This window comes from Streptomyces yerevanensis, from assembly GCF_000716805.1.
Classification (GTDB): Bacteria; Actinomycetota; Actinomycetes; order Streptomycetales; family Streptomycetaceae; genus Streptomyces; species Streptomyces flaveus.
Genome location: NZ_JNWJ01000031.1, coordinates 1 through 57112, shown reverse-complemented (window position 1 = coordinate 57112; position 57112 = coordinate 1). Strand labels below are relative to the sequence as shown.

52 protein-coding genes and 2 pseudogenes (1 of these 54 cut by a window edge) are annotated in these 57112 nt (G+C 69.6%); 29 read left to right on the top strand and 25 right to left on the bottom strand.

Translation table 11 applies throughout. From position 1 onward, the window contains the following. Window positions 1-1384, top strand: partial view of a sensor histidine kinase gene (locus tag OP79_RS29185; RefSeq protein ID WP_033324375.1) — the 3' portion only. The gene continues 86 nt to the left of window position 1, outside the view; the window shows 1384 of its 1470 coding nt (coding positions 87-1470); the start codon falls outside the window, past its left edge; the stop codon is at window positions 1382-1384. Here OP79_RS29185 and OP79_RS29180 read toward each other — a convergent pair. The 6 genes from OP79_RS29180 to OP79_RS29155 form a co-directional block, all read right to left on the bottom strand. Then, window positions 1359-1718, bottom strand: a complete 360-nt coding sequence (locus OP79_RS29180; protein WP_033324373.1) for a hypothetical protein — start codon at window positions 1716-1718, stop codon at window positions 1359-1361. The two genes, OP79_RS29185 and OP79_RS29180, sit on opposite strands and share 26 nt — an antisense overlap. Beyond that, window positions 1715-2020 carry a DUF6247 family protein gene (locus OP79_RS29175; RefSeq protein WP_245685488.1) on the bottom strand — a complete coding sequence of 102 codons (306 nt, stop codon included), beginning with the start codon at window positions 2018-2020 and terminating at the stop codon, window positions 1715-1717. The genes OP79_RS29180 and OP79_RS29175 overlap by 4 nt, the downstream gene beginning before the upstream one ends. Window positions 2021-2109: 89 nt before the next feature. Continuing rightward, on the bottom strand, window positions 2110-2370 hold the full coding sequence (locus tag OP79_RS29170) for a hypothetical protein (RefSeq protein ID WP_051745000.1): 261 nt from the start codon (window positions 2368-2370) through the stop codon (window positions 2110-2112). Window positions 2371-2649: 279 nt separating this feature from the next. Then, window positions 2650-2988 (bottom strand): DUF6247 family protein, encoded by a 339-nt coding sequence (locus OP79_RS29165; protein ID WP_033324369.1) that lies wholly within the window; start codon window positions 2986-2988, stop codon window positions 2650-2652. 34 nt (window positions 2989-3022) lie between these two features. Further along, the gene (locus OP79_RS29160; RefSeq protein WP_033324368.1) at window positions 3023-3226 is read right to left on the bottom strand and encodes a DUF397 domain-containing protein; all 204 of its coding nucleotides are present in this window, start codon (window positions 3224-3226) and stop codon (window positions 3023-3025) included. Beyond that, window positions 3223-4050 carry a helix-turn-helix domain-containing protein gene (locus OP79_RS29155; protein WP_033324367.1) on the bottom strand — a complete coding sequence of 276 codons (828 nt, stop codon included), beginning with the start codon at window positions 4048-4050 and terminating at the stop codon, window positions 3223-3225. The genes OP79_RS29160 and OP79_RS29155 overlap by 4 nt, the downstream gene beginning before the upstream one ends. Window positions 4051-4188: 138 nt before the next feature. Between OP79_RS29155 and OP79_RS52255 the strand changes: the two genes are divergently transcribed. Further along, complete coding sequence (locus OP79_RS52255) at window positions 4189-4518, top strand: hypothetical protein (protein WP_078492072.1); 330 nt, start codon at window positions 4189-4191, stop codon at window positions 4516-4518. Next, on the top strand, window positions 4515-4808 hold the full coding sequence (locus OP79_RS29150; protein WP_033324365.1) for a hypothetical protein: 294 nt from the start codon (window positions 4515-4517) through the stop codon (window positions 4806-4808). The genes OP79_RS52255 and OP79_RS29150 overlap by 4 nt, the downstream gene beginning before the upstream one ends. Before the next feature lie 244 nt (window positions 4809-5052). Here the strand turns inward: OP79_RS29150 and OP79_RS29145 are convergent, their stop codons facing one another. Together OP79_RS29145 and OP79_RS29140 are read right to left on the bottom strand one after the other, a co-directional pair. Continuing rightward, window positions 5053-6159, bottom strand: a complete 1107-nt coding sequence (locus OP79_RS29145; RefSeq protein ID WP_033324364.1) for a CU044_5270 family protein — start codon at window positions 6157-6159, stop codon at window positions 5053-5055. Then, window positions 6156-6833, bottom strand: a complete 678-nt coding sequence (locus OP79_RS29140) for an RNA polymerase sigma factor (protein ID WP_033324363.1) — start codon at window positions 6831-6833, stop codon at window positions 6156-6158. The genes OP79_RS29145 and OP79_RS29140 overlap by 4 nt, the downstream gene beginning before the upstream one ends. 314 nt (window positions 6834-7147) lie before the next feature. On the opposite strand from OP79_RS29140, the gene OP79_RS29135 reads away from it, so the two are divergent. After that, complete coding sequence (locus OP79_RS29135; RefSeq protein WP_342669560.1) at window positions 7148-8917, top strand: immunity 49 family protein; 1770 nt, start codon at window positions 7148-7150, stop codon at window positions 8915-8917. Between the two features lie 258 nt (window positions 8918-9175). Here OP79_RS29135 and OP79_RS29130 read toward each other — a convergent pair whose 3' ends face one another. Beyond that, the gene (locus OP79_RS29130) at window positions 9176-11131 is read right to left on the bottom strand and encodes a helix-turn-helix domain-containing protein (protein WP_033324361.1); all 1956 of its coding nucleotides are present in this window, start codon (window positions 11129-11131) and stop codon (window positions 9176-9178) included. Between the two features lie 328 nt (window positions 11132-11459). On the opposite strand from OP79_RS29130, the gene OP79_RS29125 reads away from it, so the two are divergent. Continuing rightward, a complete protein-coding gene (locus OP79_RS29125; RefSeq protein ID WP_033324360.1) occupies window positions 11460-12347 on the top strand; it encodes a hypothetical protein in 888 nt (295 codons plus the stop codon). Between the two features lie 219 nt (window positions 12348-12566). Here the strand turns inward: OP79_RS29125 and OP79_RS29120 are convergent, their stop codons facing one another. Together OP79_RS29120 and OP79_RS29115 are read right to left on the bottom strand one after the other, a co-directional pair. Then, on the bottom strand, window positions 12567-13799 hold the full coding sequence (locus tag OP79_RS29120; protein ID WP_033324358.1) for an LmeA family phospholipid-binding protein: 1233 nt from the start codon (window positions 13797-13799) through the stop codon (window positions 12567-12569). A 72-nt stretch (window positions 13800-13871) separates the two neighbouring features. Beyond that, window positions 13872-15686, bottom strand: a complete 1815-nt coding sequence (locus OP79_RS29115) for a bifunctional metallophosphatase/5'-nucleotidase (protein WP_033324357.1) — start codon at window positions 15684-15686, stop codon at window positions 13872-13874. 309 nt (window positions 15687-15995) lie between these two features. On the opposite strand from OP79_RS29115, the gene mshD reads away from it, so the two are divergent. Continuing rightward, a complete protein-coding gene (gene mshD, locus OP79_RS29110; RefSeq protein WP_033324355.1) occupies window positions 15996-16922 on the top strand; it encodes a mycothiol synthase in 927 nt (308 codons plus the stop codon). A 52-nt stretch (window positions 16923-16974) separates the two neighbouring features. Here mshD and OP79_RS29105 read toward each other — a convergent pair whose 3' ends face one another. The 6 genes from OP79_RS29105 to OP79_RS29085 all read right to left on the bottom strand — a co-directional run bounded on the left by OP79_RS29105 (window position 16975) and on the right by OP79_RS29085 (window position 21891). After that, window positions 16975-17757, bottom strand: coding sequence for an ABC transporter (locus tag OP79_RS29105; RefSeq protein WP_245685487.1), 783 nt, complete (start codon window positions 17755-17757; stop codon window positions 16975-16977). Next, window positions 17745-19295, bottom strand: a complete 1551-nt coding sequence (locus tag OP79_RS29100; RefSeq protein WP_033324353.1) for a hypothetical protein — start codon at window positions 19293-19295, stop codon at window positions 17745-17747. The genes OP79_RS29105 and OP79_RS29100 overlap by 13 nt, the downstream gene beginning before the upstream one ends. Further along, on the bottom strand, window positions 19292-20170 hold the full coding sequence (locus OP79_RS29095) for an ABC transporter ATP-binding protein (protein ID WP_033324440.1): 879 nt from the start codon (window positions 20168-20170) through the stop codon (window positions 19292-19294). The genes OP79_RS29100 and OP79_RS29095 overlap by 4 nt, the downstream gene beginning before the upstream one ends. Before the next feature lie 97 nt (window positions 20171-20267). Beyond that, window positions 20268-20435, bottom strand: coding sequence for a hypothetical protein (locus OP79_RS55435; RefSeq protein ID WP_157857380.1), 168 nt, complete (start codon window positions 20433-20435; stop codon window positions 20268-20270). Continuing rightward, on the bottom strand, window positions 20435-21292 hold the full coding sequence (locus OP79_RS29090; RefSeq protein WP_033324439.1) for a hypothetical protein: 858 nt from the start codon (window positions 21290-21292) through the stop codon (window positions 20435-20437). The genes OP79_RS55435 and OP79_RS29090 overlap by 1 nt, the downstream gene beginning before the upstream one ends. 56 nt (window positions 21293-21348) lie before the next feature. Next, the gene (locus OP79_RS29085) at window positions 21349-21891 is read right to left on the bottom strand and encodes an RNA polymerase sigma factor (RefSeq protein WP_033324352.1); all 543 of its coding nucleotides are present in this window, start codon (window positions 21889-21891) and stop codon (window positions 21349-21351) included. Window positions 21892-22025: 134 nt separating this feature from the next. Between OP79_RS29085 and OP79_RS29080 the strand changes: the two genes are divergently transcribed. The 8 genes and pseudogenes from OP79_RS29080 to OP79_RS55430 form a co-directional block, all read left to right on the top strand. Then, window positions 22026-22457 (top strand): GntR family transcriptional regulator, encoded by a 432-nt coding sequence (locus OP79_RS29080; RefSeq protein WP_033324351.1) that lies wholly within the window; start codon window positions 22026-22028, stop codon window positions 22455-22457. Further along, window positions 22454-23353, top strand: a complete 900-nt coding sequence (locus OP79_RS29075; RefSeq protein ID WP_033324349.1) for an ABC transporter ATP-binding protein — start codon at window positions 22454-22456, stop codon at window positions 23351-23353. Before OP79_RS29080 ends, OP79_RS29075 begins: the two co-directional genes overlap by 4 nt. Continuing rightward, window positions 23350-24354, top strand: a complete 1005-nt coding sequence (locus tag OP79_RS29070; protein WP_033324347.1) for an ABC transporter permease subunit — start codon at window positions 23350-23352, stop codon at window positions 24352-24354. Before OP79_RS29075 ends, OP79_RS29070 begins: the two co-directional genes overlap by 4 nt. Before the next feature lie 152 nt (window positions 24355-24506). Next, a complete protein-coding gene (locus OP79_RS29065) occupies window positions 24507-26885 on the top strand; it encodes an RNA degradosome polyphosphate kinase (RefSeq protein WP_078492071.1) in 2379 nt (792 codons plus the stop codon). After that, window positions 26866-27897, top strand: a complete 1032-nt coding sequence (locus OP79_RS29060) for a CHAD domain-containing protein (protein WP_033324438.1) — start codon at window positions 26866-26868, stop codon at window positions 27895-27897. The genes OP79_RS29065 and OP79_RS29060 overlap by 20 nt, the downstream gene beginning before the upstream one ends. A gap of 14 nt (window positions 27898-27911) precedes the next feature. After that, window positions 27912-28334 (top strand): NUDIX hydrolase, encoded by a 423-nt coding sequence (locus OP79_RS29055; RefSeq protein ID WP_033324345.1) that lies wholly within the window; start codon window positions 27912-27914, stop codon window positions 28332-28334. 33 nt (window positions 28335-28367) lie between these two features. Continuing rightward, a pseudogene (locus OP79_RS56480) lies at window positions 28368-28672 on the top strand (transposase); the annotation flags it as partial. 86 nt (window positions 28673-28758) lie between these two features. Then, a pseudogene (locus OP79_RS55430) lies at window positions 28759-29010 on the top strand (transposase); the annotation flags it as partial. Between the two features lie 175 nt (window positions 29011-29185). Here OP79_RS55430 and OP79_RS29040 read toward each other — a convergent pair. Next, a complete protein-coding gene (locus OP79_RS29040; protein WP_033324344.1) occupies window positions 29186-29911 on the bottom strand; it encodes an aspartate/glutamate racemase family protein in 726 nt (241 codons plus the stop codon). A 1029-nt stretch (window positions 29912-30940) separates the two neighbouring features. Here OP79_RS29040 and OP79_RS29035 point away from each other — a divergent pair. Continuing rightward, complete coding sequence (locus OP79_RS29035) at window positions 30941-33952, top strand: Tn3 family transposase (protein ID WP_033324342.1); 3012 nt, start codon at window positions 30941-30943, stop codon at window positions 33950-33952. 232 nt (window positions 33953-34184) lie between these two features. Here OP79_RS29035 and OP79_RS29030 read toward each other — a convergent pair whose 3' ends face one another. Beyond that, complete coding sequence (locus OP79_RS29030; RefSeq protein WP_033324341.1) at window positions 34185-34433, bottom strand: hypothetical protein; 249 nt, start codon at window positions 34431-34433, stop codon at window positions 34185-34187. Between the two features lie 105 nt (window positions 34434-34538). Between OP79_RS29030 and OP79_RS29025 the strand changes: the two genes are divergently transcribed. The 5 genes from OP79_RS29025 to OP79_RS29005 all read left to right on the top strand — a co-directional run bounded on the left by OP79_RS29025 (window position 34539) and on the right by OP79_RS29005 (window position 39577). Further along, entirely contained in the window at window positions 34539-35738 is a 1200-nt protein-coding gene (locus OP79_RS29025) for an NAD(P)/FAD-dependent oxidoreductase (RefSeq protein ID WP_033324339.1), read from the top strand. A gap of 233 nt (window positions 35739-35971) precedes the next feature. Next, complete coding sequence (locus OP79_RS29020) at window positions 35972-37024, top strand: ABC transporter permease (protein ID WP_051744999.1); 1053 nt, start codon at window positions 35972-35974, stop codon at window positions 37022-37024. 10 nt (window positions 37025-37034) lie between these two features. Then, on the top strand, window positions 37035-37988 hold the full coding sequence (locus tag OP79_RS29015; protein ID WP_211270883.1) for a sigma-70 family RNA polymerase sigma factor: 954 nt from the start codon (window positions 37035-37037) through the stop codon (window positions 37986-37988). 155 nt (window positions 37989-38143) lie between these two features. Continuing rightward, window positions 38144-39025: a recombinase family protein gene (locus OP79_RS29010; RefSeq protein ID WP_033324337.1), complete on the top strand. Its 882-nt coding sequence runs from the start codon at window positions 38144-38146 to the stop codon at window positions 39023-39025. 135 nt (window positions 39026-39160) lie between these two features. Then, on the top strand, window positions 39161-39577 hold the full coding sequence (locus tag OP79_RS29005; RefSeq protein WP_033324336.1) for a PIN domain nuclease: 417 nt from the start codon (window positions 39161-39163) through the stop codon (window positions 39575-39577). 54 nt (window positions 39578-39631) lie between these two features. On the opposite strand, the gene OP79_RS29000 is transcribed toward OP79_RS29005, so the two are convergent. Further along, a complete protein-coding gene (locus OP79_RS29000; protein WP_169786224.1) occupies window positions 39632-42376 on the bottom strand; it encodes an ATP-binding protein in 2745 nt (914 codons plus the stop codon). A 67-nt stretch (window positions 42377-42443) separates the two neighbouring features. Here OP79_RS29000 and OP79_RS28995 point away from each other — a divergent pair, with 67 nt between their 5' ends. The 3 genes from OP79_RS28995 (at window position 42444) to OP79_RS28985 (ending at window position 46005) form a co-directional block, all read left to right on the top strand. Beyond that, window positions 42444-43667 carry a GNAT family N-acetyltransferase gene (locus OP79_RS28995; protein WP_033324334.1) on the top strand — a complete coding sequence of 408 codons (1224 nt, stop codon included), beginning with the start codon at window positions 42444-42446 and terminating at the stop codon, window positions 43665-43667. Window positions 43668-43778: 111 nt separating this feature from the next. Beyond that, window positions 43779-44783 carry an aldo/keto reductase gene (locus OP79_RS28990; RefSeq protein WP_425428622.1) on the top strand — a complete coding sequence of 335 codons (1005 nt, stop codon included), beginning with the start codon at window positions 43779-43781 and terminating at the stop codon, window positions 44781-44783. Window positions 44784-45069: 286 nt separating this feature from the next. Further along, window positions 45070-46005 carry a phosphotransferase gene (locus tag OP79_RS28985; protein WP_245685486.1) on the top strand — a complete coding sequence of 312 codons (936 nt, stop codon included), beginning with the start codon at window positions 45070-45072 and terminating at the stop codon, window positions 46003-46005. Between the two features lie 31 nt (window positions 46006-46036). On the opposite strand, the gene OP79_RS28980 is transcribed toward OP79_RS28985, so the two are convergent. Next, window positions 46037-49192, bottom strand: a complete 3156-nt coding sequence (locus OP79_RS28980; protein WP_033324333.1) for a Tn3 family transposase — start codon at window positions 49190-49192, stop codon at window positions 46037-46039. 97 nt (window positions 49193-49289) lie between these two features. Here OP79_RS28980 and OP79_RS28975 point away from each other — a divergent pair, with 97 nt between their 5' ends. Beyond that, a complete protein-coding gene (locus OP79_RS28975) occupies window positions 49290-49574 on the top strand; it encodes a hypothetical protein (RefSeq protein WP_033324332.1) in 285 nt (94 codons plus the stop codon). Between the two features lie 214 nt (window positions 49575-49788). On the opposite strand, the gene OP79_RS28970 is transcribed toward OP79_RS28975, so the two are convergent. Then, on the bottom strand, window positions 49789-50280 hold the full coding sequence (locus OP79_RS28970) for a GNAT family N-acetyltransferase (RefSeq protein WP_245685485.1): 492 nt from the start codon (window positions 50278-50280) through the stop codon (window positions 49789-49791). 97 nt (window positions 50281-50377) lie between these two features. Here OP79_RS28970 and OP79_RS28965 point away from each other — a divergent pair, with 97 nt between their 5' ends. Further along, the gene (locus tag OP79_RS28965; protein WP_033324328.1) at window positions 50378-51298 is read left to right on the top strand and encodes a LysR family transcriptional regulator; all 921 of its coding nucleotides are present in this window, start codon (window positions 50378-50380) and stop codon (window positions 51296-51298) included. Between the two features lie 289 nt (window positions 51299-51587). Here the strand turns inward: OP79_RS28965 and OP79_RS28960 are convergent, their stop codons facing one another. Both OP79_RS28960 and OP79_RS28955 read right to left on the bottom strand, forming a co-directional pair. Next, the gene (locus tag OP79_RS28960; protein ID WP_033324325.1) at window positions 51588-51935 is read right to left on the bottom strand and encodes a nuclear transport factor 2 family protein; all 348 of its coding nucleotides are present in this window, start codon (window positions 51933-51935) and stop codon (window positions 51588-51590) included. Continuing rightward, window positions 51932-52558 carry a TetR/AcrR family transcriptional regulator gene (locus OP79_RS28955; RefSeq protein ID WP_033324323.1) on the bottom strand — a complete coding sequence of 209 codons (627 nt, stop codon included), beginning with the start codon at window positions 52556-52558 and terminating at the stop codon, window positions 51932-51934. Before OP79_RS28955 ends, OP79_RS28960 begins: the two co-directional genes overlap by 4 nt. Before the next feature lie 623 nt (window positions 52559-53181). Between OP79_RS28955 and OP79_RS28950 the strand changes: the two genes are divergently transcribed. Further along, window positions 53182-54021, top strand: coding sequence for an SCO4651 family lipoprotein (locus OP79_RS28950; RefSeq protein WP_033324322.1), 840 nt, complete (start codon window positions 53182-53184; stop codon window positions 54019-54021). A 122-nt stretch (window positions 54022-54143) separates the two neighbouring features. Beyond that, window positions 54144-54338, top strand: coding sequence for a hypothetical protein (locus OP79_RS28945; RefSeq protein WP_211270882.1), 195 nt, complete (start codon window positions 54144-54146; stop codon window positions 54336-54338). Window positions 54339-54483: 145 nt separating this feature from the next. On the opposite strand, the gene OP79_RS28940 is transcribed toward OP79_RS28945, so the two are convergent. After that, on the bottom strand, window positions 54484-54840 hold the full coding sequence (locus tag OP79_RS28940) for a metal-sensitive transcriptional regulator (protein ID WP_033324320.1): 357 nt from the start codon (window positions 54838-54840) through the stop codon (window positions 54484-54486). A 248-nt stretch (window positions 54841-55088) separates the two neighbouring features. Here OP79_RS28940 and OP79_RS28935 point away from each other — a divergent pair, with 248 nt between their 5' ends. Together OP79_RS28935 and OP79_RS28930 are read left to right on the top strand one after the other, a co-directional pair. Beyond that, window positions 55089-55709: a DUF47 domain-containing protein gene (locus tag OP79_RS28935; RefSeq protein WP_033324318.1), complete on the top strand. Its 621-nt coding sequence runs from the start codon at window positions 55089-55091 to the stop codon at window positions 55707-55709. A gap of 7 nt (window positions 55710-55716) precedes the next feature. Then, on the top strand, window positions 55717-56715 hold the full coding sequence (locus OP79_RS28930) for an inorganic phosphate transporter (protein WP_033324316.1): 999 nt from the start codon (window positions 55717-55719) through the stop codon (window positions 56713-56715). Window positions 56716-57112 lie beyond the last annotated feature (397 nt).

Genomic DNA, 57112 nt, shown 5'->3' with positions numbered 1-57112 from the left:
GTTCGCGGTGGCGGCGGTTTCGGTGGCTTGTTGGTTTGTTGTGCACGAGAAGTTGTACGACGAGCTGAACGACGATCTGCGGGCGAAGGCGAGCAGGTCGCTGGAGTTCACCGACATCCAAACAGGGCTCAGTACCTGTCCCGATGCGCCGTCGAGACCGGCCGGTTGGCAGCAGCCACCCGACTACTACTTCCAGCTGGTGAAGGCGGACGGTACACCCTGCGTCGCCTGGAACTCGCGGGGAAAGGTGAATGTCGTCAGCAGTGACACCGAGGTGATCGGAGACACCGAACACGGCCGGGAGCAATTCCGCGATGGCACGGACAGCGAAGGCCAACCCGTGCGCGTGCTGACCATGCCGCTGGTCATCGATGTGGGCCCCGGCGCTCGGACCGTGTCCGACGACGCCGCCTTCCTCATCGCCTTCCCCCTCAAGAGCACCGAGTCCACCCTCAACGAACTGGCCCTTCTCCTCCTGGCCGTCTCCGGTATCGGAGTAGTGGGCGCGGGAGCCGCCGGCCTGTGGGTCGCCCGAGCAGGCCTCCGCCCCGTCGACAATCTCACCGAAGCCGTAGAACACGTGGCCCGGACCGAGGACCTCACGATCCGCATCCCGGTGGAGGACGACAGCGAGGACGAGATCGCCCGCCTGTCCCGCTCCTTCAACTCGATGACCGCGTCCCTGGCTTCCTCCCGCGACCTGCAACAGCAACTGATCGCGGACGCCGGCCACGAACTCCGTACGCCCCTCACCTCACTCCGTACGAACATCGAACTCCTCAGCCGCAGCGAGGAGACGGGCCGGGCGATCCCGCCCGCGGACCGCAAGGCGCTCCTGTCCTCCGTGAAGGCCCAGATGAGCGAACTGGCGTCCCTGATCGGCGACTTGCAGGAACTGTCCCGCTCGGACTCGGGCCAGCAGGGCGACCGCGTCCAGGTACTGGACCTCCAGGAATCGGTGGAGTCGGCGCTGCGCCGCGCCCGCCTGCGCGGCCCCGAACTGACGATCACGGCGGACCTCCAGCCCTGGTACGTACGCGCCGAACCGACGGCGTTGGAGCGAGCGATAGTGAACGTCCTCGACAACGCGGTGAAGTTCAGCCCGGACGGCGCCACGATCGACGTAACCCTCAAGGCCGGCGAACTGACGGTCCGAGACCACGGCCCCGGCATCCCCACCGAGGACCTTCCCCACGTCTTCGACCGTTTCTGGCGCTCCCCGTCGGCCCGCGCGCTGCCGGGCTCGGGGCTCGGCCTGTCCATCGTGGCGCGTACGGTCCAACAGGCGGGCGGCGAGGTGACTTTGACGCCGGCGGAGGGCGGCGGCACGGTGGCTACGATCCGGCTGCCGGGGGCGTCTACTCCTCCGCCGGAGGTTCCGTAGGAAGTTCGTAAACCTGCCAGAAGACCTCCACCACCATGAGCTGCGGATCCGCAGAGCGTGGAACGAAGGTGTAGACCAGCCAGCCATTGTGGTTGTCGAAGTACACGATGCGCGGACCCTTGGGATCGCTGGACCGTACCGGCTCGACGTACATGGTCTCCGGGAGGTCCCGATCGGTGTCGATCCCACGGAAATACGGGTCCTTCGCGGTGACAAGCTCGGCGCGAACCTCGTCAACCATCTTCCGCACATGCTCCGGCAGTGCATCACAGCTGGCGAGGGCATCGAGCCGCCAGTCCATCTGCCAGGGCGGTCCCATGAACTCGTCGGTCACTCGCCAGGCTCCAAGTCCCGCATGCTGTAGCGAATCTTCGCCACCTCTTCGAGGAGTGCCTGAGCCTCAGCGAAGTCAGCGGTTTCCGCCGCACGGTGATGCAGATCCCTCACGTGAGCGTCGAGCTCCGGATCACGTGCAATTGCGTATTCGCACCACCAGCGAGCGAAGAACGCGGACACGGGACCAATGTCATACGTGTCACCGATCGCCCGCCTCCAGTGCCTGTCGAAGTCGGGGAGGAGCTGGGGGGCGTCCTCGGCGATGGCCCTGCGCAGCGCCTTCGGGGTCCGCTCCGGCATGGGGGGCACGATCGGATCGGGTCCCGCAGCGTGGGCAGCCATGACCGTTGTCCTCCTTCGACGCGCCGTGTCTACGACCATAGCCGCGCTCACCGTCCCCGCGCGGTCTGTCCGCGCACCGGCTCTGCCGGAGACGGCAGGCCCTGGGCGCGGGTCTTCTCGGCGGCCAGGGCGTACAGGTTGGCCCGTACGTCCGGCCCTTGAGCGAGTTCCTCGTCGGCCAGCGGACAGCCCATCCGCTCGCGCAGTGCCTCGCGCACTGTCTCGCGAATCGCGGCGACCCGTTCGGCGAGCCGAGCGGCGGTGAGCTGCTGAGCCGCCGAGGGGTCTCTGGTCGTGATCTCTGCCATGAACTCACCGTGACGGGACCACGCGCCTTCCCGTCACGGTTTCTCATCCACTTCACCCGATGGTGTTCACACCCGCCTCGCCCTTGACTACGCCGTCGCCGGAGGGCGACCTCGGGGGCAGGGCTGTTGCGCGAGCTTGTGACACTTACACGTGTAAGTGTCACAAGCTCGCGCAACAGCCCACCCACCCCCACCCCTCAGCAGACGACGCGGTCTGAGCCCTGGACACCGTGCTGGACCCTCCAGCCCATCTGCCGGCGCGGCCCTATAAGCCCTCAGTCACTCGCCGGGCTCCAGTTCTTGGACCCGGTAGTGGATCTTCGCCGCCTCTTCGAGGAGGGCTTTGGCTTCTGCGATGTCGGTGCACTCGTACGCGGCCCGGTGCTCGAGATCGCGAACATGCGCGTCCAGTTCGGGATCGCGGGCGAGGGCGTACTCACCCCACCAGAGGGCCATGAACGCAGGCACCGGACCGATGTCGTAGGCGTCGGCGATCGCCCACTTCCAGTGCGCGTCGAAATCCGGGAGGAGCTTGGGCGTGTGCTGGGCGATGGCCCTGCGCAGCGCCTTCGGGGTCCGCTCCGGCATGGGAGGGACGACCGGTTGGGGTTCGCTCATGGTCAAGGCGTGGCTGCGCAGCTGAGGTCGGGGATCACGCGGTCTCCTTCACGCCGCCCACGAACGCGGACCACGATGACGTTCCGAAGACCAGCACGCCACCCTCCGGGGCCTTGCTGTCGCGGACGGGCACTATGCCGGGGTAGCCGTCGGCGACCTCAAGGCAGTTGTTGGCTCCCCCGTCGCTGTAGCTCGACTTGCGCCAAGTGGCGGCCTTGAAGTCGGGGGTATGCATCATGATCTGTGCTCCTCCAGTACGTCCCTGATGAACGTCAGCGAGTCCGACGGGGACAGCGCCAGATCCCGGAGCCGATCGTAGGACAAGCGGTGGCGCAGAACGTCCTCCGGATCGTCCATCAGCAGACCGCTGCTGTCACCTTCCGTGTATGCGACAGCACTTCCGTTCTTCTGCCACAACAGGGTCAGCGATCCCTTCCCCATGAGGTGGTGGATCCCGGCCGAGAACGGCAACACCTGGACGACGACGTTGGGCCACTGCGCCACGGCCTCGATGTGCAGCAGTTGGCTTTCCCAGGTCTCCGCGCTGGCCGACGGACGGCGGAACGCGAGTTCGTCGATGGTGAAACGGACGTCGGGCGCCGGGTTCCTGCGCAGTAGGAGCTGTCGTCCCAGGCGGGCGGCAACCTGCTCCTCGACCACCTCGGTGTCCTTAGGTGTTGTCTGAGGCTCAGACAACACCTCGCGGGCGAAGTCTTCGGTCTGCAACAGCCCAGGTACGTCCGGCGTGTACACGCGCATGACCCGCGCTGTCGCTTCCAGCCGCATGTACTCCTTGCACTTGTCCTTGAAGGCGTCGATCCGTGCCACCCTCCAGTGACTAACCAGCAGGTCACCGCACCCGTAGTACCCATCCAGGTCCTCCACGACCGTCACCTTGGACAGCCGCTCCCCCGACTCCAGCCGACTCAGGTAGCTCTTGTCGTACCCGGTCTCCTCGGCCAGTTGCCCCAGCGACTTCCCGGCCTGCTCCCGCAGGAACTTCAGCGTCCGCCCGAGCACAGCGCGGCCCGACTCCCGCTCCGCGTCAACGACTTCGCCCACGTCACCCCTCCCCGTTGCCTGGCGCGCCAGACAACACCGAACCTCTTCCGCAGCGTACGCCGCACCTGTGACGATCGAGACACGAACGGTAATCACCGCTCGTCACGACGACGCCAACCGGCAAGAAAGAGCGCCGACATGAGCACACGTATCGCCGAACTCTGCGAGTCACTGCTGCGAGCCCTGCTACGCGTACTACTGCCCGCACGAGGCCGCCACCGAGCGGCCTCGCCCCAACCGCCCTACAGGGAAAGGCCGTTGGCGACTCCCCCGCCGCCTTGCCCCCACCGCCCCCTCGGCGTATGGCCCTACGGGCACAACACCCATCTCGTACGGCCCTACCTCCTCGCCCTAGAGGGGCGTCGCGAACGGCAATTGCAACGCCAACGTCGCCGCGCACTCTGGCTGGCCGTACAGGGCATCGACGTCGGCCCCCGCCACATCCACGGAGTGGAGCTCCCCGCATGACGACCCTCCGTCTGCTGCCCTGGACGACCCCCGAGGGCAAGCCCTGCTACCTCAGCACCGACAACGACGAGAGCCGACTCTCCCTGCTCGCCGACGACGTAGAAGCAGCCCAACTCCACTCCGGGGAACAGGTACTCGCAGGAGCCAAAGCGGTGCTCGTGGACGCCAAGGCCGGCGAACGAGCCGTGCGCTTCGCGCTCACGAGGGCGGTGGAGTCCCTGGGGGACGTACTCCGTATCGCGGCCAGCCGAGGCACACGCATCCCGATGACCGATTGCCGAGGCGAGTAACCCGTGATCATGGCCCACGAGGTGGATCCCAACTCCTGTGAGAGAACGCCGGAAGCGAGCGGGAGGTAGCACCGGGGGATCCCGGTCCGGTTCGCGTAGGGGCGACGTGGCGTTGAGCCCGGCCGCGGGCGGCGACACGGTGGCGACTGTCCGGTTACCCGGCACCCCGACACCGCCGCCCGCACTGGACCGAACCGGACCGAGTCAGACCGGAGCAGACTGACGCGGCCCGGAAGGGCCGGTCTCAGCCCGCCTGTGACGGTGTCTGCTTCATGTCGTCGACCACGGCGCGGTTCTTGATGGCCATGGTGAAGGTCACCGTGCCGGGCTTCATCAGGGCGTCCACTCCCTTGAGCTGCTTCACCTGGACACTGCGCGAGCCAAGGTAGACATGGGTCTTCTTGTCGAAGATCCACTCCTCGCGCTGCCCACTCGTCTCGTCCAGCCGGGCCACCGCCACCCCGTGCCGGCCGGCCGCGTCCACCGCGTCGTCGACGGCGACCACGCCCGGAATCCTGGCGGCGGCCTCGAACAGCGCCGAGTAGAGCTCCGGCGGCGGGTAACTCTCACCGAGCAGGTCACCGATGGTGGCGAAGGCCTGCTGATCGGGGGAGTTCCCCTGCCCCTTGGTCTCCTTGTAGATCTTGGCCAGCAGTGCGTCGGGGTCGGTGGTCAGCTTGGCCAGGTAGTCGTACGACGGGCCGCCCAGATCCGCCTTCGGGGTGTTGCCCTGCTCGTCGGGCAGGCTCAGGGTCTCGCCCTCCGGGCTGTCGTTGACGGCGGGGTCGATCAGCCAGCCCTTGACGCCGTCCGGGGAGTTCCAGATCTGGCGGCGGTGGAGTTCGTGGCTGGCCAGGCTGGTCTTGTCGTCGACGGTCTTCAGGAAGGTGTCGGCCACCACGGACTCGATGTAGATGTACTGGCCGGGCTTGACGGTCGGGTGGTCGCTCTCGGCCGCCGCCAGTGAGATCTGGTCGAGCAGCTGGGGCACGCCCTTCGTGGTCGCGGTACCGAGGTCGGTGGTCAGGGCGGGTCCGGTGGCGACTCCGCTCTCCCGCACCCCTTCGCCACCGCCGAATGTCACCATCCCGGCGACGACCACCGCGGACAGGGCGGCCGCCATCGCGGGCAGCGTGACCGCCGGGCGCGGCAGCCGGAATCGCCGTGCCTTCTCCGGGGATGCCGTCGCCGTCGTATGCGCTTCCCGCCGGGCCTGCTCGTGGATCTGGGCCATCATGCGCTCCCTCTGGAATTCATGGCGGCCCGTCGGCAGGTCACGCGCCGTCTGGGCCAGGAGCTGTGCCTCCTGGTCCCACTCGGCAGGGTGCTGCCGGGACGTGTTCGCGTTCATCGGTTTCCTTCCTGTGCGGGCCGGATCGCGTTCATGTGTTCGCCTCTTGTCTGTCGGGCGGGGCGCGGTCCTTCCCGATTCCCGCGAACTTTCTTGAGTGCGACTTCCGGGGCGGTGCGGGCCAACTCTCCTTCGTATGACGTCAGTTGGGCCTCGGCGATGGCCCGTACCTTCTTGCGGGCGCGGGAGAGCCGGGAGGCGACGGTGCCCACCGGAATGCCCAGCGCCTCCGCCGCGGCCTCGTAGTCCAGGCCCTCTCCCAGGCAGAGCGCGATGACCTCACGCTCAGGCCTGCGCAGAGCGGCCAGCGCGGTGAGGGCGGCGGCGAGGCGGTGCCGGTCGTCGACGCGGTCGGCGACCTCCTCGGCGTGGTCGGGCACGGAGAGTTCCGCCGCCGCGGCGGCGTTCGCGGCACGGCGGTAGCGCCGGTTGCTGCGGTACTGGTTGCGCGCCATGTTCGTGGCGATGCCCAGCAGCCAGGGCCGTAGGGAACCGCCCTCGGGATCGACTCTGTCCCGCAGCCGCCACGCCTCCATGAAGGTCGCGGCCATCACGTCCTCGGCCGTCGACCAGTCCGCGGTCAGCCGGAACGCGTGGTTGTAGACCGCACGGGAGTACGTGTCGAAGAGCTCGGCGTAAGCGCTCGAATCCCCGGCCCGTACCCGGGTTCGCATATGAGTGGTCACCTCTATGAGCTGTACGGCACGAGGCACCGCCTTCCCGTGACGTGCGTCACAAGGCGGTTGGGGCGGTTGGAGGTGCCGGGTCTGCCCGCCCGGAACGGGCCCTGCGAGCCTCGTACGTCGCCTCCGCGATTTCGTACATCAACTGTCCGTTGGGGACATGGCTGTTGCGCGAAGTTGTGACACTCACACATACAAGTGTCACAACTTCGCGCAACAGCCCACCCACCCCACCCACAAAGACCGCTGCCGACGCGATCTAGGCTGGGGCCGGATCTTGAACAGGGGGACAGGGGGAGCGGGCAGTGCAGGTGGAGCGAATAGAGCGGCACAAGGTCGGTGAGGCGGCGGTCTCGGCCGTACGCGAGGACTTCACCAACCGCATCGGCTCGCAGGTCCGGTCGATGTCGAAGGCCGGGCCGGTGACGGCGTACGAGTGGTGGATGCTGGCCGAGGAGTTCGTCGACTACCTGGGTGCGCTCTCCGTCGAGACGCCCGATCTCCACACCCCGGAGGCGAAGGCGGTGTTGCAGGACGCCGCCGAGGCCGCCGCCGGAGCCGTGGCCTACGCGGCGTACTACCCGCACAACCACTTCCAGGTCTTCCTCAACTACGTCAACTGGGGCATGGTCTACGACGCCGGGTCCGAGGGCAGCCCCGAGCCGGTCACCGCTGCCAAGTGGCTCGACGCCTTCTGCCTGGCCGTTCTCGCCGACAAGGCCCAATGGCACGGCGAGGCCTTCCACTTCGCCCGCGAACATCCCCAGAAGGGTCGGGCCGGACACCCCGACGCCGAACTGATCAACGGCTTCATGGCGTACGTCATCGGCGACACCGGCGACGACGACGCGAACCACCCGCCGTCCCGCGAGGAGAAGCTCGCCGCGATCGACGCGGCCGTCGAACGAGTGCGGTCCCTCGATGCCGAGAGCGCCGGAAACCTCACCGACCATCCGGACAGCATCGGCCTGCACGCGCTGCGCGCGCTGACCGCCGGCGACCAGGACGAGTTCGGGAGGGCGGTCGTGCGGCTGCTGCTCCCCCTGACCGACATCCCCGGTCCGGGAGCACGTCCGAACAGCCTGCTGCCGCTGCTCCCCCTCGCGCTCACAGCACTGGCGTACCGTCGCGAGGGCTGGCCGTCCCCCGTCGACACCGGCTACCTTCCGTACGCGCTGATCACCGGTTTCGAGACCGCGCCACCGAGGGTGGGTGCGTACGGCCGTGACCGGCGCGCGGACGCGATCACCGAACTGGCCCACGGTGTGGTCGAGTTCGAACGTCCCGTGGATCCGCAGCCGCTGACCCTCGAGAGCGCGGCCCAGTTCGAGCGGTTCACCAGGGAGGCCTTCACGCCGGTGCCCGGCGAGCAACTCGCCGTCTGGCAGCTGGCTCACGCGATGACCGACCAGGAGATCCTCTTCAAGACCCGCGCCTCGCACTCCGCCGACGTCACGGACCTCCAGCTCGGAAACCTGCGGCTCGCCGCGGAGCTGGGCGCCGCGCTCTTCCGTACGACGCTCGCGGAACCCGGCACCGACGTCGAGGTGACGATCGACGGTACGACGGTGAGGTATCCCGCGGGCCTCGACGAGGAAGCCGGGCCGGACTCCTGGCACAAGGCCGTCGACTTCGCCCTGATCACGGGCCGCCGCGAGGACCTGGCACCGCTGGTCCTCGCCGGCCCGACGTGCGCCCGCAAGGACGGTTCCCTCTTCGCCTCGTACCGCGAAGCCCTGCACGACTACCTGCGCGGCGAGGACCCGGAACCCGCCACGGACCGCGCGCTACGGGACTGCGAGAAGGCGAAGAACCAGACCTTCCTCCCGCCCCCGGCCGTCCTCTTCTCCCAACTCGTCGAGGGCGACGAGGAAAGCTTCAACCTGGCCCTTCTGGACGCCCTCGAAGCCCACCGCGACCACCACCGCATCGCCGACCGCGCCACGGACTGCGACGCCGCGATCAACCTGGACATCCTGGCCCTGACCTGCCATGCGCGTCGCCGGGGGTGGAGCGTCAAAGTCGCGTCGCCGTATTTGCCGGCGCGGATCCTGGGGGCGGCGGAGCCGTTCTAGCTGACGCGGCGAACCGACCGCCCGCCGCGCCCCCCTGGCCCCCCTCGGGCCCGCCTCATCGTCCGTATGTCCGGAGCGGAGTGACTCACTCCGCTCCGGACATGCGTTCCCCCGATTCCCCCGGCAGAGGAACGAACGTCGCTCACGCTAGGGACAGTCGACGATCCGTACCACGTCACGTGCGCACAGTTACCTGGAGTAGCTCCCCTACCGGTGCACCGGAGGCACCCGTCACGCACAACGGGACGGGCGAACGTGTCAGCCGTGCACGGGTCGGCTCGGCAGCAGAGGCCGGCCCGTGGTGGCGTGGAGGGCGAAGGCCAGGGGGCGTACGCCGCTCAGTACGTGTTCGTCGGTGTCCGGGAGGCTGTCGGCGTCCAGGTCCAGGGTCAGTTCGCGTTGGATGAGGGGGGCGGCGGTGCGGAGGTGTGCGCGTACCGTCACCGGGGACATGTCGAGAGCCGTGGCCGTCGACTCCACGTGGGTGTCGTTCTCCAGCCAGGCGCGCAGGGTGCGCGGAAGGTCGCGCGGGTCGTCCGTCAGCGGGCGCAGGAACGACTCCGCCCAGGCCCGCACCTCGGGTACGGACACCATCGCCACGAAGTCGGCCTCCGGGTCGGTCGACAGGTCGTCGTGGCCGTGCGCGATGACTATCTTGAGGGCCGCCGAGACCACCACCTGGTTCAGGACGCGGTCGCGGTCGAGGCCGAGCAGGTCGAAGCAGGTGTTGATGCGGTGCGTCACCGTGTTGCGGTGGATGCCCAGCAGACGGCCGGCCGCCTTGTGGCGGAGTTCCAGGCCCAGGTCCAGGGTGCGAAGGAGTTGGTCGCGGCGGCTCATGGGGAGGGTCAGCAGGGGGTGCAGCAGCGTTCCGGCCCAGCGGCGCGCCGTCTTCGGGGGCAGGACGTCCACGAGATGCATCCGCTCCTCGGCGAGCGCGACCCGGTCGGGCAGTTGCCCCGCCACCGCGAGGGCGGTACGGGCCTCCTCGTAGGCGTCGGCGACCTCGCCGAGCTCGTGCGTCCGGCTGCCGCCCATACGGTGACTGGGCAGCGAGGCGACGATCCGCCGCAGCGCTTCGGCCGTGTCGGAAGGGTCGGAAGGGTCGTACGGGTTCCCCGGCTCGTACGACTTCCCAGGGTCGCCGTCGCGCGCCGGGTCGACCACGATCAGATGGTTGAAGGCCGGGCAGCGCACCAGCAACGCGTGGTCGGCGACCGCGCGTTCACCGAGCCGGGCGGTGATCTCCCGGTCCTCCTCCGCGCAGTCGATCACGTAGACCCGTATGGACTCCATGTCCAGCAGCCCGGGAGCGAGCGGAGCCATCACCCGCTGGGCGGCGGCCTCCTCGCCGATCATGAGGAGCTGGAAGGCGCTCAGCCTCAACTCCCGTTCGGCGTGGGCCACTTGGTGGTGGCGTCGGCCGGCCTGGTCGATCAGGCCCAGCACCTTGGCCGCGTGCCGCGTCAGATCGGTCCCGGCATCGTCGAACGGGCGGCTCGCGGCGACCGCAAGGACCGTGCCCGAACCCCCGCCTGCCAGCGGCACGAACCTCGTGTTCGGTGACAGGGCGCCGTACGGCTCCACACTCCGGCCGACGAGCAGCGGCGCGAACGTCCCCGGCGCCGTTTCCGGCGAGGCGGCCAGTACACCCCGCTGCGAATCGCTGACCAGCACCTCCGCCTCCAGCGCCGCCGCCAGCCAGTCGGCGACCCGCTGCATCACCGTCACGTCCGCGTCGGCGAGCCGGTCGGGAAGCCGGTTCAGCAGGGCGGCGAGCTGCTCGGCCTGCCACTCCGCGTGCCGGCGGCGGTACTCACGCAGCCGCGGGGCCAGGTCGCTCCACTCCTGAAGCGTCTTGGTCGTGGTCAGCAGCGGTACGTTCCGCCTGCCCGCCGAAACGCGGATCGCCGCCGGAACGGCCGCGGCCCCGTGCCGGCCGACGGCCACGACGAGCGCCGTGGCCCGCTGCCGCGCCAGCTCGCGCACCAGCCGCTCGGCCGCCTCCTTGCCCCACTGCCGGTCGGCGGGCCCGTCCCCGAACGGGCGGATCACCACCAGCTCGTCGCCCACGTCCCCGAGCGGATCCCGGTCCCACGAGGTCCCCGGCAGCACCCGTACCGCATCGACGACCCGGTCGGCGGCCGGTGGACTGCCGTCGACGACACGCAGCGAGAAGTCAGGCTCCGCGCACAGGTCACCCAACGTGAGCATGACGTCCTCCCTCCGAGGCGAAGAGGTCATTGTCTCCGAGTCGACTTCGGGAAGCCACACGGGCTCAGGACGCCGCCGCAGACGTACGCAGCCGTAGCCGCAGACATACGGCTTCACAGTCGACCCTGTTTTTCTGAGACATCTCTGATGAAACCGTGATGGCGCCGTGAACTGCGTCCGCTTCACTGACTGTTGACCGGCGGCCCCCGCACCTCTTCTCGGCTTCTCAGCCTCTCCGACGCCGCCGGGCTCTGCTTTCCCCCACGTAACCACGTAAGGCAAGAACCGGCGTCATCCGGTGCCGGTGAGCAAGCAGGAGCGTACACACGTGAAATCCGCACTCAAGTCCGTCCTGAAGAGGGGCGCCCTGGTCACGGTGTCCACCGCGCTGGCCGTGACCGGCCTCGCGGCCACCGCCGGGCCCGCCAACGCGGCCCCGGGCGGCCCGGGCGGCTCGTCCAACATCCGTGGTGTGGACCCCGGCAACACCGACCTCATGATCGAACGGCTCTGCAGCCAGGAGGCCGACGACAACGGCCTGGTCTACGGCTCCCTCAACGTCGAGACCGGGCAGTTCCGGACGTACGACGAGATGTATGCCGAGACCGAGCGCCTCGGTCACTCCCCCACCGCTCCCTGGGAGTACTTCAGCGGGTACTGCACCTACCCGCAGGCCTCGACCTGGTCCATCAAGGGCGAGACGATCCGCACCTCCAACTGGATCGGCAACCGCGGCACGTCGGAGGACAAGGAAACCTTCGTCCGGAACTACACGACGAAGACGTCCGCCAAGAAGAGCGTGGGCGCCAAGATCAGCATCGGCTTCGCCAAGGGCCTCTTCGGTGGCGGGGCGGAAAGCAGCTTCAGCTACGAGTGGGGCTGGGAGAAGAGCTCGTCCTTCGAGCGCCGCAGCGAGAAGTCCATCCCGGCGTGTGCCCAGGTCGCCACGACGTGGACGCCGTACCAGCGCGTGGTGCGCGTGAACCCGGTCTTCAACGTCACCAGCTACGGCTGGCACAAGGGCGGCGACCCGAACGAGTCGGAGAGCTGGGAGAACACCACCACCTGGCGCGGCCGTGACGCCTCCTGGCAGAAGATCTACTCCCACGGCTACTACATCGACGGCATCTCCGACAAGCTCCTCCCCGACGGCACCCCCGACGGCCGCGAGGACAAGATCCAGGAGAACCTGGACGCTGACAGCTGCGCTAGCTGAACCAACCTGCTGCCACCACAGCAGCGTGCCTCCGCCCAACCTGAACTCGGGCGGAGGCACGCTGCTGTGGTGAAGATGCGGTTCGAAACTGCGGGTTCGTCGTGGCTGGTCGCGCCCACGCGGCGGAGCCGCAAATCGGATACAGCCCCGCGCCCCTGTTGAGGGGCCTGCGGCCCTCAACAGGGGCGCGAATACTGCACCGGACTTCGGCAAGTCCGCCTAGCCTCCGACCGACAACCCCTCCCCCGTGACCCGCACCCGGATCCCGTCCTTCTGTACGCGTACGTCCTGCAGTCGTACGTCCCCGTCCTTCGGCTTCGGGAGGCGGAAGCCGAGGGACAGACGGTCGACCAGGACCGGGCGGGTGAGCTGGGTGAGGCCGTCGAGGAGCGCCGGGTCGAAGCCGAGGCGCTTGAGCAGCGCGGGGTTGTCCACCGCGACGTCGATGAGGTTGAGGTTCATCGCCTCGCGGGCGAAGTCCGCGGAACCGGTGAGTTCGGCGAGCTTGGTGTCGTCGCGGAGCGCCTCCTGGACCGCCGCGTCCGGTACGCCGAGACGCTGGACGATCGCGGGGACGGAGAGCAGGGCCTTCGCCTTCTTGGTCTCCTTGGCCAGACGCTCGGCCGACTTGGGGGTCAGGTGCAGGCCCTCGGAGGGGCGGGAGCCCGGGCGGTAGGTCGCCAGGTCGCCGATGTCCAGGCGCATTCCGTCGATCTCGGTCGAGATCCCGCGGTCCCCGTCCCGCTGGATCCGCGCGTCGGCGCGCAGCCGCAGATTCTGCCCGGCGACGGGCAGCGTGCCGCGCGCCCGTATCTCGTCGCCGCCGTGACCGGTGAACGTGACCTGGGAGGCGCCGAGTTCACGGTTCAGGTCCTCGAAGGAGAGCAGCACCTCGCCCTGCAACTGGGGGATGGTGGCGCCGCGTAGGGAGGTGGGGCCGCCCTCGATCCGGATGCCCGTGGCCGTGGCCGACACCTTCGCCAGGGAGACCCGGTCCGCCGCCACGTCCGGCACGGTCACCTTCACCGTGTCGACCCGGCTGTCGGCGAGCTGGGTGAGGAAGGGGAAGCCGCCGATCTCCACCTCGGGCGCGGCGCTCAGGTCCAGCTGGTCCTTGAGCTTGTCGGCCGCCGCGTGCTCGGCGTAGAGGAGGGCCCAGCGGTCGGCGAGGGTCAGGAACGCGGCGAGGACGACGAGCCCGATCACCGCCTTCAGGGCAAGGGGCAGACCGGCGAAGCGATTCCGGCGGCGACGGGTGCCCCGGCGGCGGTGGTTGGGCGGAGCCCACTCCTCGCCGGCCTCGTGGGGCTCCTCGTGCTCGTCGTGCTCCGCGCGCTCCTCGTGGAGGAACTCATCCAGCGGACCGTCATCGAGTGCGCCGAGTTCGTCGTACGGGTTCGTATAGGGAGGCGTCGCTGCGGGATGCGTCTCTATTGGGTGGGGGGTACGCATCGGCTCATCTCACCATGCGTACCGACCCCACCCGCAAGCTGTACTGCTAGTAAGGGAGATTCCTCACGGTCGTCACTGCACGACCGTGATCCGGTTCGCCGCCGGGGGCGAAATCGGGTTCGTGGCCGAGGAGTTGGCCGTGAGGTACTTCTCCAGGGCCGCCAGGTCGTCGCTGCCGACCAGGTCGTTCGTGCCCAGGCCCAGCGTGGTGAAGCCGTCGCCGCCGCCCGCGAGGAAGCTGTTGGTCGCGACACGGTAGGTGGCGGCCGGGTCGATGGCGGCGCCGTTCAGCTTGACCGAGTCGGCCACGACACGGTCCGCGCCGGTCTTCGTCAGGTCCAGGGTGTACGTCAGACCGTCGGAGACCTGGAGGATCTTCGGTGCGGCCGCGTTGGCGCCGGTCACCTGCTCCTGGAGCACCTTGATCAGCTGGGTGCCCGTGAAGTCCTGCAGGTTCACCGTGTTGGCGAACGGCTGCACCGCGAAGCCCTCGGCGAACGTGACGACCCCGTCACCCTCGCCGCCGGTCGCCGCGTACGTCAGACCCGTACGGATACCGCCCGGGTTCATCAGCGCGAGATCGGTCTCGGGGTCGAGCTCCTTGCCGTGCGCGAGCTGCGCGTCCGCGATCAGGTCGCCGAGCGGGGACTCGGTACCGGTGGGGGCGATGTCGGCGGAGATGTGGCCGATGGCGCGGTTGCCGATCGGCGCCGCGAGGGTGTTCCACTTCTTGATCAGCTCGGTCATGTCCGTGGCCTTCGGGACATCCCGGGTGACCACGTGGTTCGCCGAGTCGACGGCCGTACGCGCGATGTCGCCGGTCCAGCGGTCGTACGTCAGCGTCGTGTCGGTGTAGAGCCGGCCGAAGGACGCGGCCGAGGTGACCATACGCGGCTTGCCCGACGGGTCGTTGATCGTGCAGGCGTACGCGGTGTGCGTGTGGCCGGTGACCAGGGCGTCGACCTTCGGCGTGATGTTCTTGGCGATGTCCACGATCGGGCCGGAGATGCCGTCGCCGGCGCCCGGGGAGTCGCAGTCGTAGTTGTACGCCGTGGAGGCCGGGAAGCCGCCCTCGTGGATCAGCGCGACGACCGACTTGACGCCCTGCTTCTCCAGCAGCTTGGCGTACTTGTTGATCGTCTCGACCTCGTCCTTGAACTTCAGGCCCTTGACGCCCTCCGCGGAGACGATGCCCGGGGTGTCCTCCAGGGTCACGCCGATGAAGCCGACCTTGACGCCGTTCTGCTTCCACACCCAGTAGGGCTTGAGGATCGGCTTCTTGGTCTTCTCGTCGAGGACGTTGGCGGCGAGGTAGGGGAAGTCGGCGCCCCCGAACTTCTCGCCCTTGACGTAGCAGCCGTCGGTGGGGTGACAGCCGCCCTTCTGCATACGGGCCAGTTCCCTGGCGCCCTCGTCGAACTCGTGGTTGCCGACACTCGTCACATCGAGGTCGAGCTTGTTCAGCGCCTCGATGGTGGGCTCGTCGTGGAAGAGCCCGGAGATCAGCGGGGAGGCACCGACCATGTCGCCGCCGGCCGCGGTGATGGAGTACTTGTTGCTCTTGCGGGCCTCACGCAGATGCGTCGCGAGGTACTCGACACCGCCCGCGTTGATGGTCTCGGTGTGACCGTCCTCGTGCACCTTGGTGACACGGCCGGAGGAACCGGACGGCGGCTCCAGGTTGCCGTGCAGGTCGTTGAAGGAGAGCAGCTGTACGTCCTGGTAGCGGCTCGGCTTGTTGTAGCCGCCGGGCTTCTCGCTCTTCGTCTCGCCCGCTGTCGCGGGGATCGCGGCGGCCAGGGCGCCGACGGTGGCAAGACCGGCAGCGGCCGCGAGGATGCGCTGGGTCCGACGTCTGGAGCGGTGCGGCTGGGGTTTGACTGACATGTGCCCCCCTGTGGGTCGGCTGAGATCTGGGCCCCGTCCCGGCGCAGCCTAGAGTCAACGCGCGTAGCGCGAACAGGGGTTCAGGGTTACGGACTGGTTGCCATCGGGAGCATTTCGACATGAAGGGGGCAAGTTGCCGCGCCATCGTTCCTCCGGTGCAGTTGCCGCGCCCCTAAGGAGGCCGCAGGCCCCTTAGGGGCGCGGGGCTGTGACATCTGCGGCTCCGCCGCGGGGCGCGACAAGCCACAACGAACCCGCAGCTTTCGAACCGCATATCCAGTAGGGCCGGGGCCCCTTACCCTCGTACTCATGACCAGCGACGACACCGCCCCACCCGTCCCCACCCGGACCCTGGACACCCTCTCCGAGCTGACGCCCGAGCAGACCGACGCGGTGCTCGCGCTCCTCGCGGAGGCCGCCCGGACCGACAGTCAGCAGGCGGTGTCCGAGCAGGGGCGGCTGCAGTTGACCGGAGGCCCGCGGGTGGGCGTACGGCATCTGCTGCTGACGGTCCAGGGGCAGCTCGTCGGATACGCGCAGCTCGAGGACACAGACCCCGTCGAGGCCCCGGCCGCCGAGCTGGTCGTCCATCCGGCGCATCGCGGGCGCGGGCACGGGCGGGCGCTCGGCAGCGCGCTGCTCGCGGAGTCCGGCAAGCGGCTGCGGGTCTGGGCCCACGGCGGCCACTCCGCCGCACGCCACCTCGCCCAGGTCCTCGGCCTCACCCTGTTCCGCGAACTGCGCCAGATGCGGCGCCCGTTGACCGACTTCCACCTGCCCGAGCCGAAGCTCCCCGAGGGCGTGACGGTACGCACCTTCGTCCCCGGCGCGGACGACGCGGCCTGGCTCACCGTGAACGCCGAAGCCTTCGCCCACCACCCCGAACAGGGCTCCCTCACCGGGCGCGACCTCGACGACCGCAAGGCCCAGCCCTGGTTCGACCCGTCCGGCTTCTTCCTCGCCTTCCGCGGCGACGAGCTGATCGGTTTCCACTGGACGAAGGTCCACGCGGAGGAGGGCCTGGGCGAGGTGTACGTCCTCGGCGTACGCCCGGGCGCCCAGGGCGGGGGCCTCGGCAAGGCCCTCACCACGATCGGCCTCCGTCACCTGGCGGCGCAGGCCCTGCCCACGGCGATGCTGTACGTCGACGCGGACAACACGGCGGCAGTGACGGTGTACGAGCGACTGGGGTTCGTGACGTACGAGGCGGACCTGATGTACCGCACGGAGTCGTGAGCGCGGCCTCTCGGGGCTGAGCTTCAGAGACGGCGGACGCCAAGGGCAGGCGTCAGTGACGGGCCGTGAAGACCGCCCGGACCCGGCGCCGCCGTACGGGTTCCAGCAGGCAGGCGGCCCAGACGAGCGCGGCGCCGGTCAGGAGCCACGCCCACGACCGGTGGGCCTCGTCCCAGCGGTCGGCGTGCGGCTGGACGAAGAGGGTCCAGCGGTCGGGCATCAGCAGGGGTGCGACCAGTCCCGTGAGCAGGAGCGCGGCCGCCGCGGCCTGCCCCGGCTCGGGCTCGTCCCGCAGCCGCACGGCGGCGGCGCCCGCGAGGAGCGCGAGCACGGCGGTGGCGGCGGCCTCCAAGGTCATGTCCCCCACGGGCGGCCGCACCTCCGCCGGTACGAGGAGCAGCGCGGCCGTCCACCAGCCGACGGCGACCGGAGCGACGAGAGCCACCCGCAGCCCCGCCCGCACCGCCCGCCGGACCGGCACCCCCGCGGTGGTGTGCCGGGCCGGGTCGTCCATCAGGAACGCAAGGCCGAGCCCGAAGGCGAGCACGGCACCCCGCAGCAGCAGAAGGGCGATCTCCTCCGGGGTCTCCCCCGACACCAGCCGCGGCACGCCGACGAGCAGCAGCCCCACGGTGCCGCCCGCGGCGAGCGGCAGCCAGGGGAGGGTGCGGGCCACGGGCAGGACCAGGGCGCGGATGATGCCGGCCGTGGAGGGAGCGGGCCGGGGGCGGGGCTCGCGGCCCGGCGCCGGCCGGCTCACGGGCGTGCCGCCCCGCATCGGCCAGCCGCTCCCGTGCCCCTGGGTCCCACCGGCGCCCGCCGTCACGCCCCGCACTCGTCCTCCTCCTTCTCCTTGTCCTGCGGCACCGGCACGTCCAGCAGCTCGGCCGCCCGCGCCGTGGACGTCTTCGGTGACGTCAGCTCCGTCCAGTGGGCCTTCACTTTCGCCGTGATGCTGTAGCGCGGGCGCTCGAGCATCTCCCGTACAACGTCGGTCTCTTGGGCGGACATGGAGAGCGGATGCGTCGGAGCGAGAACGATCGAGGAACCGGAGACGTTGTCGTCCAGGCGGACGTTCCTCAACGACGTCATCGGGTCGGGTGCGGAGCCGAGGGCCAGCCACATCACCACGACCGTCCGGGCGTCGCAGAGCTGCCCGGCCGCCTCCTCGTCGCCCGCGACCAGCACGGAGGCGACACCGACGGCGAACTCGGGGATCCGGTTGCCGCCCCAGCGTGTGCCTACGGTGACCTCCCCCGGCGTACGGGAGGGGTCGAACGTCGAGGCCTGGCCGAGGCCGTAGTCGCGGGCCTCGACGCGCTGGCGGACCGTGAGCGGGGTCCCCCCGGCGGCGCCGCCGGCGAGGGACTGCACGCGCCGGACGGTGCCGGCCCAGTCCTCGGTGCGCCCGGTCCACTCGGGGAACGCGCAGTACGTCGACCGGTCGTGCCGTATGCACGTCTGGTCCTTCTCGGGGGTCACCGAGGCCCGCACCCGGGCCGCGGTCAGCGCGGGCGAGTCACCCGCGGTCTGGGCCACCGCGCCCGTCAGGGTCAGCGCGGCCGAGCCGACGGCGATCGCCTTGACCAGCCGTGCCCGGCCCCCGCCGACCAGGATCGCGAGGCAGAGCAGCAGCACGGTCAGCCCCACCAGATACAGCACGTGCCAGGCGGCGGGACGGCCGAGCAGGTCGGAGGGCAGCGGCTCGGCCTGGTAGTCGGAGGCGACCGGCCACGCCCAGCGAAGCCAGCGCGGGTCGTCCAGGCCCGCGATCAGCAGCATGGTGCCGACATAGCCGCCGAGTGCCAGGAGCGGCACGACGAAGGAGGACGGGATCAGCCGGGCGAGCAGGACGCCGAGGACACCCAGGAGCAGCACCGACAGCGGGGCCACGGCCAGTTCGGCGTACGAACCGTGCCCGACCGCGCCCGGCTTCAGCGCCTGCCAGGTGAACTGTCCGGCCACGGCCAGCGCGACGGCGACGGCGAACGGCACGACCGACAGGGCGTGCGCCATCGTGCGCCGCCACGGCTCCATGACCAGTACGTCGAAGTGCCGGTCGGTGTCACGCCGACGGGAGCGCAGCACGGCCCGGTTGACGCTGATGAGCATGGCGAACGCGATGAGCATCGGGGGCATCTGGGTGGCGCGGTCGGCGTCCTGGAGCACGGGGAAGTCGTTCATGCCCTCGCGGTCGGACGTCCACACCTGCCAGCCCAGGTAGCCGACGTACAGGAGGATGGAGAGCAACACCGGTATCTGCGCCAGCAGTTCGCGTGCCTCGAAGCGGGCGAGGGCGAACACGGCGGCCCAGCGCCGGGGTTCGGGCGCGGCGACGACGGACGTGGGACGGGCCTCGGTCAGCGTACTCACGCGGTCACCTCCGAGGATGAGGCCGAGGCGGCGTCCGAGGCGTCGAGGGTGAGCAAGTAGCCGTCCTCCAAGGTGGGTTCGACGAGGGTGGCGCCCTCCGGTGGATGCCCGAGGTTGCGGAAGGACCCCGTGCCCGTACGCCAGCCGGCTCTCGCGCCCGGGTCCCGTTCCGTACTGCTCCACACTCGCCCGTCCGCCCGCGCGGTCAGCTCGGCCGGTGTCCCCTCGAAGCGGACGCGGCCGCCGGCCATGACGATCACGCGGTGGCAGAGCATGGCCACGTCCTCGGTCTGGTGCGTGGAGAGCAGGACCGTACGCCCCTCGCCCGCCGACGCGATCAACTCCCGGAACCGCATGCGCTGTTCGGGGTCGAGCCCGACCGTCGGCTCGTCAAGGACGAGGAAGCCGGGGTCTCCGACGAGCGCGGCCGCCAGCGCGACCCGCTGCCGCATCCCGCCGGACAGCCTGCGGATGCGCTTGCCGCGTACGTCCCCGAGGTCGACCTCGTCGAGCACGCGCCGCACCTCACGGTGCCGTGCCGCACGGTCGGTCATCTCCTTCAGGATCGCCACGTAGTCGACGAACGCGAAGGCCGTGAAGTCCGGGTGGAAGCCGGGCGTCTGCGGGAGATAGCCCAGCGCGCGCCGCACGTTCTGCCGCCCGGCCGTCGTGCTCGGGTCGTGCCCGAGCACCGTGAAGGCACCCCGGTCGGCGGGCACGGCGGTGGCCAGCACCCGCAGCAGGGTGGTCTTCCCCGCTCCGTTGGGCCCGAGGAGCCCGGTGACGCCCGCGCCGAGCCGCAGCGACACGTCGTCGAGGGCGGCTGTGCTGCCGTAGCGGAGGGTCAGTCCGGCGGCGGACACCGTGGGCGGCATGGACAGGTCGGTCATGCGTGGACTCCTGTGGAAGAGAGCGGAAGCGGGAGGACGGCGGCGGCCGGCACGCGGCGCCGGAGAGCGGCAGCGGCGGCTCTCATCCGTCGCCTCCGCTGTCGGAGGAGGACGAGGACGAGGAGGCCCCCTGGCGGGATGTCCCCGAGACCACGACGGCGACGACTTGCAGCAGTCGGAGGACGCCCGAGGCGACCATCAGCGCGGCGGCCTTGAGCAGCTTGAGCCTCCTGCGAGTGGCGTCGGACATCACGCCGCACCTCCATCCTGAAAGCCCGCGAACGGTGTGCGCGCGGAAGTCGAGTCGAAACGGTCGCGGCTGAGATAGAGGAGCCCGACGGCGAACGCGGAGACCACAGCCGCCACACCCTGCCCGGCCGCCGTGTACGGCGCGAGGGTCCCCTCGGTCTGCGCCTCCGCGATCACCAGCACCGCGACCCACGCCCCGGCGACCAGCCCAGGAGCGAGGACCGGCCCCAGCCGGGGGGCCAGAGCGAGCCCGGCCGCGGTGAGGGCGAGCGCAGGCAGTAGCCAGGCCAGGGCCCGCAGTCCGTACGAGGGGAGCGCGAGCGTCGCAAGGCCGTTGAGGCCGAGCCCGACCGCCAGCACGGCGAGCGTGCGGATCATCAGCAGGCGGAAGCCGTGCATCGGAGCGACGACGGTCATCTCGTACGTCGGGTCCAGCGCGGGCCCGTAGGACAACGCGACCCCGGCGAGGGGCAGCAGCGGCGCGAGGGCGAGGAAGAGCGTCGGTGTCTCCGACGCCCCTACGGAGTTGGCGGCCACCACCGTCATGACCAGCAAGGCGGCGACCGCGCCCAGCCAGGACAGCCGCAGCACGGGCGTGGCGGCGAGCAGTCGCGCCGTGTGGTCGGCGACCCCGATCCGTACGAGCAGCGACTCGACGAACCCGAGCCGCGGCGCGTCCAGTTCGGCGTCCAGCCGCTCCCAGCCCTCGTCCAGGGCGACCGGGTCGCTCACCTCGGCGAGCGCCGCCCGGCAGGGCGCACAGGCGACGAGATGCGTGTCGGCCGCCCAGAGCACGGGCGGCGCCAACTCGCCCCGTACATAGGCGCGGAGGTCGTCCTCCGCCACATGCCAGGTCATGCCGCTCATGCCGCTCGTGCCGTCCATATTGCTCATGTCGCTATTGCTCATGTCGCTCATGCCAGCGCCTCCCGCAGCTGCTTCCGGGCCCGCAGGGCTCGTGTCTTGACCGTCCCCGGCGGAATGCCGAGCAGGACGGCCGCCTCCCGGGTGGTCAGTCCGTCGATGACGGTGGCCTGGAGGACCGCCCTGAGCTCCGGCGACAGCCGGACGAGGGCGCCCGCGAGGTCTCCGTGCTCGACCCCCGCGAGCACGCGTTCCTCCGCGGACACCTCGTCCCGGTGCCGCAGCCGCGCGAGCGCCTGCCGCATCCGCCCCCGCGCCCCGTCGCCCCGCAGGACGTCGATCAGCCGACGCGACCCGATCCGCCAAAGCCAGCCGGCCACGTCGCCTTCCTCGCGGTAGCGGGCGTTGCCCCGCCACACCGCGAGAAAGGTCTCCTGTACGACGTCGTCGACTATCCCGGCGTCCGAACACCGGCCGCGCAGCCGCGCGGCGAGCCAGGGCGCGTACCGCCGGTACAGCTCTTCGAAGGCGCGCCGGTTCCCGTCCGCCGCGATGGCCCGCAGCAGCTCTCCGTCGCTTCTCGTTTCCCTCACGACCCTTCATCGGACGAGCCCCGCCGATCGGTTCACGGCGTTCCGGAAAACCTTGGCACCGGCTTCTGCTTGACATGAACCCGTGTCTTACACCACCCTTTCACTACTCAATTAGTGAAAGGGTGGTTGTCCGAGTGGTCGCGTACCGCATCGACCGGCGCACTGGCGTCGCCACCTACGTCCAGATCGTCCAGCAGACCAAGCAGGCGCTCCGCCTGGGCCTGCTCGAACCCGGCGACAAACTCCCCACGGCCCGCGAGGTCGTGGAGGCCACCGCCATCAATCCGAACACCGTCCTGAAGGCCTACCGCGAACTGGAGCGCGAGGGCCTGGTCGAGGCGCGGCGCGGCCTCGGCACGTTCGTCCGGCGCTCCCTGGGCGCCGCCCCGGCGGACTCGCCGCTGAAGGCCGAGCTGTCCGACTGGACGGCCCGCGCCCGCGCGGAGGGCCTGGACCGGGACGACGTGGCCGCGCTCTTCACCGCCGTACTCGACGAGCAGTTCAACGACGACCAACAGGTCAACGGCGACCAACGGTTCAAGAACAACAAGGGGGAACCGGCATGACCGACACCGCCATCGAGGCGGCCGCGCTGAGCAAACGGTTCGGGCGGCGAGGAAAGTGGGCGCTGCGCGACTGCACCCTGCGGCTCCCTGCCGGACGCGTCTGCGCGGTCGTCGGCCCCAACGGCGCGGGCAAGTCCACGCTGCTCGCCGTCGCCGCCGGACTGCTCGGGCCGACCGAGGGCTCGCTCACCGTGCTCGGCACGCACCCCACCGAGGCCCGCCCGCGCATCGCGTACGTCGCCCAGGACAAGCCCCTCTACCCGCAGCTCACCGTCGCGGACACGCTGCGCCTCGGCCAGGAGCTCAACCTCGGCCGGTGGGACGCGACCGTCGCCGAACGCATCGTGAGGCAGGGGGACCTGGATCCCAAGGCCCGCATGCGTGCGCTCTCCGGCGGCCAGCGCACCCGCGTCGCGCTCGCCCTCGCGCTCGGCAAGCGCCCCGAACTGCTGCTCCTGGACGAGCCGATGGCCGACCTCGACCCGCTGGCCCGCCATGAGCTGATGGGCACCCTGCTCGCCGAGGCCGCCGAGAACGGCACCACGGTGGTGATGTCCTCGCATGTGGTCGCCGAACTCGAGGGTTCCTGCGACTACCTGCTGCTGCTCGGCGCCGGCCGGGTGCGCCTCGCGGGCCCGCTGGAGGACCTGCTCGCCGCGCACACCCTGCTCACCGGCCCGGCCGGCGCCCTCGACACCCTCGCGCCGCACACCGTCGTCGAGTCCCGCACCACGGGCCGCCATCTCTCCGCCCTCGTCCGCACGGCCGGACCGCTGGACGGCGCCTGGCAGACCGCCGAGCCGTCCCTCGAAGAGCTGGTCCTCGCCCACCTCCGCGGCCCGGACGCCCCCGCACTGGTCCTCGACCCCGCCGACACCCAGGAGGCCGTCGCATGACCGCTCTCGCCGCCGTCCCGGCCACCGACCGGCGCCAGGTACGTCTCGCTCCACGCGGCCTGACCTGGGCAGTGCTGCGTCTGCACCGCACGGCGCTGTACCTGTGGGCCGCCGGGCTCATGGCCGTCACGGCCGGTCTGGTCTGGGCGTACATCCTCAGGGAGGCGGCCCTGGCAGACATGGGTGCCTGCGGTTTGCCGGGCTCGAGCCTGTCGGACTGCTCCACGATCCAGACGATCACCGCCGACGACACCTACCGCGAGATCATGGAAATGATCGCGCCCGGCATCACGTTCGTGATGGTCCCGGTGGCCGCCTGGGCGGGCGGCGCTCTGATCGGCCGCGAGCTGGAGAGCGGAACCGCGCGGCTGGCCTGGACCCAGTCGGTCACCCCCATGCGCTGGCTGGCCGCCAAGCTCGCGGTCCCGGCGCTCCTGCTGACCGCCGGGATCACCTGGGCCGTGCTGCTCAACAACTGGGCGCTGGCGAACGGCAACCGCATTCCGACCAACGACTGGTACCACCCGACCACCTACGCCTCCACCGGCCCTGTGGCCGTCGCCTACGTCCTCGCGGGCCTCGCCCTCGGCGCGCTCGCCGGGCTCGTCACCAGAAAGGCCCTGCCCGCGGCCGGCGTGGCCTTCGCCGCGACGCTGGTGTTCTACATCGTGCTGACCCAGTACCGGCCGAGCCTGTGGCCCGCCGACACGGTCACCGGCCCGACGGCCCTCAACCTCCCACCTGATGCCGCGGCCCTCGAACACGGCGCCGTCACCACCACCGGCGAGCACGTCGGCAACAACTTCGCCTGCGTCGGCTCCGACAGCGCCGCCGACGTGCGGAACTGCATGGAACGCAGCGGTCTGACCGACTTCTGGGCCACCTACCACCCGCGCTCCCACTTCTGGCCCCTCCACCTGGTGGAGACCGGCATCGTCCTCGCCGTCGCCGCCCTCGCCACCGCCACCGCCTTCTGGCTCCTGCGCCGCCGGACAGCCTGATCCCACCCACCACCCCTGTCCCGTACGCCCCTTACGGGGGTAAGGGGCGTACCCGGCCCCCGGACGTGCAGACGTCCGGGGGCCTCCCCCCGCTATCCCGCACGTCATGTCGCCGTAACCATCGATTCAGACAAGCTTGCGACGCTCAGCCAATGAACCCCTCCGTCCCCGAGCCTTCGCCTCCCCCGGAGAACGAGCCCTCGCCCGTACAGGAGAACAGGGGCCTCCAGTTCGTCGCCGCGCTCCCGCCCGCTTCTTCTGACGCGCCCGTTTCCGTTCCGGCGCGGAACAATGGGTTCATGACGCAGCCCGACATCCAGGTCCAGCATGCCCAGCCCTCCGTCGGCTCCATCGCCGCGCACCGCCCGCACACCGTGTCGGCCGTGGTCTCCGACCTTGAGCCCGACCTCGACGCCGACCTCGACGCGTACGAGGAGACCGACGGCGTCGGCCCCCAGCTCCCGCCGAACCGCTTCCTGGACCGGGAGCGCAGCTGGCTCGCGTTCAACGAGCGCGTACTGGAACTCGCCGAGGATCCGAACACGCCCCTCCTCGAGCGGGCGAACTTCCTCGCGATCTTCGCCAGCAACCTGGACGAGTTCTTCATGGTCCGCGTGGCCGGCCTGAAGCGGCGTATCGCAACCGGCGTCGCGACCCGCTCCGCCTCCGGCCTGCAGCCGCGCGAAGTGCTGGAGATGATCTGGGCCCGCTCCCGTGAGCTCATGGCCCGGCACGCCGCCTGCTACCAGGAGGACGTGGCCCCCCAGCTCGCGGAGGAGGGCATCCACCTGGTCCGCTGGAGCGAGCTGACGGAGAAGGAGCAGGCCCGTCTCTTCACGCTGTTCCGCAACCAGATCTTCCCGGTCCTCACCCCCCTCGCGGTCGACCCGGCGCACCCCTTCCCGTACATCTCGGGCCTGTCCCTGAACCTCGCGGTCGACCTCCGCAACCCGATCTCCGGCCACCGCCACTTCGCCCGCGTCAAGGTCCCGCCCCTGCTGTCCCGCTTCCTGGAGGCCTCGCCCGGCCGTTACGTCCCCCTGGAGGACGTGATCTCCGCGCCGGCCCACCTGGAGGAGCTGTTCCCGGGGATGGAGGTCCTGGAGACCCACATGTTCCGGGTCACCCGCAACGAGGACCTGGAGGTCGAGGAGGACGACGCCGAGAACCTGCTGCAGGCCCTGGAGAAGGAGCTCATGCGGCGCCGCTTCGGGCCACCGGTGCGCCTGGAGGTCGAGGAGTCCATCAACCCGTACGTCCTCAATCTCCTGAGGCGTGAGCTGAAGGTCTCCGAGGCCGAGGTGTACCCGCTGCCCGGACCCCTGGACCTCACCGGCCTCTTCGGCATCAGCCGTCTCGACCGGCCCGAGCTGAAGTACCCGAAGTTCGTCGCGGGCACCCATCGCGATCTCGCCGAGGTCGAGTCGGCGTCGGCGCCGGACATCTTCGCCGCCCTGCGTGAGCACGACGTCCTGCTGCACCACCCGTACGACTCCTTCTCCACCTCCGTGCAGGCGTTCCTGGAGCAGGCCGCGTCCGACCCGGACGTGCTCGCGATCAAGCAGACGCTGTACCGCACCTCCGGCGACTCGCCGATCGTCGACGCCCTCATCGACGCCGCCGAGTCCGGCAAGCAGGTCCTCGTCCTGGTCGAGATCAAGGCGCGCTTCGACGAGCAGGCCAACATCAAGTGGGCCCGCAAGCTGGAGGAGGCGGGCTGCCATGTCGTGTACGGGCTCGTCGGCCTGAAGACGCACTGCAAGCTGTCGCTGGTGGTCCGTCAGGAGGGCGAGACACTGGCCCGCTACTCCCATGTGGGCACGGGCAACTACCACCCGAAGACGGCCCGCCTGTACGAGGACCTCGGCCTGCTGACCGCCGACGCCCAGGTCGGCGCGGACCTCTCCGACCTCTTCAACCGGCTCTCCGGCTACTCCCGCCGCGAGACCTACCGCCGCCTCCTCGTCGCCCCCAAGTCCCTGCGCGACGGCCTGATCGCGCGGATCAACAAGGAGGCACAGCACCATCGCGCCGGACGTCCCGCGTACGTCCGTATCAAGGTCAACTCGATGGTGGACGAGGCACTCATCGACGCCCTCTACCGCGCCTCCCAGGCGGGCGTCCCGGTGGACGTGTGGGTGCGGGGCATCTGCGCGGTGCGGCCCGGTGTGCCCGGCATGTCCGAGAACATACGAGTACGTTCCGTCCTAGGCCGCTTCCTCGAACACTCCCGCATCTTCGCCTTCGGCAACGGCGGCGAGCCGGAGGTGTGGTTCGGCAGCGCCGACATGATGCACCGCAACCTCGACCGCCGGATCGAGGCCCTGGTCCGGGTCAAGGACCCGGCCCACCGAGCCTCGCTCAACCGGCTCCTCGAAACCGGCATGTCCGACACGACCTCCTCCTGGCACCTCGGCCCCGACGGCGAGTGGACCCGCCACGCGGCCGACGGTGACGGCCAGCAGTTGCGCAACGTCCAGGAGACGCTCATTGACGCCCGGAGGCGCCGGCGTGGCAAAGCAACACCTTGACCCTGCGGCCGGCTCCGTGGCCGGGGACACCCTGGAGGCCTACCTCCAGGCCCAGGCCACGGAGTTCCTCCGCGCGCTGCGCCAGCACCGCGAGACGGGCGGCACGACGTCCCACGGCAACGGCAACGGCGCGGAGGAGACCGTCGACGCGGCCCGCGCCCTGCGCCGCTCGGCCCGCCGCATCAGCGGCACGCTCCACACCTTCCGCCCGCTCCTGGACACGGACTGGTCGGAGGGCATACGCCCCGAACTGGCCTGGCTGTCGGGCACGTTGGCGCGCGAGCACGCGTACGGGGCGCGCCTCGACCGGCTTCTGGAGGCGCTGCACCGGCTGTCGGGCTCGTCCCCGATTCCGGCCCAGGTGCCGTCGGGGGCGCGCGAGGAGAAGAGCAACCTCACCGTGGGCGCGGCAAAAGCGGGCGCCCTCCTGGAACGCCAGCTGACCCTGGCCCGCACGCGTGCACACTCGGCGGCCCTCCAGGCACTCGGCTCGAGCCGCTTCCACGCCGTCGCGGACAACGTCGCCGTGCTGGCCAGCGAGGTCCCGCTGAGTCCGGCCGCGACCACCGCCGACCTCAAGCCGCTCGCGGCAGCCGCGGAGGACCGCCTCACCGACGCCATCACCCAACTGCCCCTGGTCAGCGCGGGCCACCCGTACAACTCGGAAGCCCTCGTCCACGGCCTCTCCGCGGACCCGGCCCCGCACCCCCAGGACGCCCCCTGGCACCAGGTCCGCCTCCTGCTGCGCCTGCACCGTTACGCCCGTGAGGTTCTGTACGGCACCGAAGCCCCCGTAGACGTACGCCTGTTGGACTCGGGCCAGGCCCTCGACCGGCACCGTGACGCGGCGGAGGCGGCCACGGCGGCGGCATCAGCGGCCCGTACTCCGCGGATAGCCCCGGCGACGGCATACGCGCTCGGGGTGCTGCACGCAGATCAGCGACACGAGGTGGAAGCGGCCCGGTTCGCGTTCCAGCGGGCCTGGTTGAGGGAGACAGTCGGTACTTCGTGACCCAGGGAGGGACTGTGCAGACGACCGACGACAACCCCGTTCTCGCGGCGGGCTGCGTCCTGTGGCGCCGCTCGCCTGTCGACGGCGAACTGGAGATCTGCCTGGTCCACAGGCCGAGGTACGACGACTGGTCCCATCCGAAGGGCAAGCTGAAGCACGGCGAGGACCCGCTCGCGGGGGCGGTACGGGAGGTCGAGGAGGAGACCGGCTTCGGCTGCGCACCCGGCCCCCGGCTGCCCACGGTGCGCTATCTGGCCAACGGCCGCCCCAAGGAGGTCAGTTACTGGGCGGCCGAGGCGACCGAGGGCCACTTCACGCCCAACGACGAGGTCGACCGCGTCCACTGGCTGCCACCGGCTGCCGCCGCGGAGCGGCTGACGCAGCCTCGCGATCAAGTGCTGGTGGACGAGTTGCTGGCCGTCTTGCGCCACGCTTAGCGCTCCGCCGGGTGCCTCCGGCGGTTGGGCGGTAAGGAAGTGCTGTTCCGGCTACGGCTGATGCACCCCGAAATCACCATCGTCTGGGCCGACTCCGCCTATGCCGGACAGCTCGTGACCTGGGCGAAGACGTACCTGAACCTGACGATCAAGACCGTCAGCCGCCCGAAGAACACCCCGGATTTGTCGTCCTGCCCCGGCGCTGGGTCGTCGAACGCTCCCACGCCTGGGTCATGCACGCCCGTCGGCACGCTCGCGACTACGAACGGCTCGTCCAGCACTCGGAGTCACTGATCACCTGGGCCGCGATCATCCTCATGACCAGGCGAATCACCCGCCGAAGTTCCCGCAGAAGCGGACAACCGGCCTCCCGCGAGGCCCAACGCGACTGATCCACTTGGTACTGACGGTCAGCAGTCCCACCAAGAGGTCCCTAGACATCACGATCAAGACGGTGCGGCGCCCGCCGGACGCGAAGGGCTTCGTCGTGCTTCCCCGCCGCTGGGTGGTCGAACGATCGTGGTCGTGGATCATGAGGGCTCGCCGGCACTGCCGCGACCACGAACGCCTGCCTCAGGTCAGCGAGTCGTTGATCACCTGGGCGGCCGTCACCTTGATGACGAGGCGGCTTGCCCGACGCAAGGCCCGGCCTGCCGAACGGTGCGACGTCAGCCCGTACTACCTGGCACAGGCCGCCTGAGCTCTCGGCCATGAGGCGTCGTGGTCCGGGCTGGCTACGAGGACGCATCAGGACCGTCGTCGCCGAACTGCTTTCGCCAGCGCAGGTACTCCAGACTCTGCCACATCACCCGGAACGACTCGACGCCACCAAGGTCACCTGAGCCACGCGGTCACCGTGATGACACGGCGTCTGCCCCGAAGAGAGCCACCGGAAGAGCTGCGTCTACGGCTGCCTGGGCATGAATTCTTGCGGTGGGGAAGACCGGAACGGGACTGTGCCCAGGGCCGATGAGAAGCTCGATTTCAGTGCAGCCCAGGATGATGCCTTCCGCGCCAGCAGCAACGAGGTCCTTGATGACCTTCTGATAAGCAGTGCGCGATTCGTCCCGCACAATTCCGAGGCAGAGCTCCTCATAGATCACTTCGTGCACGAGCGCGCGCCCGTCGGTATCCGGGATGAGGACGTCGAGCCCGGCCGCTTCGAGGCGGCCACGATAGAAGTCCTGCTCCATGGTGAATGCCGTGCCCAGCAGGCCGACCCGGCGCAGGCCCGATGCCCGTACGGCGTCTGCGGTGGCGTCGGCCAGGTGCAGGAGCGGGATGGACACCGCCGCCCCGACAACGTCGGCGACTTTGTGCATGGTGTTGGTACAGATGAGCACCAGGTCAGCGCCGGCTGCCTCCAGAGACTGAGCGGCCGCGGCCAGGATCTCGCCGGCATCTGCCCAGCGTCCCTGGACCTGCAACTGCTCAATCTCTGCGAAATCCACCGAATAGATCACACATCGGGCTGAATGGAGCCCGCCAAGTCGGTCGCGCGTGAACTCGTTCAAGAACCGGTAGTACTCCGCTGTCGACTCCCAGCTCATCCCGCCGATCAGCCCGATCGTCTTCATCGCCGCGCTCCTCACATCGACTTCGAGTGGCATTCTGCTCACCACCTAGCATCCTTCCATAAGTGAAATAAGCGGTGCGATTAAATTTCATAAGCTTCGCTTTGGTGGCGAGCAGTCCTGCGGGATGCCGTCTTCCAGGACCAGGCACGCCCGCCTGCTCCGATAGCCGTCGGACGGAATGTCCACCTGCCGTTATTCGGTGGCAAGCTGTCACGCTTCGAACGGGCTGGACATATTGCGGGGTAATCTCGCCCAGGCCCTTCCTGTCGCCGAGATTCATCGGTGCAACGCATTGCCTTTCGTCGGCAGACACGTCAACGGGTCGGCGAACCTCTTCTGTTCGTGCGGGAACAGGCCGTCGATGATGCGCCGAGCCTCGCCGAGGACTTCGTCCGTGACGGCGAACAGCGCTGCAATCTCGGCGAAGGTGGTGCGGGGGTGGAGCTCAGAACAGGACTCGCTTCCTGGTCAGGGTGGATTCTCTGGCGCATGCCGTTTGGTGCAGAGGTGGAACCGGAACCACTCGAATCAGCGGTAGCGCCACAGGTGTTGCACTTGCGGGACAGGCCCTGCCAGAGATGGAAACGGTCGCTGACCTGGACGGCTGCGGGGCCACCGTCGGCGATACCCTGCGAGCGATCCGTCGCGACAGACGACCCCAACTCCCCGGATGTTCGCGCAGCCATCGGCTGAGCTGTTCGGCGTCCCTTCCTCCCCGGGGTCCCAGTAGTTCTCGCCGAAAAAACAACGCTATGCCGTGCAGCGGCTCCCGATCTGGCCTGATTCGAGTCCGAGGAGTGGCCGGATAGGTTGCCGGCCGCGGTGTTCGGTGCGGCGCTCGAAGCGGATCAAGGCCGACCCGACCATGGTGAACCTGTGCGATGAGGGAGCAGCTCGCGTCACGAGTGCGGAAGAGTAGAGCAACCCCCGTTCTGGAGAGGCCAGTTCGGGGGTTTTCGTCTGCCCGCGCCGCCTGGCCGGGTATCGGTGGTGCCCGACTGTGCTGATCGAATGGGGCGGGAGGGGCCGATGGCCACGCGGGTGTTTTCTGATGAGGAGCTGGAGGGGTTACGGTCCTTCCCTGCGATCGGCAAGGACGAGCTGATCCGCTACTTCACGCTCACCTCGGCCGATCAGGCGTTCCTCGGCAAGTTCCGCCGGGCCCAGAACGTACTCGGCGCCGCGGTGCAGCTCTCGGCTCTGCCCTGGCTGGGGTTCGTTCCTGACGACGTGCCCTCCGCTCCGCCTGCGGCGGTGGGGCGTCTGGCGAGGCAGCTCGGGGTCGCCGTCGCCGACGTGGCGGGTTATGGGGAGCGCGGGCAGACCCGCACGGATCACTTGCGGGAGATTGCCGGGTACCTGTCGTGGAAGCCCGCGAAAGCGATCGAGTTCAAGGAGCTGGACGAGTTCCTGCTGGCCCGCGCGATGGAGCACGACTCCCCGAGTTTGTTGTTCCGGCTGGGGTGTGAGTATCTGCGCTCGGCGAAGGTGATCCGGCCGGGTGTCGTCTCGCTGCTGGAGAAGGTCGGCACCGCGCGCCAGGCCGCGGAGAAGGAGACCCACGGCCGGGTGGCGCACCTGCTCACCGGCGAGCGGGTGCGGGGGCTGGACGGGTTGCTGGTGGTCGAGCCGACGCTGGGCTCGACGCGGCTGCACTGGATGGTGACGGGACCGGTGCAGGGGTCGCCGACGAGTGTGAAGGGCGAGGTCGAGAAGCTGCTGTTCCTGCGGGGACTGGGCGCCGACGTGCTGGATCTGTCCGCGCTGCCCGCCGAACGCCGCCGTTACCTGGCCCAGATCGGCCGCCGTCTGACGGCGCAGGCCCTGGTGCGGCGCGAGCCCAACCGGCGTCACCCGATCCTGCTCACGCTGCTGGCGCAGTCCGCGGTCGATGTCCTGGACTCGGTGGTGCAGCTGTTCGATCAGACCCTGTCGGGTTCGGAGTCGCGGGCGAAGATCAAGCTGCGCGAGGTGCTCGCCGAGCGGGCCAAACTGTCGGAGGACCGGCTCGCTCTGCTGGACGAGATCCTGCCCGTTCTCGCGGACACGGGTATTCCGGACGAGGAGGTCGGGACGCTGCTGCGGGGGAAGATCGGCATGAGCCGACTGCGGGCCGCGCACGCCGGGGCCACCGTGCGGCTGCCGCGCGACCACGGGCACCTGGCGCTGCTCGACGGCTCCTACACCTACATCCGGCAGTTCGCCCCGAAGGTCCTGGAGACGGTGCGGTTCAAGGGCGGCACCGAGGCGAAGCCGCTGATCGAGGCCCTGGGCATCCTGCGGGAGCTGAACGCCACCGGCGCCCGCAATGTCCCGGACAACGCCCCCACGCTGTTCGTGCCGACCCGGTGGCAGGGCTACCTCGACGAGGCCGCGGCGAAGGGCGACGCGACCGCCTACCGGCACTACTGGGAGCTGTGCACGCTGCTCGCGCTGCGCGACGGCCTGCGGAGCGGGGACGTGTACGTGCCGGGCTCCCGCCGCTACGACAACCCAGCCGCCTACCTCTTCAAGCCCGCCCAGTGGGAAACGCACCGGGCCGAGTTCTGCCGCCTGGTCGGCAAGAGCCCCGACTTCTCCGAGGCCCTGCCGCTGGTGATGGACGAGCTGGACGAGGCCCTCACTGATCTGGAGGGGGTCCTCAAGCACGGTGACGGGCCCGTGCGGCTGAACGACGCCGGTGAGCTGGTGATCTCGCCGCTGACGGCGGAGGACATCCCGTCTGAGGCCGAGGAGCTGCACGGCGAACTGGAGAAGATGCTGCCGAACGTGCCGATCGCCTCGCTGCTGGTGGAGATGGACCGGCACACCGGCTTCCTGGACTGCTTCACCCATGCCGGCGGCAAACAGGCCCGCTCCCCGCAACTCAAAAGGAACCTGATCGCCTGCCTGATCGGGCTCTCCACGAACCTCGGACTGCATGGGATGGCCGCGTCCTGCGGTATCCCGTACGACGTGCTGGCGTGGACCGCGGAGTGGTACATCCGGGAGGAGACGCTGCGCGAGGCCAACATCTGCCTGGTCAACTACCACCACAGACTGCCGATGACGACCATGTTCGGCTCCGGCACGCTGTCGTCCTCCGACGGGCAGCGGTTCCCGACGCGGGGCAAGTCGATCACCGCCCGGCATCTGAACAAGTACTTCGTCTCGGAGGGCATCTCGACCTACACCCACGTCTCCGATCAGCACTCCACCTTCGGCACGAAGGTCATCGTGGCCACGCACCGCGAGGCCCACTATGTGCTGGACGAGATCCTGGGCAACGCCACCGACCTGCCGATCAGCGAGCACGCGACTGATACGCATGGCGTGACCCTGGTCAACTTCGACCTGGTCGGCAAGCAGCTCTCGCCCCGCATCCGCGACCTGGGCAAGATCACCCTGTACCGGATGGGCGCGAAGGCCGACTACGAGGAACGCTTCCCGACCGCCGGGCCGCTGCTGACCAAGAAGGCCAACCTGGACCTGGTCGCCGACCACTGGGACGACCTGCTCCGTCTGGCGGGCTCGCTGAAGTACGGACACGCCACCGCCTCTCTGATCGTCGGCAAGCTGTCCGCGTCCTCCCGGCAGAACGCGCTGGCCGCCGCGCTGAAGGAGTACGGGGCGATCCGCAGAACGATCTATGCGGCGAAGTACCTGTCGGACGAGGGCTACCGCCGCAAGATCGCCCGCCAGCTGAACAAGGGCGAGTCCCTGCACGCCCTGCGCCGCCAGCTCCACTACGCCCGCGAGGGCAAGGTCACCCGCCGCCAGCCCGAGCAGCAGAACGAGCAGGCATGGTGCCTGACCGTCGTGACCAACAGCGTGGTCTGCTGGCACACCGAGTACATGGGCCTGGCCGTCGATGAACTCCGTACCGCCGGCCGCGAGGTGGACGCCGAGGTGCTGGCACACATCTCCCCGGCCCGCAGCTCGGTGGTCAACTACTACGGCTCCATCACCGTCGACTACGAGCGCGAACTCGCCCAGCTCGACGACCGGGGACACCGGCCGCTGCGGACTGCGGACACGGACGACCCCGGAGCCGGGCTGTAGTAGTAGCCGGCCCGGCGCCGCCCCAGTGGGGATGAAGGTGCCGGGGCGTCCGGTGCGGGAGGCACAGCCGGCGATGGTCCGCCTACCCGGCTCCGGGGACAAGCGTCTCGACCTGGGGCGGCCGCCGCTGTACCCCGTCCCCCGGCAGACACTGCCGACCGATCGAGCACGGAGAAACGATGAAGGACTTCCAGGGCCTCATCCGTCCCCCACGCCTTGATCCCAAGCGGACTCAGTCGCGGAAGTGGTCGGCGATTGCGGCGAAGGCGGCCTTGGGCTCCCAGGGCAGGTCGGGGTAAGTGTCGCCGTGGCGGTCTTCGAGGATCTTGACGATGCCGACACCCGAGCCGGCCTGGCAAGGGTCAGATGCAGATGCGGAGAAGCGGTCGCCGCGTCGCAGGTTCAGTGACCCGTGGCCATCACGCGCCCGCGGAGGTCCCATCCGCGCCGCCTCGACGTTGCGAGCATCGGCGGGCGACACTCCTACCCCTCTGTGACCCATACCACATGTAGTTCCTGTCAGAAATCGGTGCGCTGTCCCGCTCAAGTCACCGACAGGGAGCCAGCGAACCGACAGGAGCATCACATGAAGCACCGCATCATCGTCCTCGGCGCCGGCTATGCCGGGGCCTACGCGGCCGGGACCCTGGCCCGTCGGCTGTCCCCGGCAGGCACCGAGATCACCGTGGTCAACGCTGAGCCGGATTTCGTCCAGCGGCTCCGGCTGCACCAGCTCGCGGCCGGCCAGGAGATCGAGGCTCCGCGGCTCGCCGACGTCTTCGCGGGCACGGGGATACGGCTGCGCCTGGCCCGTGTCACCGCCGTCGACCCCGAGCGGCAGGTCGTCGCCGTGGCTGACGCCGACGGCGGCGGCGAGCTCAGCTACGACACTCTCCTCTACGCGCTCGGCAGCCGCGTCGCCGACCACGGCGTCCCCGGCGTGGCCGAGCACGCCTCCCATGTCACCAGCCGTCCGGCGGCGCTGCGCCTGCGCGAGCGCCTGGACAGCCTGGGCAAGCGATGCGAAGGCGGGAGTGTGCTGGTCGTCGGCGACGGGCTGACCGGCATCGAGACCGCCACCGAGATCGCCGAATCCCGGCCCGGCCTGTCGGTGACGCTCATCGCCCGTGGCGAACTGGGCGCCCCGCTCTCCGCCGGAGCCCGCAGCCATCTGCGCCAGGCCTGTGGCCGGCTGGGCATCACCGTCCTGGAGCACACCAGCGTCGAAGCCGTCGAAGCGGCGCGGGTGCTGTGCGCCGACGGCACCGTCCTGGCGTCCGACGCGACCGTGTGGACGGCCGGGTTCGCGGTCGACGCCATCGCCGCCGCCGGCGGGCTGGAGGTCACCGACAACGGTCGGATCGTCGTCGATCGCACCATGCGGTCGGTCTCGCACCCGAGCGTGTACGCCGTGGGCGACAGCGCCTACGCCATCGGCGACAACGGCCGGCCGCTGCCGATGTCCTGCGCTTCGGCCGGCTACACCGGCATGCAGGCAACGGCCGCGATCGTGGCACGCCTGACCGGGCGCAAGATCCCTAACGCCAAGCTGGACTACCACGGCAACCACATCAGCCTCGGGCGGCGGGACGGGATCCTGCAGATGGTCGACGGCGAAGCACAGGCGAAGCCGAAGTACGTGGGCGGCAGGAAGGCCGCGCGGATCAAGGCGGGCATCCTCAAGATGTCGCTGTGGACCACCTCGCACCCGACTTTCGGCCTGCCCAAGCGCAAGCGCCGCCTGGTCGCCGTACCGGATGTGTCCGCAGAGAAGGCGGCCGCGTAGCCGCCGGGGGCAAGCACTGCCACAGCGCTTCGACACCAGTCGCTTCGGAGGGCCAGGGGCGGATCACCTGCGCCCCATCCTGTGCGCGCCTGAGCACCCCGGCACTGGGCCAGATACCGGCCGCCCACCTGCGAGGCCGGACCAGCATCCGGGCGGAGCCACTGCTGACCCGCGGGGTGTGCAACCAGCCCCCCGTCACCAGGCAAAGAAATTTCTCCGTCCGAGGAGGACGCATGGATACTCCGGCCCCACGCGTAGCCGACACCCTTCCGTCGTCCTGGCCGACGGTGGCCAGGACAGTCGTCCTGCTTACAGCACTCCTCAGTGTGCTGCTCACCGCCTTCGCCTGGCCGTCAGTGCGCTCGCATGTGCACGACGTGCCGATCGCCGTCGCCGGACCGCCCGCCACGGTCAAGCAGGTCAGCGCCGCGCTCGACCAACGTCTGCCGGGCGGCTTCGCGATCACCGAGGTCGCCGACACCTCAGCCGCCGAACGGTTGATCCGCGACCGGGAGGTGTACGGGGCGATAGACGTCAGCTCCGGCGCTCCGCAGGTCATCACGGCCTCGGCCGCCGGCGCAGCGGTCGCCCAGACCCTGCAGGGCGTCGCGGTGGGGCTCGGTCAGGCGCAGGGCGCCGGCAAGACGTCCCCTGTCCGCGACATCGTCGCCCTGCCGGCCGACGACCCCCGCGGCGCCGGCCTGGCCGCCGGAGCCCTGCCCCTGGTCATGGGCGGTCTGCTCGCCGCGCTGCTACTGACCAGGCTCGTCCGCGGCATCGCCCGCCAGGTCGCCGGGGCACTCACCTTCGCGATCACCGGAGGCCTGGCCGTGGCAGCGATCCTGCAGTTCTGGCTCGGCTCGCTGGACGATTCCTACCTGGCCAACACCGGCGCGATCGCCCTGGCCATCGCCGCCACATCCCTGACCATCATCGGGCTGGAGTCACAGCTCGGGTACGCCGGTTTCGGCCTCGGCGCCGTCATCATGATGCTCATCGGCAACCCTCTGTCAGGCACCTCGACCGCACCCGAGATGCTGCCAGGCTGGTCCGGCACGCTCGGCCAGCTGCTGCCGCCCGGGGCGGGCGGCCAGTTGCTGCGCTCCACAGCCTTCTTCGACGGCCACGGCTCCACCCACTCCGTCCTCGTGCTCATGACCTGGCTCGGATTCGGTGTCGCGCTTTGTCTGGCCGGCGGTCGACCCAGGCGCGAGCGCCGCCTGGCCGCCGGGTCCGCCGGGTCCGCCGGGTCCGCCGAGAGCGTGCCAGCGCAGCCGTCTAGTTAGGGTGTTCCGCGTGGACAGCACCGCCAGTGATCGCTTCGACACCAGCCGGTTCGAGGCCAGCCGGAACCGGCTGGCCTCGCTGGCGTACCGGCTGCTTGGCTCCGCCGCCGACGCGGAAGACGCCGTGCAGGATGCGTTCTTGCACTGGCAGGCTGCCGACCGGCAGCGGATGAAGGTGCCGGAAGCATGGCTGACCAAGGTCGTCACCAACCTGTGCCTCGACCGGCTCCGCTCGGCGCAGGCCCGCCGCGAACGCACCGTCGGTGCCTGGCTGCCCGAACCGCTCCTCGACGGCGACCCGATGCTCGGCCCGGCCGACACATTCGAGCAGCGTGAATCGGTCTCCCTGGCCGTGCTGACCCTCATGGAGCGTCTGTCACCGCTGGAGCGGGCCGTCTACGTCCTGCGCGAAGCGTTCTCCCACAACCACGCCGAGATCGCCGAGATCCTCGACATCACCGATTCCGCAAGCCAGCAGCACCTCCACCGGGCCCGGCGCCGCATCACTGCCGCGCGCCGCGGCGGCGGCGAAGTCGACCCGGCATCCGCCCGCAAGATCGTCGAGGAATTCCTCGCCGCTGCGACCTCGGGCCGCACCGAACGCCTGGTGGCGCTGCTCACCGACGACGCGACCGCGATCTCCGACGGTGCCGGCCTGACCGAGAAGCTGCTGCGGTACGACACTCCGCAGCGCATCGCCGCCATCGCACGGGCCGGCTTCAAGTCCACGCCCGCAAAACAGCGACTTGCCGGCGGAATCTCTGCTGTCCACTACGCGCTCGTCAACGGCGCCCCCGCCATCCTTTTCGTGCCCGACGGCAAGGTCGTCGGCGCCGTGACGTTCGACATCACAGGCGGCAAGATCGCAACCGTGCGCGGCATCGCCGCCCCCGCCCGTCTCATCCGCCTCACCGAAGCCTGGGGGCAGCACGGACCGGACACACCGCTCATCACCCAGTGGTGAGCCGACGCCGACCGCGGCCAGGCGCGGCGCCTGCGTTTCATAGGTGGTCGCTCATGAAACACCCCGCCGTCCAGAGGTCCACCTGCGGCGGTCATGTTTCATGAGTTGTTGCAAACGGCTAGACGTCTGAAACACCCTCATGAAACGCTCCGGGCGTGACCGACGACTACCTGCGCGTGGAAGCCAACACCTGCCCGATGTCGACCTGTACCGCGCCGCCCGGCTCCCCCTGCCGCACCCTGAAGGGGAAGGTGGCGATCCAGTACCACACCGCCCGCTTCCGCCTCGTGCCCTCGCTGGCGAAGGCGCTGAACGTGCCCACCCCGCCCGTGCGCAAGCCCGGCTCCGCCTGGATCGAGCTACCGCGGCCCCGCACCGCTGGCACCCAGCTGACCGGGCACGCCCGCATCGGCTACGCCCGCGCCTCCACCACCCGCCAGTCCCTCGACTCCCAGCTCGACGCCCTCGCCGAGGCCGGGGTCACCCGGGTCTTCTCTGAGAAGATCTCCACCCGCGCCCGCACGCGCCCCGAACTGGAGGCCGCCGTCGCCCTCGCCCGGGAGATGCGCACCTCCGGCGTCGCCGTCACCCTCGTCGTCCACGAGCACAAGCGGCTCGGCCGCGGCATCGAACTGGCCACCCTCGCCGAGGAGCTCAAGGCCAGCGACATCGGCCTGGAATTCCTCACCGGGGAACTGAAGGGCTCCCACGACCCCTCCGGCGTCGTCTTCACCGTGCTCGCCGCGCTGTCCGGCATGGAACGCGAGTACATCCGCGACCGCACCCTCGACGGCCACGAGTCCGCCCGCAAGCGCGGCAAGACCATCGGCGGCGCCGGGGTCACCGACCCGGACATGCTCGACACAGCCCTCCGCCTGCGCGAGCAGGGCCTGAGCCTGCGCGACATCGCCGCCAAGCTCGTCATCACCACCGGCAAGAAGAAGGGCGAGCACCCCTCACCCGCCACCGTCATGCGGATGCTCCGCGGGCACGACGAGCAGACTGCCGACGTGCCAGCCACCACCCCGGCACCATGATCAATCTCAGCGCTACTTCCTGTACCTCAACTACTCACGCCCGGAGTTCGAGGACGCGTTCGCGGAGATCCGCTCGCAGACCGGGCCGCGTAATCCGGACGGCACGCTCAAGCGTGAGGGCGGGGCCTCGGCGGCGTGAAGGGGCGCTATCTCATCGACAAGTCAGCGCTGGCTCGCCGGGGCAAGCCGGCGGTGCGGGCGAGGCTGGATGTGCTGGACCGCGACGGGCTCCTCGTGGTCTGCGCCCCGACGGAGTACGAGGTTCTTTACTCGGCTCGCGGCAAGCCCGAGGCGCTGCGACTGCGTACCCTGCTCCGCGGTTTCGACTACCTGCCCTGCAACGATCAGGAGTTCGAGCGGGCACTCGAGATCCAGGGCCTGGCGCTGAACGCCGGCTTTCACCGGGCGCTGTCGCTGGCCGACGTCCTCATCGCGGCAACCGCCGAACGGCGCCGGGCCACGGTCCTGCACTACGCCGGCGACTTCGACATGATCGCCTCGGTGAGCGGGCTCAAGGCCGAGTGGGTCGTGGAGCCCGGCGCAGCCGACTGAGCCGACGTGTGCCGATGCGGTCGGTGTTCCCATGCTGGGAAACCTGCCCCTTCGTCACCTGTCGTCGTGGCGGGACCCGGTCAGTCCTTCACGGAAGGCGATGGCCGCGGCCTCGGTGCGCGTCGCCGCGCCCAGCTTCGTCAGGATGTGGGAGACGTGCACGCCCGCCGTGCTCGGCGAGATGTGCAGTCGGGCGGCGATCTGCCGGTTGCTCAGCCCTTCGGCGATCAACCGGAGCACCTCATGCTCACGTTCCGTGAGCCCGTCCTGGGTGGGCCGCGGCCGCAGGAGCTGGGTGATCTGCCGGGCGAGCGGCGCGGCGCGCAGGTCTTCGGCCAGCCGAGCGGCCTCCCTGAGGCGGGCCGTCGCGCCGGGCCGGTCGCCCGCGGCCAGCATGGTGCGCGCGCCGTGGAACAGGCACAGCGTCAGCTCGTACGGCTGCCGCAGCTGACGCCAGGAAGCCACCGCGCGGTCCCAGCCGTCGTCCTCGATCAGCGCCCGAAGCATGGTCTGCCAGGCCCGGTCGAGCATCCCGTCCACGCCGAGCGCGGCGTCGGCCGCGGCGAGTTGGGCCTGCCGGGCCACGACCCGCTCCCGTAGTTCCCTGCCGGCGCGTGGGGACAGCCGAGCGCGCTGCGCCAGGGCGCCGGCGACCAGGACCGGCCGGGCGTCGCTGCTGTGGATCCGGGTGAGCGCCGGGTCGGTCAGTGCCCGGTCCAGGAGCAGGTCGGCCCGCTCCGGATCGCCCTGGGCGATGGCGAGCAGGCACAGCAACTGATGGCGGGAGAACAGGCTTCCGCTGTCGGAGCGCTCTACGTCTGCCGCGGCCTCGGCCGCCGCCAGGTCACCGCGCAGCAGCGACAGATAGCCGACGAGGGTGCGCAGGCCCCGCCGCGACTGCGGTGGTGCGTCCGCCCGGAGGCTCTCTTCCAGCACGGCGGTTGCCTCGTCCCACCGCCCGGCCAGGATCAGGCCGCGTCCTGCGTAGCAGGCAAGCTCGGCTCCACGGCTGCGGCCCAGCCCGTATCGGCGGGCGAGGCGGATCCCGTCGCTGGCGACCTCGATGGCGCGATGGTGGTCGCCCGCTCTGGTGTGCAGCGTGGCCTCGTACATGGGCACGGTCATGAACAGGTCGTTGCTGTCAAGCCGTTCGGCGAGCGCGCGAGCCTCGGTCAGCATTCCGAGGTCGCTGGTCATGAGTGCGACGCCCAGCAGCCCGCGGATGGTGACCGTGGCGTCATCGGTGGCCCGGCCGACGGCAAGCGCCTCCTCGAACGGCTCGCGGGCCCGGTCCACCTCGGGCAGAAGGCCCATCGCCAGTACGCCGAGCAGCCGGCCCCGCTGGGAGCTGCCGGGAGGTAGCAGCTCCAGGGCGTGTTCCCAGTCGGAGACACCGGTGGTGTTCAGCCGGTGCCGGAGCCTGCCCCGGTGCTCAAGGAGCAGAGCGGCCCGCTCGGGCTCGCGCCGCTCGTCCACTGCTGCCAGCCCGGCGCTCGCGTGCTCGATGCCGCGGGCGTAGTCGCCGCTGAGCATGCATGCCTCGGCCGCGTCGGTCAGCACGCCGATCCGGTCGGTGCCCAGCCGGACGGCCGGATCCCACAGGTCGAGCACCATGCCGAGCAGGCGGACCTGCTCGGCGTAGGCGTAGGACCTGCGTGCCTGGCCGGCGGCAAGGTAGGCGGCCGACAGCGCGAGGCCGCGATCCCCGGCGGCGTGGGCGTGCGCGGCCAGTTCCGCCGGGGCACCGCAGTCGCGCAGGGCCTCGGCGTAGCGGGCGTGCAGGCGCGCACGCTCGCCGGGCAGCAGGTCCTCGTACACCGCGTCCCGGATCAGGGCGTGGCGAAACGCATAACCGTCGTCGGCCGTGACCAGCAGGCTGCGGTCGACAAGCTCACGCAGCAGGGCATCCAGCTCGGCCCCGTCTTGCCCGGCCACCTCGGCCAGCAGGCGGTGGGCGAGCCGTCCGCCCGCCACGGAGGCGATGCGCAGCAGCTCGCGAGCTGGGCTCCGCAGCGACCGCGGGCCGTCCAGCAGCAGGTCGCGCGCGCCGTCCGGGGTCCGCTCGCCGGCGCGGGCGAGCGCCTCGACGAACAGCGGGTTGCCGTCGCTGCGTTCATGGACGCGGCCCACGGTGGCCGGGTCCGGTTCGGTGCCGAGGATGGCGGCCAGCTGGCGGCCCACGTCCAGTTCGTCGAGGCGGTCGAGCCGCAGCCGGGCGGTGCCCGGCCGGCGGGCGAGCTCCGACAGCAGCGGTCCGACTTCGGGCGGCCGGTAGGTGATCACGAGGAGCACCCCGGGCCGGGTCAGGTTCCTGGCCAGGAAGCCGAGCAGTTCGCAGGTGGCGGCGTCTGCCCAGTGCAGGTCCTCGATCGAGACGACGAGCGGCTGGCCGGCGGCCACCCGCTCGATCAGCGTCAGCACCTCCTCATACAGCAGATGCTTGCCGCCTTCGGTGTCGTCGCCCGTCTCGCCGAGCTCGGGGAACCAGCGGGCCAGCCGGCGGTAGGGGCCGGGCGTCACGCCATCGACCCGGATCAGTGCGCGCAGGACCGTCACGAACGGTGCGTACGGCAAGGCGTCACGACCCAGCTCCGCGCAGACGCCCCCGACCACCCGCACCCCCGGGTCCAGCGACCGCGCGAACTCGGCGAGCAGTCGTGACTTGCCGATCCCGGCCTCCCCGGCCACCAGCGCCACGGCCGGCCCCTGCTCGACAGCGGCGTCCAAAACCGCCGCCAGCTTTGACAACTCCTCGCTCCGGCCGACGAACACCGGACTGACCACGCGCTGCGCCACCACGGTGCCAGCATATAAATAGGGAGATCGCTCGATGTGCCGCGGCTGTTTACCCGGCCACGCTCGAAGCATGACAGCGACCTATCCGGTGCGGACCATCGCCGCCCACGAGCTCGACGCGTGGGCTCGTACGGTCACCACGACCTATGGCCAGGACTGGCAGGAGGGCGGTCTTCGGAACGCCGCATCCTCACTCGAACCCGACCGCACGATCGCCGCCTACGACGGTCAGGAGATTGTCGGCGGCGCATCGATCTACGGCCGCGTCATGACCGTCCCCGGCGGGGTCACGCCCGTCGCCGGCGTCACGCTGGTCGCGGTCCTGCCCACCCACCGGCGTCGCGGCATCCTCACCGCGATGATGCGCAAGCAGCTCACCGACCTGCACGACGAGGGCGGCGAGCCGGTCGCCGCCCTCAATGCCGCCGAAGCCACGATCTACGGCCGCTTCGGGTACGGCATCGCCAGCCACGTGGCCGAGGTCCGGGGAGACAAGAGGTTCATGGCCATGCGTCCCGGTACCGACCTCGGCGACGGGATGGTCCGCCTGCTCGGCCGAGAGGAGGCCCGGCCGTTGCTGGAGAAGGTCTACGAGGCCGTGCGCAGTACTGCGGTCGGGTGGGTCGACCGGACGGGGAAGTTCTGGGAGGCGCGGCTCGCCGACGGCGAGCGCGCACGCGACGGAGGTACGGCGCTGCGCTTCGCCGTCCATCTGGAGCCCGGCGGAGAGGCCACCGGCTATGCCGTCTACCGCTCCAAGCCGGGGTTGGTGCAGGTCATCGAGGTCGCGGCCGCCTCCCGACCGTCGTACTCCGCACTGTGGCGCTTCCTCATCGACCTCGATGCCCACATCGGCCTCGCCTATGACGGCGCTGTCGACGAACCGCTGAAGCATCTGCTGGCCGATCCGCGCGCGGCCCGCACCACAGTGACCGACAACCTTTGGGTCCGCTTGGTGGACGTCGACCGGGCGCTGACAGCACGCCGCTACTCGACTCCGCTGGATCTGGTCCTGGAGGTCCAGGACACGTTCTGCCCCTGGAACGCCGGACGCCACCACCTGTCGGCCGACGGCGACTCCGTCACGTGTGAACCCACACGGGCCAGGGCCGACCTGCGAGTGACTTCCGCGGAACTGGGCGCGGCGTTTCTGGGCGGCACCACCCTGTCGTCTTTGGCCGCCGCGGGGCGCGTCGAGGAACTGCGGCCGGGCGCTGCCACCGCCGCTTCACTCGCCTTCCGCGGCGAGCGCGCACCGTTCCACCCCTCGGGCTGGGCCTTTCCCGCCTTCTGACGGCTGTCCGGCCTCGGCCCCGCAGCCCCGGCAGCCCCGTCCCACCCCGGAAGTCCGCGACCACCACGCCGCGCCCGCACACGAAGCACGCACACGAAGGAGAACCACCGCATGGACACCCACCGCATGGACACCCACCGGCTCGGCCGCACCGAGGTCGAGGTCACACAGCTGGGCTTCGGCGGCGGCCCGCTGGGCGGCCTGTTCGAACCACTGGACGACGCCACCGCCGCCCAGGCCCTGGTCGCCGCCTGGGAGTCGGGCATCCGCTACTTCGACACCTCACCGCACTACGGCATCGGCCACTCCGAACGCCGCATCGGAGACCTGCTGCGCGGCAAGCCCCGGGCCGAGTTCACCCTGTCCACCAAGGTCGGGCGACTGCTCGTGCCGCAGGACCCGCAGGGGCGGATGGACGAATCCTTCGCCGTCCCTGCCACCCACCGCCGGGTATGGGACTTCACCCGCGACGGCATCCGCCGCAGCGTCGAGGACTCCCTCGCCCGCCTCGGCCTCGACCAGATCGACATCGTCTATCTGCACGACGCCGAGCAGCACTTCGAGGACGCGCTGCGTCACGGGTACCCCGCGCTCGCCGAACTGCGCGCCGAGGGCGTGGTCGGGGCGATCGGCGCAGGCATGTACCACCCCGGCAAGCTCACCCGCCTGGTGCGGGAGGCCGACCCTGACGCGGTGATGCTCTCTGGTCGCCACACCCTGCTGGACCACAGCGCCCTGGACGAGCTGCTGCCGGCCTGCAACGAGCGTGGGGTGTCGGTGGTGGCCGCCTCCGTCTTCAACTCCGGCCTGCTGGCCACCGACCGGCCGGCTGCGGAGGGCCGTTACGACTACGGCGCCGCAACTCCCGAGCTGCTGGAACGGGTCCACCGGATTGCCGACGTCTGCGAGGCGCACGGAGTGACGGTCCCACAGGTGGCCATGGCCTTCCCGCTGCTCCACCCCGCGGTCGCGGGCATCGCAGTCGGCATGCGTACCGAACAAGAGGTGCGTCGCAACGTCGCCGCGTTCGCCGCACCCATCCCGTCGGAACTCTGGACCGAGCTGTGTGGCGAGGGCCTGCTGGATGAACGTGCCCTGCTGCCTGCGGCCGGGTGACTCATCCTCTGGCACCCGCCACCCGCTCTGCAACGGCGAGATGCTTCAGAACCAACTCGCTGATCTCGCCGAGCAGGTGGGCGCGGACGCTGCTGACATGTGCCGGGGCGGCGGCCTTCAGCGCGGTCAGCCCGGGCCGCCGCCTGGATCGAGGACCGCTTCGGCCGGCTCGACATCCTGGTCAACAACGCCGGGATCACCGGCTCGGGCACCGCCGCGCCTGGTAAACGTGCAAGTCAGGAGGGCCGACTCAGATCGGAGTCGGCCCTCGGCTTTTAGCATCCGGATGTGGCGTCACGCGGCGCATCGAGGAAGCAGGGCTGATGCGTTCTCAAAGAAGGGCGTCTACCGTGTCACGCTGGACGACGCCACGAGCACGATCGTCTATGTCTGGAATGCCGACGAGGACTACTGGGACGGGCTGCTTCCGGACGGTCACGACGACCCGTCGAACCCGTTCGCCCACGCCTCCGGCATCGAGTTCTTCGAGGGTGCCACCCGTCGGCTGGAAGCGGTAGGAGCTCGTTCACCGCGGCTGTTGCTCGCCGACCGCAGCAGGAATCTGTACCCGGCCGACATCGCCGTCGCGGAGGACGTCCGCGGCGGAACGCTGGAGGCGCTGCTGGAACACGATCCGGACGCCGGCCGGCGAACGCTCGCGCAGCTCTCAGACATGCTGCGGCGCATGCACGCCTACCGCGCGCCGGCGTTCGGGCGGGTGGCGTGGATCGATGGTGGGGGCGCGCCGCCGGACATGACCTGCGAGCAGGCATACCTGGAGCGCACGCTGGTGAACATTGCCACCGCCGTGCCCCGCGACGTCCGCGCGGCCGAAGGCGAGGCGATACTGGAGGAGAAGCTCCGCACTCTGCACGCCGCACTCGAACCGCGCGCAGAACTGGGCGTGGTCCACGGCGAGCTCTGCGCGGAACACACCCTCGTCGGGCCGGACGGGGAGCCCGTCATCATCGACATCGAGGGCCTGATGTACACCGATATCGAAGTGGACCACTGCTGGATGCGGATGCGTTTCGGCCCGCACTACGAGGCACTCCGCAACCCAGACCTCGACCCGCGGCGCGTCAAGTACTACCAGTACGTCATGCACCTGGACTTGGTCGGCGGCCCGCTTCGCATCGCCGAGGGCGACTTCCCGAACCGGAAGTGGATGCTCGACGTCGCAGACTTCCATCTGCAGAAGGCGCTCGCCTACGAGGCATGAGCCGGCCGTAGGTCTTCGGCCGCTCGCGGCTTCACACCGGCGCGGTGGGAAACAGCGCTCCGGGGGCCAGGTCCAACCTGGTGGCTACGACTTCCTCGGGCGGGGTGAGGTCCAAGTGCCAGTCGCCGAAGCGGCGTATCGTGCGCGTGATCAGCGGGCTGACGGTAGCCAGGTCGTCGGGGTCCACGACGTGGCCCTCGGCGGCGAGGGCGTTGGCGGCATCGGTAATGTCCAGCGCGGTGGAGTAGATCGCACAGTTGGCGATCAGCTCGTTGAACTTCGCGACTCGCTCCTGGTAGTCCGGGCCGTTGTGGCCGATCAGCCGTCCGCCGATCATCAGATGCGCAGCGAAGCCGTGGAACGCCTCCGTGCGGTTGGTGACCGCGGTGATCTGGTCACGCAGCCCGGGCTCGGACAGGTACCGAAGGAGCGTCACGGTCCTGACGACCCTGCCCAATTCACGCAGCGCCTTGTAGATCCGGTTGCGCTTCGAGTGGTTGCCCAGGCGGCGCAGCAGCGTCACCGAGGACAGCCGGCCCTCCCGGATCGAGATCCCGGTGCGCAGCAGATCCTTCCAGTGGCGTTCGATGAGGGCCCAGTCGATGACGTTGTCGTCGAACAGGGAGTCGATGTGTTTGTACCGCACCTTGGCGTCCGGCCGGTAGAAGTTCAGGTCGTGCCAGTTGCGTATGCGGGGAAGGAGGTCGAATCCGAGGAGCGCGGCCAGGCCGAAGACCGGCAGCGAAGCCCCTTGCGTGTCGGCGTGGATGGTGTCGGGCTGGATGTCGGAGACGTTGGACAGCAGCGAGTCCAGCAAGTACACGGCCTCCCACACTCCGCACGGGATGAAGTGGGAGAACAGCGCGATGTAGTTGTCGGACACCAGGCGGAACGCCAGAGCCCCGAACCCGCCGTATCTGACGTGGGACTCGGCCCGCAGACTGTCTTCCCAGGTGTCGATCTGCGAGCCGTCGGTGGCCGCGGTCGACCCGTCGCCCCACATCGCGGCGACATCCAGCCTCGCGAAGGCGTTGACCACGTCCGCCGATGCCTTGTAGATCTTGTCCGGGGTGGTGTGCTTGTTCCCGGCCGTGTAGATCTCGTGGGCGCTGACCCCGCGCATGTGCCGGGCGACCTCGGTCGGCCCGAGGTTCCCTCCGTAGGCGAACGCGGTCACCACGTACCGGCCCAAGGTGTCTCGGATCTTCGGATCGGAACCGGAGGCCGGGCCGAAATGCCGCGGCCAGCCTGTCAGGTGGGCAGTGCGGGCCAGGATGTCCAGCAGCGCGCGGTCGGGCAGCCGGTCCAGCACTGCGGCCTCCAGCGCGATCGCCGCCGGCCGCCGCTCGGCGCCCTTGCGCCGCGCCAGCACCGGACGTCCGCCCTCCAGTCGCAAGTCCGTGTTGGCCGGGTAGCCGGCATCGACCTCCGTGGCCGTCTTCGTCAGCAGCGCCCGGTAGTGCGCCGCCAGCGCCTTCGCGTCGGTCGGAATACCGGCCTGGGTGCAGAACTCTGCGACCTTGTCCTCGCACTCCTCCCAGCTCATCAACTGGGCGTGCAGGTTGGCGTAGGAGTCCGAACCGACCACCGCGATGTCCCCGGACCGCAGTTCGGCGGCCAGATGGGAGAACACGCACACCTCAAGGTGCCGGCGGGCCAGCATCCCCGGACGCCGCCGATCTCGCAGCGTGCGCCTCCACAAGAGCCCTGCGAAGGCGTCAACGTCGACCGTCAGGACCACGTCCCTGCCATCGCGCTTGACGGTGACGCTCTCCTCGATCCACTCCGTGCGCCGGTCCAGATCCCGGTTGGCCTTGACGAACTCCAGCGCCTCCAGCACCGACCGCTCCGCAGACGTCGCCTCCAGCTCGATCGCGTCCACCAGCGTGAACAGCACCGCCCGGTGCGACTTGTAGTACTGCTCGCACAGCGGCAGGTAGTTGTTGCCGTGGTGCGCGGCCACCGCCTCGTGCGACGCAGTCAGCGCCGCGATGCCTCCGCCGGCCGTCAGCGCCGCCAAGACCATCTCCCCAGTCCGCGCCGCTGCGGACCTCCCGTCCTCGGCTGCGGGTTCTGCGGGTTCAACCGCGCCGTCGACGGTGCCGCTGCCGGTCGCATCGATCGTCGCGGTGCCGGTGTCCTTCTCGGCGTCGGGCTCGTTCGCCGTGTCGGCCGGTTCGGCAGCCTCGCGCACCGCGGCCAGAACATCGCCGAACACCTCCAGCAGCCGCTCGGACTCAGCGCGGTGCTCCTCACGCAGCGCCTCCAGCCGGGCCCGGCCCTTCTTGTGGATGACCGCCATACGCTTGCAGAACATCTCGGTCACCTCGTCCCGAGCCGAGGTGCGCAGCACGTGGATGAAGCTGGCCAGCAGCGCGAACCGCTTCTCATCGCCGATCTTGGCGAAGTCCGCGACGTCGGTGACCCGCGCCTCGCCAGCGAAGTGCGAGATCTTGCCCGGCGGGACCCCTTGCAACCATGCGCCGGTCGGCCCGAGCGCGTCCAGGTCGGCAAGATGCGCCAGGCGGACCTTGAACTTGCCGATCGTCGCGGCCTTCGCCGGGTCCTTCAGCCGGTCGAACCGGCTACGCCGACTGGACGGGTCCACCACCAGCAGCTCGGCCAGCCTCGCGCGCTGCCCCGGAGTGATCCGGCCGGCGACAGTGGCGAACACGTCCCGGTTCACCTCGGCGCGGATCTTGGCCACCATCCGGTCCAGCGTGGTGTATCCGGGCAGCTCCCGACCGGATTCCAGCAACTCCTCCAACGCTACGTTGATCAGGTCAGCCGGGTTGTCCTTCGTGACTGCTGCCGCTCGGATCGCCGTATCGGCGATGCCGCGCACATCCGCCGCGTCGTACTTCACCCCCAGGCGCTCGCGCACGTAGTCGCGATACCGCGCAGCCGACCGCACCGCTTCCACCCCGACCGCCACACTGTCCGGCAGTCCCAGCGCGGTACGTATGTGACCGGCCACCACGTCGGGAACCTCGTCCAGGCCAGGGAAATAGCGCATCCGCTGAAAGCACTTCAGCCATATCACCAGCACGAGGAAGGTCTGGTCAGCGGTCGTCTTCCCTCGCGCCCAGCCGACCTCGTCCACCGTGGGGGTGAACGACTCGACCAGCTCCCGCGCCGTGACGGTTCCGCGGAACTTCGGGTAGGCGGTGCGGTCGATCGAAGCCAACACACACCTCGAAGATCACGGGGGCCAGGATGACGGAATCCTAACGATCCCTATCAAGGCAACCCGCGCTGGCCTCTACCAGCGGTGAAACAAGGACGTGGCACGTTTCGCTCGTATTCCAGCCCCACCCCTCGAAGGACAGGAGACCGCCCGCAAGAACGGCAAGGCCATCGGTGGCGTCAAGGTCTCCGACGACGACATGCTCGCCACCGCACTCCGACTGCGCGACCAGGAACACCTGTCCCTGCGCGAGATCGCATCCCGCCTCGTCATCCGCACCGGCAAGAAGCGCGGCCAGCACCCAGCCCCGGCCACCGTCATGCGCATGCTGCGCGAACACGACGAACAGACAGTCACAGCCACTCTGGAGCCCACAGCCTGACCTGGGGCTCAGCCCTTAGCGTTGTTTTTTCGGCGAGAACTACTGGGACCCCTCCCCAGAGCGTCAGCGGGAGCCTGGTGGTGGCGTCGACAAGGAGGGTGCCGTAGGTGGCAGATCTTTGAGCCACGACTTGTGGATGGATCAGCTGACGTGTTGGTGAAGACGACCGTGACGCGAGGCAGATTCCGGGCGCGAGGCAGTGCCGCCGGGAGGATCACTTCAGTTCCATGAGGATGTCGGCGCGTGCGTAATAGTCGGCCACTGGGAGACGGTCGCGGGTGATCCTGACGAACCCCGCGTCCTCGTAGAGGTGAATGGCGGGGGCCAGCTTGGTGTTCGTCCCGAGGAACAGCCGGGCCCCACCGAGTGCCTGGGCGCGGTCGATCGCTGCGGCTACGAGTTGGCGGCCGATGCCGCGTCCTTGCGCGGCGGGGGCCACGGCCATCTTCGCCAGCTCGAACACGGCGTCCGGATAAGCCAGAAGTGCGATGCACCCGACTGCAGTGTCGCTGCCCGGCTCACGGGCCACCAGCACGTCGCCGCCCGGGCCCATGATGCGGCCGAACGGATCCCCGAGAACAACCCGGTCCTCTTCCTGCAGGGTGAACAGGCGCGAGATCCACTCCTCGTTCAGTGCGTAGAAGGCGTCGGCGTCACTCTGTGAGCGGATCGAGGAGACCATGGCCGGGGCAGGGGCGTGCGGCATGAGACGGGTTTCCTTTCTGATGTGGCTCCCCGTAGCCTCTGTGCCGCTCACTCATATGTCCAATACAAGGCCTAGCCTCAATCAATAAGCTCAAACTATGGATCAGCGAATCGAGCTCCGCCATCTGCGGTACTTCCTGGCTCTGGCCGAGGAACTGCACTTCGGCCGCGCCGCCCAGCGTCTACACATCGCTCAGCCCGCCCTGTCCCAGCAGATCAGACAGCTTGAGAAACTCGTCGGCGTTGAACTGTTCCGGCGGACCTCCCGAAGCGTCCGCCTCACAGAGGCGGGCGCGGCGTTCCGGCCAAGGGCCCGGAACCTTCTGGACCGCCTGGCGGCCGACCTCGACGAGGCCGGCCGCGTGGGCCGCGGCGAGGCCGGCCGCCTGGACGTCGCCTTCATCACCTCCGCCACCGCGACCGTCAGCGAACACCTCCGTGAATTCTCCCGCCGTCGACCGGATGTCCAGGTCAAACTGCACGACGGCTTCACCACCGACGTCCTGGCCGCCCTGGAGCGGGGCACCGCCGACGTCGGGATCGTGCGGGACGCTGAGGAGCGAGACGACATCGACCTTTCCCTACTGACATCGGAACGGTTCGTCGCCGTCATCCCCACCGAGCACCCCGCCGCAACGGGTGACCACGTGGAAGCAAAGGCGCTGGCCGAAGACCCGCTGATCCTGTTTCCGCGCTCAGCGGGAACTCACGCGTTCGACATGAACACGCAGCCGTTGCGGAACGCCGGCATCGACGTCCAGGTCGCGCAGGAGTGCTCGAACTGGCACACCATCATCATGTTCGTCGCGGCCGGCCTCGGCGTCAGCATCGCCCCCTACAGCGTCACGACGCTGCTCCCCGCAGGTGCCCGAAGGCTCGAACTCGACGGGCCTCCTACAGTGAGCCGGATCTTCATGGCCACCCGCCGAGGAGACGACCGTCCCCTCCTGCAAGCCTTCATGGCAGCATCTGAGTCCATGACAGGCCGTAACCACGACCGGACGACGACAGCACGTTGACCTGCGGAGCAATCGCCTCCAAGCAAGGACCACTTGAAGGCGTACCACGCCTAGCCTCATCCGCCGCGCCCGGAGCACCCGCCGCTGCAACAACAGCCCAAGCCGACCACCCCGAAACCGCCCCTATCCGCGCAGTCCCTTACCTGGAGCGACTTCGTGTCGCACACTGAGCGCGCCAGTTGGCCCGTGTGGCCGACATGCGTGCTCAGACACTCGTTCGACAGTGCCCGGCTGCCGAAGTCGCCGAGCAGTGCCCACAGGTGGTTGCGCGGCCGGTCGGCCGAAGTCGTCAGGCGGGGAGGAAGAATCCGGTCACATCGGCGAGGAGGCCATCCCGGTGCACCGCGCTGCTCACGCCCGTCATGAACGACTCGCCGTCCGGCCCGACCTGGGTCCAGCGGGCGAGTGACCGGTCGTGGTGGTCAAGGACTTCGTCGATGCGGAAGCGATGTCCGGGAAACGCCCCGGCGAAGCCGCCCATGTACGCGTCGAGTTCGGCCAGGCCGCCGACCTCGGTCCCCGGGTCCCGGTAGGTGACGTCGTCGACCGCGACCGCGCCGAGCGCGGTGAGCCGCCTCGAGGGGTCGGCCGACCAGCACGCGGCGTAGTTGTCCCAGAGCTGCTGTTGGTCACTCATCGCTGTTCCTCTTCGTTGGCTTGCTTGACTGTGGCTTTCCTGGCACAGATCAATGCCAGGGCTCCGTCGGTGATGGTGTGCAGTTTGGCGGCGCCTGTACCGGACCGGACGAGCACCAGTAGGCCCTGGTAGAGCGCCAGGAGCTGGGCGGCCGACTCCTCGACGTCGAGTTCTGCGGGCAGTAGCCGCTGGGCCCGGGCGCGCGTCAACGCGTCGGCGAAGCCGGACTCGATCGTCTCCAGCCCCCGGCGCACACCTGGCGTCACGTGCGGGACGGAGAACGACTCCACCGCGGTGTTGGTGAGCAGGCACCCCGGATCGGGTTCGGGTCCGATGCCGGTGTCGAACGCCGAGGTGAAGAACGAGCGGATGCCGGCCACGGGGTCCTCCGCGTCCCGCAGGTGAACGCGAACCCTGCCCTCCACCACACGCTCGTTGTAGGCATCCAGCGCGGCACTGAACAGGCCCTCCTTGCTGCCGAACGCCCGGTACAGGCTGCCCGGGTGCATTCCGGTCGCCTCTTCGAGGTCGCGCAGCGAGGCGCCGAGGTATCCACGACGACGGAACAGACGCATAGCGGAGGCCAGCACCTCGTCCTGGTCCCAGACCTGCTTGCGGCCCATCAACGCTCCTTGTAGTTGAACGATCGCTCACAAACTAGCACACCGGTACCTTCAGTGGACCGGAAGGACCTGAGAGGGCATTTCCAAGGGCAGCGGGCCATCGATGACGTTCTGCACGGCGCTGACGAGTCGGCGAAGGCATGGCATGCCCGCTTCAGGAACAGGCACTTAAGGGCGCGAGGCTGTGTCGATTTGCGGCTCCGCCGCGTGGGCTCGACCAGCCACGACGCACCCGCAGCCGCGACACGACGTGTCAACCCCACCCCCTGGCGGGGGGCCTGGGGGCGCAGCCCTCAGTTTCGGGAAGGGGCGGGCTTGTTCGGGGCCCTAATGGGACGCGGTCGCGTGGTCCTCTGCATCTCTGCGTGCCAGGCTTCGTGCCCGTCGTGCTGGGCCCCGCCAGCCACAGATGCAGCGGGCCACGCAGAAGCGGCCCTGATCGACCGTTGTCGTGCGGTGTTCCGGAGGGTCGGCCTCGGCCTGCTCTGCCACGTTCACCACCGTACAGAGTCTGAGTAAACGTTTACGCAAGGCGTGTCGCGGCGTGACGGCGCCCCTGACGCGTCGTTAAGGGCAACGACAGGAGGCGCGCGAAGGACGGCCCGGCTGGGGGTAGGCAGGCGATGGTGGAGCGGCAGCACAAGCGAGGGGGCGGGGCGGTCGCCCTGGCCGCCGTGGCGGCGGGGCTGATGGTGTGCGCCACCGGATGCTCGGGCAGCGGAGCCGCCGCCGAGGACACGCGCGTCGCCACCGCCCCGGTCGAGGTGCTGCGGCAGGCCTCCAAAAACCTGGTGCAGGCGGGCAGTTCCAAGGCGCATACGTCGATGGAGATGGCCACCGGCGGCACCCGCGTGACCATCCGCGGCAAGGGCGTCTACGACTACCGGCGGCAGGTCGGCCGCCTGAAGGTGCGCCTCCCCCAGGACCCGGCCGGCACCGCCGGGCACCGCCCGATCACCGAACTCCTCGCACCCGGCGCCCTCTACATGAAGAACCGCGGAGCCGGAGTGCCCGCCGACAAATGGGTCCGCGTCGACACGGCCGCCCTCTCCGACGGCAACCTCGTCACCGGCGGCGCCACCGATCCATTCGCCGCCGCCGAACTGCTGCGGGGCACGCGCAAGGCGACGTACGTGGGGAGAGCGAGCGTCGCGGGCACACCCGTACGGCACTACCGCGGGACCGCCGACCTCGGCGAGGCAGCGGAGCGGGCCTCGGACGGCAACCGCGGACCCCTGCGGGCGGCGGCAAAGGGGTTCGCCACGGCCGACGTCCCCTTCGACGCCTACCTCGACGAACAGGGACGCATCCGGAAGCTCCGGCACCGCTTCAGCTTTGTGAACGGGCAGCAGGAGGATACGGTCGCGGTCGCCTCGACGATGCTGCTGTACGACTTCGGGGCCCCCGTAGACGTACGGCTGCCGGAGGCCGGGGACATCTACGCGGGAAAGATCGCCGAGTAGCCGGAGCCCGTGCGGAGCCCCGGACGGCCGGAATGTGCGGGGCCGGAAATGGTCCGTTGGTGCCATGCGCCGTGTGTAGGCCGCTCCCTACTCTAGGAAGTCGGTGACGGCAGGAAGAGGTGATGCACGTGGCTCCGGCGCGCGGTACGGCAGTTCAGGACCACGTGGCCCTCGCCGAGATCGAGCTGTGCGGCGACCTGATCATCGCGGCCTCGGCCGCCCGCGAGGACCGGCTCAGCCCCGACCGCATCGACGAGGTGCTGAAGCTGGCCGAGGAACGCTTCCTCGAGGAATACGGCGCGGACGCCGACGAATAGCCTCCGGCGTGGCGGGGACTTGGTCGCGCCGCCGGTCCGAGCAGCGCAAGCACGATGCCGCGGCGCTCGAGGCGGGCGCGGACCGCGCGCCTCGTCCCGGTCCGCCCGCCCCCGGGTAACGGTCACCCACGCTCGCCCCGGAGGGTCACGTACGCAACAGCCGCCCGATCGCCTTCGTCGCCTCCTCCACCTTGGCGTCGATCTCCGCGCCACCCTTGACGGCCGCGTCCGCGACGCAGTGGCGGAGGTGCTCCTCGAGGAGCTGGAGGGCGAAGGACTGGAGGGCCTTCGTGGAGGCGGAGACCTGGGTGAGTATGTCGATGCAGTAGACGTCCTCGTCGACCATCCGCTGCAGTCCGCGGATCTGGCCCTCGATCCGGCGCAGGCGCTTGAGGTGCTCGTCCTTCTGCTTGTGGTAGCCGTGGATCCCGCGGTCGTGGTCGGTCACCACGTCCGGTGCGCCCTCGGAGGGCGCGGTTTCTCCGGCCTCGGTGGTCGTCATCGCGTCCTCCTGCTGCTCGCTCCGGCGAACCTGTCCGGTCCGTCGGTTACGTATACCCCTGCTGGGTATATCGTAACGAATTTTGCTGGGTATAGGGCCCTTGGCCGATACCCCCGGTGGACCACCCAATGGACCCTGTGCGGAGCACTTTGCCTCATGAGTGACACTGGAGGACGGCCCGTTCCCCGTGGCCGGCTGATGCACCTAGCATCAGCCTGGCCGAAACCGAAGCAATCCGAGGACCCCACGTGCGATTTCGTCTGACCCCCAGGGAGACGAGCTTCTACGACATGTTCGCCGCCTCCGCGGACAACATCGTCACGGGCTCCAAGCTCCTGATGGAACTGCTCGGGGCCGACGCCCCCGGCCGGGCCGAGATCGCCGAGCGTATGCGGGCCGCGGAACATGCCGGTGACGATGCCACACACGCGATCTTCCACCAGTTGAACTCCTCGTTCATCACGCCGTTCGACCGCGAGGACATCTACAAACTCGCATCGAACCTCGACGACATCATGGACTTCATGGAGGAGGCCGTCGACCTGGTCGTCCTCTACAACGTCGAGGAGCTTCCGAAGGGCGTGGACCAGCAGATCGAGGTACTGGCGCGGGCGGCCGAACTGACGGCCGAAGCCATGCCGAATCTGCGCACGATGGACAACCTCACCGAGTACTGGATCGAGGTCAACCGCCTGGAGAACCAGGCCGACCAGATCCACAGAAAGCTTCTTGCGCACCTGTTCAACGGCAAGTACGACGCCATCGAGGTGCTCAAGCTCAAGCAGATCGTGGATGTGCTTGAGGAAGCGGCGGACGCGTTCGAGCACGTGGCGAACACGGTGGAGACCATCGCCGTCAAGGAGTCCTGACCTCTCCATGGACACCTTCGCTCTGGTCGTGACCATCGGGGTCGCGCTCTTCTTCACGTACACCAACGGCTTTCACGATTCGGCGAACGCGATCGCGACGTCCGTGTCGACGCGGGCGCTGACACCGAAGGCCGCACTCGCGATGGCCGCGGTGATGAACCTCGTGGGTGCCTTTCTGGGCAGCGGGGTCGCCAAGACGGTCAGCGAGGGGCTGATCTCCACGCCTGAGGGCTCGAAGGGGATGGGGATCCTCTTCGCGGCGCTCGTCGGCGCGATCACCTGGAACCTGATCACCTGGTACTTCGGCCTGCCGTCCTCGTCTTCCCACGCGCTGTTCGGTGGCATGGTCGGTGCGGCTCTGGCAGGCGGTACGACCGTCTACTGGTCCGGTGTGCTGGAGAAGATAGTCATCCCTATGTTCGTCTCGCCGCTGGTCGGTCTGGTCGTGGGCTATCTGGTGATGACCGCGATCATGTGGATATTCCGCCACTCGAATCCCCACAAGGCGAAGCGCGGTTTCCGTATAGCGCAGACGGTGTCGGCGGCGGGGATGGCACTCGGGCACGGCCTCCAGGACGCGCAGAAGACGATGGGCATCGTGGTGATGGCGCTGGTCATCGCGGATGTCGAGGACTACGGCGATCCGATACCGGTGTGGGTGAAGGTGGCCTGCGCGGTGATGCTGTCGTTGGGTACGTACGCGGGGGGCTGGCGCATCATGCGGACGCTCGGCCGCAAGATCATCGAGCTCGATCCGCCTCAGGGTTTCGCCGCGGAGACGACCGGAGCGTCGATCATGTTCGTCACGGCCTTCCTCTTCAAGGCGCCCATCTCCACGACCCACATCATCACGTCGGCGATCATGGGTGTGGGTGCGACGAAGCGGGTGAATGCCGTGCGCTGGGGGGTTGCCAAGAACATCGTTCTCGGCTGGTTCATCACGATGCCGGCGGCGGCGCTGGTCGCTGCGCTGAGCTTCTGGGTTGTGAACCTGGCGTTTCTGTAGACGGGGTTTCCTCGCCCCCGCCGCCCCTACCCGTCCCATCCCGGGGGCTGCGCCCCGGACCCCCGCCAGGGGGTGGGGGTGACACGTCGTGTCGCGGCCGCGGGTGCGTCGTGGCTGGTCGCGCCCACGCGGCGGAGCCGCAAATCGATACAGCCCCGCGCCCCTAAAAGCAAAAGCCTGCGGCTTCCCTCGCCCCGAACAGGCCCGCACCCCTGAAGGGCCGCGCCCCGGGAAAGCCCGTACCCCCAACTGCCCGCAGCTTCCCTCCGGCGGGAGGGGGCGTGGGCCGGTGCGTCGTATGCCCGTCGCGTAGCTTCGGTCTCGGAGAACCCGCACCCTGTACCAGCCCAGGGCCGTATGCCCGCCCTGCGACGGGCTGACGCACCGGCCCACGACC

What these genes read in the sequence shown, in the direction of transcription:
- OP79_RS29175 (WP_245685488.1), bottom strand. Translation starts at nt 2,020, where the DNA reads ATGCCGGAGCGGACCCCGAAGGCGCTGCGCAGGGCCATCGCCGAGGAC.
- OP79_RS29170 (WP_051745000.1), bottom strand. Translation starts at nt 2,370, where the DNA reads ATGGCAGAGATCACGACCAGAGACCCCTCGGCGGCTCAGCAGCTCACC.
- OP79_RS29165 (WP_033324369.1), bottom strand. Translation starts at nt 2,988, where the DNA reads ATGAGCGAACCCCAACCGGTCGTCCCTCCCATGCCGGAGCGGACCCCG.
- OP79_RS29160 (WP_033324368.1), bottom strand. Translation starts at nt 3,226, where the DNA reads ATGATGCATACCCCCGACTTCAAGGCCGCCACTTGGCGCAAGTCGAGC.
- OP79_RS52255 (WP_078492072.1), top strand. Translation starts at nt 4,189, where the DNA reads ATGAGCACACGTATCGCCGAACTCTGCGAGTCACTGCTGCGAGCCCTG.
- OP79_RS29150 (WP_033324365.1), top strand. Translation starts at nt 4,515, where the DNA reads ATGACGACCCTCCGTCTGCTGCCCTGGACGACCCCCGAGGGCAAGCCC.
- OP79_RS29145 (WP_033324364.1), bottom strand. Translation starts at nt 6,159, where the DNA reads ATGAACGCGAACACGTCCCGGCAGCACCCTGCCGAGTGGGACCAGGAG.
- OP79_RS29140 (WP_033324363.1), bottom strand. Translation starts at nt 6,833, where the DNA reads ATGCGAACCCGGGTACGGGCCGGGGATTCGAGCGCTTACGCCGAGCTC.
- OP79_RS29130 (WP_033324361.1), bottom strand. Translation starts at nt 11,131, where the DNA reads ATGCTCACGTTGGGTGACCTGTGCGCGGAGCCTGACTTCTCGCTGCGT.
- OP79_RS29120 (WP_033324358.1), bottom strand. Translation starts at nt 13,799, where the DNA reads ATGCGTACCCCCCACCCAATAGAGACGCATCCCGCAGCGACGCCTCCC.
- OP79_RS29115 (WP_033324357.1), bottom strand. Translation starts at nt 15,686, where the DNA reads ATGTCAGTCAAACCCCAGCCGCACCGCTCCAGACGTCGGACCCAGCGC.
- mshD (WP_033324355.1), top strand. Translation starts at nt 15,996, where the DNA reads ATGACCAGCGACGACACCGCCCCACCCGTCCCCACCCGGACCCTGGAC.
- OP79_RS29095 (WP_033324440.1), bottom strand. Translation starts at nt 20,170, where the DNA reads ATGCCGCCCACGGTGTCCGCCGCCGGACTGACCCTCCGCTACGGCAGC.
- OP79_RS55435 (WP_157857380.1), bottom strand. Translation starts at nt 20,435, where the DNA reads ATGTCCGACGCCACTCGCAGGAGGCTCAAGCTGCTCAAGGCCGCCGCG.
- OP79_RS29090 (WP_033324439.1), bottom strand. Translation starts at nt 21,292, where the DNA reads ATGACCTGGCATGTGGCGGAGGACGACCTCCGCGCCTATGTACGGGGC.
- OP79_RS29075 (WP_033324349.1), top strand. Translation starts at nt 22,454, where the DNA reads ATGACCGACACCGCCATCGAGGCGGCCGCGCTGAGCAAACGGTTCGGG.
- OP79_RS29070 (WP_033324347.1), top strand. Translation starts at nt 23,350, where the DNA reads ATGACCGCTCTCGCCGCCGTCCCGGCCACCGACCGGCGCCAGGTACGT.
- OP79_RS29065 (WP_078492071.1), top strand. Translation starts at nt 24,507, where the DNA reads ATGAACCCCTCCGTCCCCGAGCCTTCGCCTCCCCCGGAGAACGAGCCC.
- OP79_RS29040 (WP_033324344.1), bottom strand. Translation starts at nt 29,911, where the DNA reads ATGAAGACGATCGGGCTGATCGGCGGGATGAGCTGGGAGTCGACAGCG.
- OP79_RS29035 (WP_033324342.1), top strand. Translation starts at nt 30,941, where the DNA reads ATGGCCACGCGGGTGTTTTCTGATGAGGAGCTGGAGGGGTTACGGTCC.
- OP79_RS29025 (WP_033324339.1), top strand. Translation starts at nt 34,539, where the DNA reads ATGAAGCACCGCATCATCGTCCTCGGCGCCGGCTATGCCGGGGCCTAC.
- OP79_RS29020 (WP_051744999.1), top strand. Translation starts at nt 35,972, where the DNA reads ATGGATACTCCGGCCCCACGCGTAGCCGACACCCTTCCGTCGTCCTGG.
- OP79_RS28995 (WP_033324334.1), top strand. Translation starts at nt 42,444, where the DNA reads ATGACAGCGACCTATCCGGTGCGGACCATCGCCGCCCACGAGCTCGAC.
- OP79_RS28990 (WP_425428622.1), top strand. Translation starts at nt 43,779, where the DNA reads ATGGACACCCACCGCATGGACACCCACCGGCTCGGCCGCACCGAGGTC.
- OP79_RS28985 (WP_245685486.1), top strand. Translation starts at nt 45,070, where the DNA reads ATGTGGCGTCACGCGGCGCATCGAGGAAGCAGGGCTGATGCGTTCTCA.
- OP79_RS28970 (WP_245685485.1), bottom strand. Translation starts at nt 50,280, where the DNA reads ATGCCGCACGCCCCTGCCCCGGCCATGGTCTCCTCGATCCGCTCACAG.
- OP79_RS28965 (WP_033324328.1), top strand. Translation starts at nt 50,378, where the DNA reads ATGGATCAGCGAATCGAGCTCCGCCATCTGCGGTACTTCCTGGCTCTG.
- OP79_RS28960 (WP_033324325.1), bottom strand. Translation starts at nt 51,935, where the DNA reads ATGAGTGACCAACAGCAGCTCTGGGACAACTACGCCGCGTGCTGGTCG.
- OP79_RS28955 (WP_033324323.1), bottom strand. Translation starts at nt 52,558, where the DNA reads ATGGGCCGCAAGCAGGTCTGGGACCAGGACGAGGTGCTGGCCTCCGCT.
- OP79_RS28950 (WP_033324322.1), top strand. Translation starts at nt 53,182, where the DNA reads ATGGTGGAGCGGCAGCACAAGCGAGGGGGCGGGGCGGTCGCCCTGGCC.
- OP79_RS28945 (WP_211270882.1), top strand. Translation starts at nt 54,144, where the DNA reads ATGCACGTGGCTCCGGCGCGCGGTACGGCAGTTCAGGACCACGTGGCC.
- OP79_RS28940 (WP_033324320.1), bottom strand. Translation starts at nt 54,840, where the DNA reads ATGACGACCACCGAGGCCGGAGAAACCGCGCCCTCCGAGGGCGCACCG.
- OP79_RS28930 (WP_033324316.1), top strand. Translation starts at nt 55,717, where the DNA reads ATGGACACCTTCGCTCTGGTCGTGACCATCGGGGTCGCGCTCTTCTTC.